The sequence below is a fragment of the Vibrio sp. KUL78 genome (assembly GCF_059725505.1).
Genome location: NZ_AP045837.1, coordinates 2878265 through 2935935, shown reverse-complemented (window position 1 = coordinate 2935935; position 57671 = coordinate 2878265). Strand labels below are relative to the sequence as shown.

At 45.2% G+C, this 57671-nt stretch carries 51 protein-coding genes, 2 tRNA genes and 5 pseudogenes (2 of these 58 running past the window's edge); 46 read left to right on the top strand and 12 right to left on the bottom strand.

The window, feature by feature from the left end; all coding sequences use genetic code 11:
* Positions 1-876, bottom strand: the 5' portion of a protein-coding gene (locus tag AC6I8Y_RS13695) for a ParB N-terminal domain-containing protein (RefSeq protein WP_498020357.1). The gene continues 363 nt to the left of window position 1, outside the view; only the first 876 of its 1239 coding nucleotides appear in the window; the start codon lies at positions 874-876; its stop codon lies beyond the left edge, outside the window.
* Between the two features lie 228 nt (positions 877-1104).
* On the opposite strand from AC6I8Y_RS13695, the gene AC6I8Y_RS13690 reads away from it, so the two are divergent.
* The gene (locus AC6I8Y_RS13690; protein ID WP_498021517.1) at positions 1105-2223 is read left to right on the top strand and encodes a hypothetical protein; all 1119 of its coding nucleotides are present in this window, start codon (positions 1105-1107) and stop codon (positions 2221-2223) included.
* 1 nt (position 2224) lies between these two features.
* Here AC6I8Y_RS13690 and AC6I8Y_RS13685 read toward each other — a convergent pair whose 3' ends face one another.
* Complete coding sequence (locus AC6I8Y_RS13685; protein ID WP_498020356.1) at positions 2225-2974, bottom strand: metallophosphoesterase; 750 nt, start codon at positions 2972-2974, stop codon at positions 2225-2227.
* 199 nt (positions 2975-3173) lie between these two features.
* On the opposite strand from AC6I8Y_RS13685, the gene AC6I8Y_RS13680 reads away from it, so the two are divergent.
* Together AC6I8Y_RS13680 and AC6I8Y_RS13675 are read left to right on the top strand one after the other, a co-directional pair.
* Positions 3174-3500, top strand: a complete 327-nt coding sequence (locus AC6I8Y_RS13680; protein WP_498020355.1) for an MbcA/ParS/Xre antitoxin family protein — start codon at positions 3174-3176, stop codon at positions 3498-3500.
* A 19-nt stretch (positions 3501-3519) separates the two neighbouring features.
* A complete protein-coding gene (locus AC6I8Y_RS13675; protein WP_498020354.1) occupies positions 3520-4023 on the top strand; it encodes a hypothetical protein in 504 nt (167 codons plus the stop codon).
* Here AC6I8Y_RS13675 and AC6I8Y_RS13670 read toward each other — a convergent pair.
* The gene (locus AC6I8Y_RS13670; RefSeq protein WP_498021516.1) at positions 4007-4126 is read right to left on the bottom strand and encodes a hypothetical protein; all 120 of its coding nucleotides are present in this window, start codon (positions 4124-4126) and stop codon (positions 4007-4009) included. The genes AC6I8Y_RS13675 and AC6I8Y_RS13670 overlap by 17 nt on opposite strands.
* 9 nt (positions 4127-4135) lie before the next feature.
* On the opposite strand from AC6I8Y_RS13670, the pseudogene AC6I8Y_RS13665 reads away from it, so the two are divergent.
* From AC6I8Y_RS13665 to AC6I8Y_RS13625, 9 genes and pseudogenes are all read left to right on the top strand, one after another.
* A pseudogene (locus tag AC6I8Y_RS13665) lies at positions 4136-4240 on the top strand (IS200/IS605 family transposase); the annotation flags it as partial.
* 109 nt (positions 4241-4349) lie between these two features.
* Positions 4350-5927: a type I restriction-modification system subunit M gene (locus AC6I8Y_RS13660; RefSeq protein WP_498020353.1), complete on the top strand. Its 1578-nt coding sequence runs from the start codon at positions 4350-4352 to the stop codon at positions 5925-5927.
* Positions 5911-7122 carry a restriction endonuclease subunit S domain-containing protein gene (locus tag AC6I8Y_RS13655; RefSeq protein ID WP_498020352.1) on the top strand — a complete coding sequence of 404 codons (1212 nt, stop codon included), beginning with the start codon at positions 5911-5913 and terminating at the stop codon, positions 7120-7122. Before AC6I8Y_RS13660 ends, AC6I8Y_RS13655 begins: the two co-directional genes overlap by 17 nt.
* Positions 7123-7127: 5 nt before the next feature.
* Complete coding sequence (locus AC6I8Y_RS13650) at positions 7128-10298, top strand: type I restriction endonuclease subunit R (RefSeq protein WP_498020351.1); 3171 nt, start codon at positions 7128-7130, stop codon at positions 10296-10298.
* 17 nt (positions 10299-10315) lie between these two features.
* Positions 10316-10966, top strand: a complete 651-nt coding sequence (locus AC6I8Y_RS13645; RefSeq protein WP_498020350.1) for a DUF262 domain-containing protein — start codon at positions 10316-10318, stop codon at positions 10964-10966.
* Positions 10935-11708 (top strand): hypothetical protein, encoded by a 774-nt coding sequence (locus tag AC6I8Y_RS13640; protein ID WP_498020349.1) that lies wholly within the window; start codon positions 10935-10937, stop codon positions 11706-11708. Before AC6I8Y_RS13645 ends, AC6I8Y_RS13640 begins: the two co-directional genes overlap by 32 nt.
* Before the next feature lie 13 nt (positions 11709-11721).
* Positions 11722-12822 carry a DUF3696 domain-containing protein gene (locus AC6I8Y_RS13635; RefSeq protein WP_498020348.1) on the top strand — a complete coding sequence of 367 codons (1101 nt, stop codon included), beginning with the start codon at positions 11722-11724 and terminating at the stop codon, positions 12820-12822.
* A 5-nt stretch (positions 12823-12827) separates the two neighbouring features.
* Entirely contained in the window at positions 12828-13781 is a 954-nt protein-coding gene (locus tag AC6I8Y_RS13630; protein WP_498020347.1) for a hypothetical protein, read from the top strand.
* A 192-nt stretch (positions 13782-13973) separates the two neighbouring features.
* Positions 13974-14270: pseudogene (locus AC6I8Y_RS13625) on the top strand (thymidylate synthase); the annotation flags it as partial.
* Positions 14271-14320: 50 nt separating this feature from the next.
* On the opposite strand, the gene AC6I8Y_RS13620 reads toward AC6I8Y_RS13625, so the two are convergent.
* Positions 14321-15061 carry an SDR family NAD(P)-dependent oxidoreductase gene (locus AC6I8Y_RS13620; RefSeq protein WP_498017709.1) on the bottom strand — a complete coding sequence of 247 codons (741 nt, stop codon included), beginning with the start codon at positions 15059-15061 and terminating at the stop codon, positions 14321-14323.
* 115 nt (positions 15062-15176) lie between these two features.
* On the bottom strand, positions 15177-15500 hold the full coding sequence (locus AC6I8Y_RS13615; RefSeq protein ID WP_128648280.1) for a YMGG-like glycine zipper-containing protein: 324 nt from the start codon (positions 15498-15500) through the stop codon (positions 15177-15179).
* Positions 15501-15739: 239 nt separating this feature from the next.
* Between AC6I8Y_RS13615 and AC6I8Y_RS13610 the strand changes: the two genes are divergently transcribed.
* Complete coding sequence (locus AC6I8Y_RS13610; RefSeq protein WP_498020346.1) at positions 15740-16330, top strand: Slp family lipoprotein; 591 nt, start codon at positions 15740-15742, stop codon at positions 16328-16330.
* Between the two features lie 49 nt (positions 16331-16379).
* On the opposite strand, the gene AC6I8Y_RS13605 is transcribed toward AC6I8Y_RS13610, so the two are convergent.
* Positions 16380-17525: a Na/Pi symporter gene (locus tag AC6I8Y_RS13605; protein WP_234496041.1), complete on the bottom strand. Its 1146-nt coding sequence runs from the start codon at positions 17523-17525 to the stop codon at positions 16380-16382.
* Between the two features lie 407 nt (positions 17526-17932).
* Here AC6I8Y_RS13605 and nhaR point away from each other — a divergent pair, with 407 nt between their 5' ends.
* Complete coding sequence (gene nhaR, locus AC6I8Y_RS13600; RefSeq protein WP_252012388.1) at positions 17933-18826, top strand: transcriptional activator NhaR; 894 nt, start codon at positions 17933-17935, stop codon at positions 18824-18826.
* Between the two features lie 163 nt (positions 18827-18989).
* The gene (locus tag AC6I8Y_RS13595; protein ID WP_042473561.1) at positions 18990-19289 is read left to right on the top strand and encodes an ArsR/SmtB family transcription factor; all 300 of its coding nucleotides are present in this window, start codon (positions 18990-18992) and stop codon (positions 19287-19289) included.
* 112 nt (positions 19290-19401) lie between these two features.
* Here AC6I8Y_RS13595 and rpsT read toward each other — a convergent pair whose 3' ends face one another.
* A complete protein-coding gene (gene rpsT / locus AC6I8Y_RS13590; RefSeq protein ID WP_042473565.1) occupies positions 19402-19662 on the bottom strand; it encodes a 30S ribosomal protein S20 in 261 nt (86 codons plus the stop codon).
* A gap of 259 nt (positions 19663-19921) precedes the next feature.
* Between rpsT and murJ the strand changes: the two genes are divergently transcribed.
* The 7 genes and pseudogenes from murJ (at position 19922) to AC6I8Y_RS13555 (ending at position 28896) form a co-directional block, all read left to right on the top strand.
* Positions 19922-21484 (top strand): murein biosynthesis integral membrane protein MurJ, encoded by a 1563-nt coding sequence (murJ, locus tag AC6I8Y_RS13585; RefSeq protein WP_498020345.1) that lies wholly within the window; start codon positions 19922-19924, stop codon positions 21482-21484.
* 69 nt (positions 21485-21553) lie between these two features.
* Positions 21554-22489: a bifunctional riboflavin kinase/FAD synthetase gene (ribF, locus tag AC6I8Y_RS13580; RefSeq protein WP_042473567.1), complete on the top strand. Its 936-nt coding sequence runs from the start codon at positions 21554-21556 to the stop codon at positions 22487-22489.
* 62 nt (positions 22490-22551) lie between these two features.
* Positions 22552-25380 (top strand): isoleucine--tRNA ligase, encoded by a 2829-nt coding sequence (gene ileS / locus AC6I8Y_RS13575; RefSeq protein WP_498017715.1) that lies wholly within the window; start codon positions 22552-22554, stop codon positions 25378-25380.
* 130 nt (positions 25381-25510) lie between these two features.
* Positions 25511-26014 (top strand): signal peptidase II, encoded by a 504-nt coding sequence (gene lspA, locus AC6I8Y_RS13570; protein ID WP_042473570.1) that lies wholly within the window; start codon positions 25511-25513, stop codon positions 26012-26014.
* Between the two features lie 130 nt (positions 26015-26144).
* Complete coding sequence (gene fkpB / locus AC6I8Y_RS13565; RefSeq protein ID WP_042473872.1) at positions 26145-26576, top strand: FKBP-type peptidyl-prolyl cis-trans isomerase; 432 nt, start codon at positions 26145-26147, stop codon at positions 26574-26576.
* A 40-nt stretch (positions 26577-26616) separates the two neighbouring features.
* Positions 26617-27573 carry a 4-hydroxy-3-methylbut-2-enyl diphosphate reductase gene (ispH, locus tag AC6I8Y_RS13560; RefSeq protein WP_081935933.1) on the top strand — a complete coding sequence of 319 codons (957 nt, stop codon included), beginning with the start codon at positions 26617-26619 and terminating at the stop codon, positions 27571-27573.
* 473 nt (positions 27574-28046) lie between these two features.
* Positions 28047-28896 (top strand): annotated as a pseudogene (locus AC6I8Y_RS13555) (magnesium transporter).
* 46 nt (positions 28897-28942) lie between these two features.
* Here the strand turns inward: AC6I8Y_RS13555 and dacB are convergent.
* A pseudogene (dacB, locus tag AC6I8Y_RS13550) lies at positions 28943-30383 on the bottom strand (serine-type D-Ala-D-Ala carboxypeptidase).
* Positions 30384-30804: 421 nt separating this feature from the next.
* Between dacB and greA the strand changes: the two are divergent.
* On the top strand, positions 30805-31278 hold the full coding sequence (greA, locus tag AC6I8Y_RS13545; RefSeq protein WP_252012377.1) for a transcription elongation factor GreA: 474 nt from the start codon (positions 30805-30807) through the stop codon (positions 31276-31278).
* Positions 31279-31460: 182 nt separating this feature from the next.
* Here the strand turns inward: greA and yhbY are convergent, their stop codons facing one another.
* On the bottom strand, positions 31461-31757 hold the full coding sequence (gene yhbY, locus AC6I8Y_RS13540; RefSeq protein WP_042473875.1) for a ribosome assembly RNA-binding protein YhbY: 297 nt from the start codon (positions 31755-31757) through the stop codon (positions 31461-31463).
* A gap of 112 nt (positions 31758-31869) precedes the next feature.
* On the opposite strand from yhbY, the gene rlmE reads away from it, so the two are divergent.
* The 17 genes and pseudogenes from rlmE to AC6I8Y_RS13455 all read left to right on the top strand — a co-directional run bounded on the left by rlmE (position 31870) and on the right by AC6I8Y_RS13455 (position 50006).
* Positions 31870-32499: a 23S rRNA (uridine(2552)-2'-O)-methyltransferase RlmE gene (gene rlmE, locus AC6I8Y_RS13535; protein ID WP_042496566.1), complete on the top strand. Its 630-nt coding sequence runs from the start codon at positions 31870-31872 to the stop codon at positions 32497-32499.
* 106 nt (positions 32500-32605) lie between these two features.
* Complete coding sequence (ftsH, locus tag AC6I8Y_RS13530) at positions 32606-34579, top strand: ATP-dependent zinc metalloprotease FtsH (protein ID WP_394150802.1); 1974 nt, start codon at positions 32606-32608, stop codon at positions 34577-34579.
* A gap of 55 nt (positions 34580-34634) precedes the next feature.
* Complete coding sequence (gene folP / locus AC6I8Y_RS13525) at positions 34635-35465, top strand: dihydropteroate synthase (RefSeq protein WP_498020344.1); 831 nt, start codon at positions 34635-34637, stop codon at positions 35463-35465.
* A 19-nt stretch (positions 35466-35484) separates the two neighbouring features.
* Positions 35485-36822, top strand: a complete 1338-nt coding sequence (glmM, locus tag AC6I8Y_RS13520) for a phosphoglucosamine mutase (protein WP_498020343.1) — start codon at positions 35485-35487, stop codon at positions 36820-36822.
* 279 nt (positions 36823-37101) lie between these two features.
* The gene (gene secG / locus AC6I8Y_RS13515) at positions 37102-37437 is read left to right on the top strand and encodes a preprotein translocase subunit SecG (protein WP_042473582.1); all 336 of its coding nucleotides are present in this window, start codon (positions 37102-37104) and stop codon (positions 37435-37437) included.
* Positions 37438-37471: 34 nt separating this feature from the next.
* Positions 37472-37555: transfer RNA gene (locus AC6I8Y_RS13510), tRNA-Leu, on the top strand.
* Positions 37556-37610: 55 nt separating this feature from the next.
* A tRNA-Met gene (locus AC6I8Y_RS13505) sits at positions 37611-37687 on the top strand.
* Positions 37688-37924: 237 nt separating this feature from the next.
* Positions 37925-38380 (top strand): ribosome maturation factor RimP, encoded by a 456-nt coding sequence (rimP, locus tag AC6I8Y_RS13500; RefSeq protein WP_042473583.1) that lies wholly within the window; start codon positions 37925-37927, stop codon positions 38378-38380.
* 33 nt (positions 38381-38413) lie between these two features.
* Positions 38414-39901, top strand: coding sequence for a transcription termination factor NusA (gene nusA, locus AC6I8Y_RS13495; RefSeq protein ID WP_234495243.1), 1488 nt, complete (start codon positions 38414-38416; stop codon positions 39899-39901).
* Between the two features lie 22 nt (positions 39902-39923).
* The gene (infB, locus tag AC6I8Y_RS13490; RefSeq protein WP_252012371.1) at positions 39924-42629 is read left to right on the top strand and encodes a translation initiation factor IF-2; all 2706 of its coding nucleotides are present in this window, start codon (positions 39924-39926) and stop codon (positions 42627-42629) included.
* Between the two features lie 108 nt (positions 42630-42737).
* Positions 42738-43155: pseudogene (rbfA, locus tag AC6I8Y_RS13485) on the top strand (30S ribosome-binding factor RbfA).
* Positions 43155-44108, top strand: coding sequence for a tRNA pseudouridine(55) synthase TruB (gene truB, locus AC6I8Y_RS13480; protein WP_498020342.1), 954 nt, complete (start codon positions 43155-43157; stop codon positions 44106-44108). Before rbfA ends, truB begins: the two are co-directional and overlap by 1 nt.
* A gap of 118 nt (positions 44109-44226) precedes the next feature.
* On the top strand, positions 44227-44496 hold the full coding sequence (gene rpsO, locus AC6I8Y_RS13475) for a 30S ribosomal protein S15 (RefSeq protein ID WP_005380094.1): 270 nt from the start codon (positions 44227-44229) through the stop codon (positions 44494-44496).
* A gap of 343 nt (positions 44497-44839) precedes the next feature.
* Complete coding sequence (gene pnp / locus AC6I8Y_RS13470; RefSeq protein WP_394150799.1) at positions 44840-46972, top strand: polyribonucleotide nucleotidyltransferase; 2133 nt, start codon at positions 44840-44842, stop codon at positions 46970-46972.
* Between the two features lie 174 nt (positions 46973-47146).
* Entirely contained in the window at positions 47147-48082 is a 936-nt protein-coding gene (gene nlpI, locus AC6I8Y_RS13465; RefSeq protein WP_128648289.1) for a lipoprotein NlpI, read from the top strand.
* Positions 48083-48200: 118 nt separating this feature from the next.
* The gene (locus AC6I8Y_RS13460; protein WP_394150798.1) at positions 48201-48617 is read left to right on the top strand and encodes a MarR family winged helix-turn-helix transcriptional regulator; all 417 of its coding nucleotides are present in this window, start codon (positions 48201-48203) and stop codon (positions 48615-48617) included.
* Between the two features lie 48 nt (positions 48618-48665).
* On the top strand, positions 48666-50006 hold the full coding sequence (locus AC6I8Y_RS13455; protein WP_498020341.1) for an MATE family efflux transporter: 1341 nt from the start codon (positions 48666-48668) through the stop codon (positions 50004-50006).
* Between the two features lie 59 nt (positions 50007-50065).
* Here AC6I8Y_RS13455 and AC6I8Y_RS13450 read toward each other — a convergent pair whose 3' ends face one another.
* From AC6I8Y_RS13450 to AC6I8Y_RS13440, 3 genes are all read right to left on the bottom strand, one after another.
* The gene (locus tag AC6I8Y_RS13450) at positions 50066-50944 is read right to left on the bottom strand and encodes a U32 family peptidase (protein WP_498020340.1); all 879 of its coding nucleotides are present in this window, start codon (positions 50942-50944) and stop codon (positions 50066-50068) included.
* A gap of 12 nt (positions 50945-50956) precedes the next feature.
* Positions 50957-51970, bottom strand: a complete 1014-nt coding sequence (gene ubiU, locus AC6I8Y_RS13445) for a ubiquinone anaerobic biosynthesis protein UbiU (RefSeq protein WP_252012356.1) — start codon at positions 51968-51970, stop codon at positions 50957-50959.
* 149 nt (positions 51971-52119) lie between these two features.
* Positions 52120-54159, bottom strand: a complete 2040-nt coding sequence (locus AC6I8Y_RS13440) for a sensor domain-containing protein (protein ID WP_498020339.1) — start codon at positions 54157-54159, stop codon at positions 52120-52122.
* Positions 54160-54338: 179 nt separating this feature from the next.
* On the opposite strand from AC6I8Y_RS13440, the gene ubiT reads away from it, so the two are divergent.
* From ubiT to AC6I8Y_RS13410, 6 genes are all read left to right on the top strand, one after another.
* On the top strand, positions 54339-54866 hold the full coding sequence (ubiT, locus tag AC6I8Y_RS13435; protein WP_498020338.1) for a ubiquinone anaerobic biosynthesis accessory factor UbiT: 528 nt from the start codon (positions 54339-54341) through the stop codon (positions 54864-54866).
* Positions 54850-55365, top strand: coding sequence for a GNAT family N-acetyltransferase (locus AC6I8Y_RS13430; RefSeq protein WP_446567811.1), 516 nt, complete (start codon positions 54850-54852; stop codon positions 55363-55365). The genes ubiT and AC6I8Y_RS13430 overlap by 17 nt, the downstream gene beginning before the upstream one ends.
* Positions 55366-55482: 117 nt before the next feature.
* Entirely contained in the window at positions 55483-55914 is a 432-nt protein-coding gene (locus AC6I8Y_RS13425) for a DNA polymerase III subunit psi (protein WP_394150794.1), read from the top strand.
* Positions 55901-56368 carry a ribosomal protein S18-alanine N-acetyltransferase gene (gene rimI, locus AC6I8Y_RS13420; protein WP_498020337.1) on the top strand — a complete coding sequence of 156 codons (468 nt, stop codon included), beginning with the start codon at positions 55901-55903 and terminating at the stop codon, positions 56366-56368. Before AC6I8Y_RS13425 ends, rimI begins: the two co-directional genes overlap by 14 nt.
* A 178-nt stretch (positions 56369-56546) precedes the next feature.
* Positions 56547-57338, top strand: a complete 792-nt coding sequence (locus tag AC6I8Y_RS13415) for a hypothetical protein (protein ID WP_498020336.1) — start codon at positions 56547-56549, stop codon at positions 57336-57338.
* 183 nt (positions 57339-57521) lie between these two features.
* A protein-coding gene (locus AC6I8Y_RS13410) for an SDR family NAD(P)-dependent oxidoreductase (protein ID WP_042473607.1) crosses the window boundary here: on the top strand, positions 57522-57671 show its start. 618 nt of this gene lie beyond the right edge of the window; the window shows 150 of its 768 coding nt (coding positions 1-150); the start codon lies at positions 57522-57524; its stop codon lies beyond the right edge, outside the window.

The following is a 57671-nucleotide window of genomic DNA, read 5'->3' as shown; positions in this document are numbered from 1 at the left end:
TTCAGGTGACAAAGGCAGTTCTGAGCCGGGTGGATTTTCTTTGAGTTGTCGTTTAATCAATGAATGTGCAAAAGCATAGATTGCTTCAGATACTTGGCTTTCAAGCTTGTGACGTTTCACAATTTTTGCAACGAAGTCGACCGATAAGGCAAGCTCCTCATTTTCTTCAACATAAGACAAAATTTCAGCTGGTTGAAACGAGGTTCCCTGAGTACCTCGAAATGCATAAGGATTTGGCGTTGTATCAAATGCTTTCGACAACATTGCTACACGAGAAAGTACAGAAGCACTCACTTTCACTCCTGCCATTTCTAGTACTTGAGATCTGGTTCGTGTGTTACCAACATCAATATGTGCAAAAGATAGGACATCGGTAACACCGTAGGTTACCGGAGCAATGAATCTAGAATTGGACTCTAATGCTGCTTGTAGTCGATGGTGCCCATTTAGTATTTCCCCGTCAGCAGAGATAATTATCGGCTCTCCAGTTAAGCACCATTGGCTCTTACTCATGGCTTCTGCATACTTTTTAACCTTTGCACGACTGAGTTTTCGGTTCTTATTATTTGAATTTATGGCGCCTCGCCTAGAAAATTCCAACATATCCCTTGCCAGTTGCGGCGTCACAAGAAGCACTGTGTGTTTCAAAGTGGTCGTTACTGTTTTTACACCTGAGTAATATTGAGCTTGAGACTTAAAAATATCCAAAACTTCATGTGGAGAACTGCTAGAAGCTGTTTCCATCAGTTTCTTAGAACTTGCGAGGTAGGTATTATTTTCTTGCTCTTCGTATCGCTTGACCAAGTGTTCAACAATTGAGCTTTCTAGTGCTTCATCTGCGATTTCATTTAGGTTCTGTGATTTTGTGTCTGTCATGACCCAGCTCTCTATAATCTTATCTGTGGCAATATAATGACTTGAATCTAAGTTCGTGCTTTGTAGCTGATAGTATTGATCCGACATCTATGTCGGATCAATAGGTGAATTTAAATTAGACTCCAGTTAATTGCTAAACGGATGAAAAAATTGACACTTTCTCATAGAAAAATTGATGGGTTTTTGGTCTCGTCAAGTTTAAGAACATACAAAACACTTATCACAACAATGCCTATGGTTGAGATAGCATCCTACTTCTCAACAGAAAATTGGTTGCCAGAGTTAAAGTGGGCGGCAGAAGCCGCTGTTAACTCGAAAAATGCTGATAGAGTGCAATCTATTCAAGAAGAGTTAGCAAGAGGAGTCCAAGAAGGCGTAGTCACAGCACCGTTAACGCTCACTTTTGCTGTTCTTGGTAAGCCTGACCTCAGCAATACATCCAATCAACTAGCTAGTTTAGTTTTTGAAAGTTCTAAAGCGTATATCGTGGGTAACGTTTTGGGCTTGGTTGCCGTGTGCAAGCTTCTTGGGTTAAAGACGTTTTTGTTCAGCTCAAGGTTGAGCGTTAAAGAAGCCAATAGGAAAAGTGAACTTCGACAGCGTTTAGCAATGGAGGACGTCGAGATTAGAGTTGTATTTGATGATGAGATAGGCTTAGCCAGCCCCGACATCATCGAGCTATTCAAAAAAAGCAGTACCTTTGATGCCACTTTGAGTCTTCCTCACCTGAGTGATGGGAAGCAGTTGTTGTTAGACCAACAGATTCCATTGAAACCCTATATCGATCAATTAATTGAAGATACTAATATTGAAAGTTTTGGAGGGGTCAGTTTTGATTCCAAACATGTAAAAGTATCAGGGCGCTTCATCACCACACAGTACATTTTATTTAAGCTTATAGTCGGTGCTGTAGCAGGTATAGGGACTCAAGAATACAGTAAAATGACCAAAGACGTTACGCTGGCTGATGGCTCCAAGATTTCGTCAACACTATCTGGTAGCTATTTAAGTAAAATATCGGCCTTTTTGAAGGCGTGGCTTGAACCGCTGAAAGTTCAGTTTGCCAACAATCGTTCGGGCTACCATTTATCGCCACAAGTGTGGCAAGCATTAGGTCTAACCATCCACCAACTGCTAAACGACGGAGCGTCTATCACTAAATTGAAGAGCGCAGGTAAAACCGTAGGTGAGCTTGATTATAGGAAGTCTGCTTCACACTGGGGGCGCTGCGATGTGATGGAACTAGATTCAAAAGGACGAACTTATAAAAATGCTAGCAGCTCAACACGTCAGTTCCGAAGCGGGCTTTCAACTTACTTTCTTCAACTTATTGACGAAGAATCATAGTTCATGAGAGATCTATAATCTTGTGCGAAGAGAAGTTGGTGACTTTCTCATAACCATGATAACCACGTTGATTTGAAACGAAATCTATCCCACCAATTTCAAATTGTTGACAGCTATGGTTATGACCAAAAATCCACGTTGAAATATTTAAGTGAAAGAGCTGAGAGCAATCTGATGCAAAAGCTGGGTTTAGTTCACTATGCTCAAATCGTTTTTGAATGGCTTTTGGTGTAGGGAGGTGGTGAGTTATGACAACATTATTCCGAGAGCGAGAAGACACAATCGCACTCTCAAGCCACTGAATTGACTGTTTATGTAGTGCCGCTGCCAATTCTGGCGTAAACACTTGTGCTCTATTGAAGTTAATCACTCGATAATCAGAAATAGCCTTTCTAGCATAGTAAAAAGCTAACTCTGGATTACCATATAGCTCGTAGTCAGTCCATAACGTGCACCCATGAAAAGCGATACCGTCAATTATCATTGAGTCATTGTCTAGGACATGAACATTCTCGTACTTCATCGAGTAATCTCTCAGCTTTTCGGGCAGTTCAACGACACTATCTCCAGAATAGAACTCGTGATTTCCAAGCACGTAAATAACATTTTGGGGAAAGCGGGAAGCCCAATCTATAGCCTTCTTACCATCACTATGAATGTCCCCAGCTAGAACAACAACATCAGCATCCGTTATCGGCACATCCATCGGGGCTATCTCAAGGTGAAGATCAGATAAGTATTGGAGCTTCATTGTTTGCAGCCTTTTTATAACTCATTTCCTAAAATTAGTATCTACACTATTGCAATGTCAAATGTGTTTTTTGTGGTAATATAATGATTTTAAAGGGTATTTTGACAAAATTCTGATGTAGGCATATGATCAAATAAAGAGTTCGCTTAGGGTTAATACGTTGTCAAATCTAGTCTCAGAAACATCCTTAAAAGGGTTAATGACTTCTCTAGAAATACTGAAAAGATGGGGTGCCAACGACTCTCAAGCAGTTTCAATCTTAAACATTTCAAGTGCTGAACTAGCTAAATTATCTTCATGTAAAGTTTTGTCAGAACAATTAGTTAGAATAAGCTATATCCTTAATATCCATGCAGCGCTTCGGACCTTGTTCAACAATCAAAGTAATGTGTGTGGATTTATGACTATGAAGAACCACAGCTCGTTTTTTGAAGGTAAAACTCCATTGGCATTCATTGCATCTGGGGAATTAGCTGCCCTAGAACAAGTGGCTGAGCATCTTACTGCCTTAAGCATTGGCAATTAGTTTAGTAGGATTAAACAGTATGAAAATGGTTTTAGAAATGCGCTACCGTAGAGAAGGTAAATTCTTCTACAGCAAAGAAGAGATTTGTGCCCTTTACCAATCAGACAATCTAGACAGTATCTTACTAAGAAGCCCTTACCTAACAAACATAGATAATGAATTGTTCATCTATGGTCATATCAAATCATCTATTGAATTCGAGCATTTGATACTGGCTTTAAGGGCCTCATACGATTGCTATATTTCGTTCGAAGATGCCCTATCTAGATGGGGTGTTATATCGCAGGTTCCAATGATGATGATCCTTGCAACAACTGGAGCCTCTGGCTGGTACTCTACTCCGTTTGGCAGATTTGAATTTGTGCATGTTGAACACTCCTCTCGACAAATTGAGGAACAGACCATTGATACTGGCCGCCCAATATCCATCGCTAAGAAAGAATGGGCATACAAAGACCTGAAAGAAGCAAAGCGTAATATACATTTGATTGATTATGTTGCGCTGTTTACTGATGATCGTTAGTCAAGATAAAGCTCTCTAAACTGATGAGTTCACCTCTAAAGTCTTTGTGGAAACTCTTAGTAAGGCTTAACGGTACTACTAACCTCACATTCGAGTCTGTCATTTCTAGGCCGTTGATACGGTAGGTGTAAACGAAGATATAATTCGGCGTTACGTTAGGCATCAAGACAACAAAGAACAAGAGTATGAAGCTCAGTTGGAGTTGAAAATGAACTGACAATGCCTACTTTGGCTCTCTTTGGTCTCTTCGTGCACTAACCACAGGTATTTGTTGACAAATATGTGGTATAACATGCTACATAAGTAAGTTAACAGATGCATACATAATGGCTAAGAAACCAGCAGCAAAAAAGAAAGAAAAATCATTCGAAGAAACACTCTGGGATGCGGCAAATAAGCTGCGTGGCAGTGTTGAATCGTCAGAATACAAACACATTGTATTGAGCCTGATTTTCCTCAAGTTCATCAGTGATACATTTGAAAAACAGCGACAAAAGCTAATTGATTCAGGGCTGGAAAAGCACGTTGATATGGTTCCAGCCTACACCAAAGACAATGTGTTTTATCTACCAGAAAACAGTCGTTGGAGCTTTGTTCAGCAAAACGCTAAACAAGAAGATATTGCTCTAAAGATCGATACTGCTTTAAGCACTATCGAGAAAACTAACAAAGCACTACAAGGTGCATTGCCTGATAACTATTTCTCTCGTCTTGGTTTGGATGTCAGCAAGCTATCTGCACTAATCGATGTGATTAACAACATCGACACCTTAGCGAATCCGCACGAAGATGTGGTGGGTCGTGTCTACGAGTATTTCTTGTCTAAATTTGCGATTGCAGAGGGTAAGGGTAAAGGCGAGTTCTATACACCAAAAAGCATCGTTAACCTAATCGCAGAACTTATTGAGCCATACAAAGGTAAAATCTATGACCCTTGTTGTGGTTCGGGCGGTATGTTTGTTCAGTCAATGAAGTTCATTGAGAACCATAAAGGCAACAAGAAAGACATTTCTGTATACGGTCAAGAGTATACAGGCGCAACCTACAAACTAGCGAAAATGAACCTCGCTATTCGTGGTATCTCTGCCAACCTTGGCGCAGCGGCAAAAGATACCTTTGCTAATGATCAGCACGAAACACTTAAAGCTGATTTTATTATGGCAAACCCACCATTTAACCAAAAAGATTGGCGAGCTTCCGATGAGCTGGTTGATGATCATCGCTGGGATGGCTACGAAACACCACCAAGCAGCAATGCTAACTATGGTTGGATTCTACATATGGTTTCCAAGCTGTCTGAAAACGGTGTGGCTGGATTTATTCTAGCTAACGGTGCGTTATCTGGTGATGGTACAGAAAAGGCTATTCGTCAGAAACTTGTCGAGAATGGCTTAGTTGAAGCGATCATCATTCTGCCGATGAAGATGTTCTATACCACCGATATCAGTGTGACACTTTGGGTTATTAATAAGAACAAGAAAGAGCGAACTGTTCCACACGAAGATCTGACTCGTCATTACCGTAACCGTGAAGACAAAGTTCTGTTTATGGATTTACGTAAACACGGTGAACCATTCGAGAAAAAATACGTTCAATTCTCTCCAGAGAAAATCTCTGAAATTGCTGAAACGCTTCACACTTGGCAAGAAGTACGTGCCGAGACGGAATACAAAGACATTGCTGAGTATTGTTACTCTGCGACTAAAGAAGAGATCGCAGCAAAAGACTACTCATTAGTGCCAAGTAAATACATCGAGTTTAAGAATCACGATGAAGATGTCGATTTTGACCAGAAAATGAGTCAAATGCGAGATGACTTTACAGTACTATTGAAGCAAGAAGAAAAGTCGAAATCGGAACTTTTATCTGTATTTGAAGAGTTGGGCTATGAGATCACACTATAAGCGTATTGGTGATCACGTCACCCAAATCAAACTAAAAAATACGGATGATTCTATCTCTTCGCTGAAAGGGATAAATATCAATAAATACTTTATGCCTTCGGTTGCGAACATCAATGGTACAGATCTCAGCAAGTACCGAGTTGTTAAGAAAAATCAATTTGCATTTAACCCAATGCACGTTGGTCGAGATGAAGTGTTACCCATTTCGATGCTTGAAGATGATGAACCAATCATTGTATCACCAGCATATGTAGTTTTTGAGGTAAAGGACGAAGAAGAGCTTTTACCTGCATATCTGATGATGTGGTGCAGACGTTCGGAGTTCGATCGAAACGCTTGGTTTATGACTGACAATAGTGTCCGTGGTGGTTTTAGTTGGGCTGATTTCTGCGATTTGGAACTACCAGTCCCATCTATCGAGAAGCAGCGTGAAATCGTGCGTGAATACAATGCGGTGAATGACCGTATTTCACTTAACGAGCAACTTACTCAAAAGCTAGAAGATACCGCTAAAGCTGTTTATAAAGAATGGTTTGTCGATTTTTCTATACCTGACGAATCAATCGTCTTAGCAGAAACAAGACGCCTAGACTTTCCCAAAACACCAGAAGGTTGGGAGGTCAAGCGTATTGATGAGTTGGCATCCAAAATAGGTAGCGGTTCAACACCAAGAGGTGGTAAAGGTGCATACAAATCCCAAGGTATTTCTCTAATTCGTAGTATGAATGTACACGATTATCAGTTTGTGTACGAAGATCTTGCATTCATTGATGATGTTCAAGCTAAAAAGCTGGCGAATGTAGAAATTGAACCTAGAGATGTACTTATCAATATTACGGGGGTTTCTGTTGCTCGCTGTTGCGTTGTGCCAAATTCGGTTTTACCCGCCAGAGTAAACCAACACGTGATGATAATTCGACCAAACCTAGAGATGTCCTATTACTTGCAGTGTGCCTTAGCTAGTTCGAGCTATAAGTCTAGATTGTTAGGAACCAGTGAAGGTGCTTCTACTCGACAAGCTCTAACAAAGGCAGATATTGAAGAGTTTTTGGTTTTAGTTCCATCTGAAGGTGTGCTTGCCAAGTTTGAGGGTATCGCTGAAGTAATCTTTTCAAAGATTGAAGCCCTAGCCCAAACTTCGCAAAAACTGAAAGAGCTAAGATCAATTATTTTAAGTAAATTAGCAACGAGTTGAACGCAATGAAATTCACAGAAGAAAGGCTAGAACAAGCCATCATTGAACTGCTAGGGAAAGAAGGCTATCCACATACTCGTGGTGAGGCGATTGAGCGAGCACCTGAAGATGTGCTGATTAAGTCCGATCTTCGTGAATTTCTAGCTAAACGTTATCAAGCGGAAGGTATTACAGCCTATGAGATAGAGCAAATTATCCATAAGCTTGAGTATCTTCCAGCTTCGGATCTCTACGATACTAACAAAGCCATAATGAAGTTTGTCTCTGATGGTTTTTTGCTAAAGCGTGAAGATGCAAGTCAGAAAGATTTATATATTCAGCTTATCGACTACGTTGGCCTAGAGAACAACCGCTATCGCATCGTTAACCAAATGGAGGTGCAAGGCTATGAGCTGCGTATCCCTGATGGGATTCTTTACATCAATGGCTTACCTCTTGTGGTGTTTGAATTTAAGAGTGCCATTCGTGAAGAAGCGACTATCTATGATGCGTATAAACAGCTAACCAATCGTTATGATCGAGATATCCCTGAGCTATTCAAATACAACGCTCTATGCGTGATCAGTGATGGTGTGAATAACAAAATGGGGTCGTACTTTGCCCCATACGAGTTCTTTTACTCTTGGCGTAAAATTACGGGTGAAGAGAAGCTAGACAAAGACGGTATTGATTCATTGTTTACGATGATCAGCGGCTTGTTTAACAAGAAACGCCTTACTGATGTGATACGTCACTTTATCTACTTACCTGACACCTCAAGTAAACAAGAAAAGATTGTTTGTCGTTATCCTCAGTATTACGCAGCAACAAAGCTTTTTGCCAATATCAAACAACATATGAAGTGCTTTGATGAGCACGGAAAGTTGGTGAGTGGTGACGGTAAAGGTGGTACGTATTTCGGTGCGACTGGTTGCGGTAAGAGCTACACAATGTTGTTCTTATCTCGTCTACTGATGAAAGATGTCGAGTTGGGCAGCCCAACTATTATTCTCATCACTGACCGTACCGATCTGGATGATCAGCTTTCAGGTCAATTCACTAACGCAAAAGGTTACGTGGGTGATCAAAACATCATTAGTGTAGAGAGTCGTGCTGAACTGCGTGAACACCTGAAAGGGCGTAAAAGCGGTGGTGTATTCCTGACTACCATCCATAAATTTACCGAAGATTTGGAGCTACTGACTGAGCGAACCAACGTCATTTGTATCTCGGATGAAGCGCATCGTAGCCAAACCAATTTAGAGCAGAAAATTACCGTTACTGAAGACGGCGTGAAAAAGACTTACGGCTTTGCTAAGTATCTTCACGACTCTTTACCAAACGCTACTTATGTCGGTTTTACTGGTACACCCATTGACGCAACGCTGGATGTATTTGGTGCAGTTGTCGATAGCTATACAATGACCGAATCAGTTTACGATGAAATTACTGTTCGTATTGTGTACGAAGGTCGAGCAGCAAAAGTGCTTCTTGATGGTCGTCAGCTTGATGAAGTCGAAAAATACTATAAAGCGTGTGAAGAAGCAGGGACAAACGAATATCAAATAGATAAAAGCAAAACGGCTATGGCGAGTATGTCTACCATACTGGGCGACCCAGATCGTATCAAAGCCATAGCAAAAGACTTTGTTGAGCATTATGAGAATCGTGTTGAAGAAGGCACGACTCAAAAAGGCAAAGCAATGTTCGTTTGTAGCAGTCGTGAAATCGCTTATCAGTTCTATAAAGAACTGCTTGAGCTTCGCCCTGAGTGGGATGAAGTAAAAGTCTGTGAAGACGGTGCAACTCTATCAGAAAGTGATAAGAAGAAAGTGAAGCCGATGGAACGAGTCAAGATGATTATGACTCGTAACAAAGACGATGATAAAGCTCTGTGGAACAAACTCGGTAATAAAGAGTACCGTAAAGAGCTGGATCGTCAGTTTAAAAATGGTAAATCGAACTTCAAAATCGCTATTGTTGTAGATATGTGGTTAACGGGCTTTGATGTGCCGTTCCTCGATACCATCTACATTGATAAGCCTTTGCAAAAGCATAATCTGATCCAAACCATTTCGAGAGTAAACCGTAAATTTGAAGGTAAAGAGAATGGTCTGGTAGTCGATTACATCGGCATAAAAAAACAGATGAACCTTGCTCTTTCCCAATATACAGCAGGGCAAGATCAGAACCTAGAAGACATTAAACAGTCGGTCATTATCGTTAAGGATCACCTGAGTTTGTTGGATGGATTATTCCATAAGTTCGACTCTAAGCCTTACTTCAATGGTACTCCACTTGAGCAGTTACATTGCTTAAATGCTTCGGCTGATTTTGCACTAAGAACCAAGAAGTTTGAAAAGACGTTTATGGATCTGACCAAACGCCTTAAATCAGCTTATGACATTTGTGTGGGTAGCAGTGAGCTGACCAAAGAGCATAAGGACAAGATTCACTATTATCTAGCGGTTCGAACCATCGTATTTAAGATCACTACGGGTGGTGCGCCAGATGTTGACCAAATGAACCGTAAGGTGCGTGATTTGGTCAAAGACGCACTAATAAGTGATGGTGTTGAAGAGATCTTTAAACTGGGTGAAAAAGACGGTGGCGAGATTGATATTTTTGATGATGATTATCTTGCTAAGTTGGAGATGGTGAAACAGCCAAACACCAAACTTCAACTGCTTCAGCAAATGCTTGCAAAAGCGATTGGCGAGTTTAAAAAAACCAATAAAGTGAAAGGTGTCGATTTCACTAAGAAAATGAATATGTTGGTTGAAAAGTACAATGAGCGTGATGAAAAGGATGTACTTCGCTCGGAAGTCATTAATGATTTTTCTGATGAAATTATCAACCTTTACAATGAACTACGTGCTGAGATGGCCTCGTTTGGTGAAATGGGGATAGATTTTGAAGAAAAAGCCTTTTACGACATTCTCATTTCACTGGCTCATAAGTATGACTTTACCTATCCCGAAGAGAAGCTGCTTAACCTATCTAAAGAGGTGAAGAAGGTCATCGATGATAAAGCCAAATACACCGATTGGAACAAGCGAGACGATATCAAAGCTGAATTGCACTTTGACCTGATTATTTTGCTCGATGAGTGGGGATACCCACCGATTGATCGTGATGAAGTTTATAAAGAGATTTTTGAGCAGGCTGAGAACTTTAAGAAGCACAATTCTGTTTAATGATTCGTGGGGGGAAGATGGAAAATAAAGAAAATAACGAACCTACTAACGAGGAAATTGAAGGTTTTGATACCTCTCGTTCAGAATCTTGGGGAGAGTATCCACTTGATACTGTCTTCGTTAGGAAAGAACCAAGGACAGTTGGGGATATTGTAAGCAGGATAGATAAGGGAAGATACAAGCTAGATCCTGAGTTCCAACGAGATTTCGTTTGGAGCTTAACTAAGCAATCTCGTTTGATTGAATCAAGTCTTATGCGTATTCCTCTGCCTGTTTTGTATGTAGCTGAAGATATTGATGGAAAAATCATAGTTGTTGATGGTTTACAAAGGCTGACTACATTTCAAAGGTACTTAAACAACAAGTTTGCATTGAAAGATGTAGGTAGTTCAGATCCTGAATCTTTGATAACTGGAAAGAAGTTTGATGAGCTACCTATTCACTTACAAGAGAGGATCGAAGATACACAGTTAACGCTTTATATTTTAGATCCGAAAGCACCAGAGCGGGCTAGACTTGATATTTTTGAAAGAGTGAATAGCGGTGAGCCGTTAACACGTCAACAGATGAGAAACTGCCTATATTCAGGGAAGTCAACTCTCTGGTTGAAGGATGCTTCTCAAATGGATTGCTTTTTTGAAGGCAACTGGTCGTTCTCTAAAAGTTAAATCAATGAGAGATCGAGAAGTAATCAACCGATTTTGTGCTTTCTACTTGCTTGGTTATGAATCATACAAAGGTGATATGGAGGAATACCTTGCTCAAGCGCTTGATAGAATGAACCATTCGGATGTTAATTTCCTCGAAGAAATGAAGGTTGCGTTCTCAAAAGCTATGGAGATAAGCTTCAAGTTGTTTGGTAGACACTCTTTTAGGAAATCTTTAGCTAAAGATAGCATTAATGAACCCCGTTCTGTATTAAATGTTTCGCTGTTTGATGCATTGGCTACTCAATTGGCTTTGAATTATGAAACTATCTTGGATATTGATGAATTAGTGATTAAAGAGCGCATTTGTAGCTTGTTAGAATATGGAAGGTTTAATTCTGCCATATCATATTCAACAAATAACACTATCGAGTCTAAGACTAGACATAGGTTGGCAAGTAAAGTTCTAAATGCAGAACCTCAACTTAAACTTGATGAAATTTTATACTCTGACTTAATTGAGCAGCATTTGGAGTTTCTTAATTTACCGATACCAAAAGACAAGGTAGATGAGATATCTAGTAGGCTGTATTTTAAAATAAATGAAATAAAGAAGTATACCGACTGGAAGTCAAAAGAAGATATTCAAAGTGATATTGAGTTCCACTTAATAGTAGACCTTGATATGTTTGGTTTGAGTGAGGTGCAATTGAAATTACTAACCTCAAAGCTAATCTCTCAGGCCAAAGTTTTAAATCTATAAGTTGGATAGTAATATGCTTAATAATATATATATTGAAAATTTCAAATGTTTCAAAAAGCAGAATATACCAATGGCCCCATTGACGCTGTTGACAGGTTTCAATGCAGCTGGCAAATCTAGTGCAATACAAACACTACTTCTAGGCTCACAGATACAAAATAGCTCTAGTCATGAGTATGCAGTATCTCTAAATGGCAATTTTGTAAAGTTGGGTTCGGTTGGTGATGTAAGGTGTAGTTTTAGCGAAGAGAAAGAGATTAGATTCATTTACTCTAGTGGTGATGACGAATTAGAGTTGCATTTAGATGCTAGTTCTAGAGATAGTAACTCACTCCCTTTTAAGTCAGATTGGCAAGGAAATAATAAGGGAGCTGTGTACAAAACACTCCACGACATAATATATATTGGGGCCACTCGTAATGGTACTCTGGACGTTTTCCCTGTCCCACAAGAGTCATTCCCCGTACATGCTGATGTCGGTGACTGTGGTCAGTATGCGCCTTGGTGGTTTGAAAAACATATCGATGATGAAGTAGATGAACTAAAACTAAATTGTTCCGAAAGTGCCACCTCTTTAAGAAGGCAATACAACGCTTGGGCTAGTGAGATTTTTCCCGGAGCAGAGGCCTCTGTTGAAATGATTGAACGTTTACCTCTGGTAAAACTCGAAATGAGAACTAGTAAACAACAACAGTTTAGACGCCTTGCAAATATAGGTTATGGTCTGACCTATGCATTTCCGATATTAGTTGCTGGATTACTGGCCCGAAAAGGCCAGATATTAGTTGTTGATAGCCCTGAAGCACATTTACACCCTTTAGGACAATCAAGAATAGGTTACTTTCTTGGTGTAATGTCTGCGGCTGGAGTTCAAGTTGTTTGTGAGACACATAGTGACCATGTATTAAATGGTGTTAGATTGGCAGTTGCAGATAAGAAACTCTCTAATTCTGACATTTCAATTCACTTCTTTCAGCCATCAATTGAAAGTGGCAACGTGTCTCCGCTAATAGTTTCTCCACAAATAGATAAAAGTGGGAATCTAGATGTTTGGCCAGATGGATTCTTTGACCAAACAGATAAAGATATCGCTAGGCTGAATGGTTGGGACTAATTTTTATGGAATGGATTCTTAATGATCTTTCGCTAGAAAGTAGATATACAAATACTGCGGACTTTCTAGATGATATAGAAAGTTTTTTAAAGTGTAGAAGCGAGAATGTTGGAATTAATAATAACTTCTATTGCCCAAGAGGAATTGGGAATGTCGAAGTTGTTGAGGGGAAAAAGTTTTCGCAAATAATAATGCAAGATGCACCAAGGAACCTGAGACAGCCGATTATGTCTTGGGTTAGCAAGAAGGGGCCTTTTTGGTGTGATAATAGAACCGTTAATGAAGATGATTACTTTGAACACTGTAGCATTGATGTTACAGATATGGGGTTAGGGGAATGTGCAAGAAAAGCAATTCTCGAACAAAGGGTTTCTTCATATAGTTTTTCAGGCCTTTTCGATAACACTCCATTGGTTGTCCAGCATGGTTTACCTGAGGAAGTTTTGGGGGTTTATAATGTCCCAAATTTCTGGACGCTTGCACAACTGGTTGAGTCTAGCCAGAGAGCTATTCCCAAGCCGACAAAGTGGGATGAGGCTATTGAACAGCTAAATGGCAAATATACAAACTTAATATTTTCACCTTGTTTGTTGGATCAAATCTCAACCTTACCTTTTAACATGACAGTCTTTGACAGGATGCAAGAATTGTGTCGAGTTTTAGAAGAGTATCTGACTAGCCGTGATGAAAGTGGCAACTTGACTGCCAAAAGTCATGAAATTGAAAGATTACATTTTCACGGAGACAAAGCTTGGTTTTCTGATGAGTCAGATGAAGATAAAAGAGCTTTTGAACAAAAACTCAAATTTACAGACAGTAGAGATGGTGTAAAGAAAACGTACACTTTTCATGGCAAAATCAAGACTCCTCAAGTACGTGTATATTTTGAATGGCCAATAAAGCCATCACAAAATGATATTCAAATCGTGTACTTTGGGCCTAAGATTACCAAAAAATAGCTATATGCCGACTTTGTAGAGTAGCTTTAATCTTACGCTAATCATTGGTGTCAGCAGCAAGTTGGTAGAAGGCAAAGACGCTACTTGGATTTGAATTTGAGTTGTGCGTGCTCTGTTTTGCACAATACATTTTGAAGCAGGGAAGGCCCAGTAAATCCTCGAATTGTGCGGGAATTTGGGGGTTTAAATGTGTTGGGCTTAAACTTTAATATGGTTCAGGTTTACGTGTTCTTGGCGATTATGGCACAAATCACAGGTAAGAAGCCTGGCCTGGCGTACCACAAAATTGTCAACGCGCATATTTATGAAGATCAGCTAGAGCTGATGCGAGATGTGCAGCTCAAACGTGAACCACTTGCTGCGCCAACATTCCGTATTAATCCTGATATTAAGTCTCTTGAAGATCTTGAAACGTGGGTGACATTGGATGATTTTGAGGTGATTGGCTATGAGAGCCATGAACCTATTCGTTACCCATTCTCTGTGTAACGCTGATTAGAAACGCCGAGCATCAAGCTCGGCGTTTTTCTTTCGGCTGGTTACCAGCTTATCGCCTCGCGCTCGGTGAAGAAACCAGCCGTTGGGCCATCCTCAGCCAATGTCGCTAGCCAAATTGCGGTATCAGCGCCTTCCCGCGGTGTTTTCAGTTTGACGTTCTCTCCGTACTCAGGGAGTTCTTCTAGATTCATACCTGAATCAACCCAGCCAGGGCAGTAAGAGTTCACTTTAATCCCAAAAGGCTCTAGCTCTTTCGCGAACAGAACTGTGTTGGCGTTGACACCAATCTTGGATGATTGATACGCAGCGCAGATGTCATCTCGCCAAGGGGAATGCATATCGGACAGCTGTGACAGTTGGGCTGCTTGACTGGAAACATTAACCACTCTAGCACTGCTCGATTTCTTGAGCAGCGGCGTTAGGGCGCGCGTCAGCAAGAAGGGACCAATCTGGTTGACTTCAATCACGCGTCGATAGGTGTCTTCATCGATCAAAGATGGATGCTTACCGAAATCGGTTAAGATAGAAGCGTTATTGACCAGCACGTCCAAGCGACCAAACTCCTCGTGAATTTTGTTGGCGATGGCTGGAAACATCGATGACATGGCGAGATCAATTTTAACGTGTGACGCCATATAGCCTTTATGACGGAAGTCATTGGCTAGCGAGCCGCAAGATTGAATATCGGCCATGATGACATGGAATCCTTGTTCCATCAGCATTTCCGATGTGGCTAAACCGATGCCTTGATATGCACCAGTAACGAGAGCAATTTTGTGCATGATTGACCTTTTTTGTGGCGTTCAATCACGACAGTTTATCGGCGGGGAACAGAGGATGGCAGTAACATAGGGGGATGTTACTTATAGGTTACTGCCAAAATGTGAAGGTAAAATGCTAGTCGTAGTAGTACTCTTCGGCGATCTCTTCTTCAACAATTTCTTCCTCGACGATTTCCTCTTCGACAACAACATCTGTTGCCACTTCACAGGCACCCTCGTCATACGCTCCGTCTATGGTACCAACAACCGCACCGGTACCGCCTCCGATAGCTGCGCCAGCCGCTGCACCACTGCCACCATCGACAATACCACCCACCACGGCACCAGTAATTGCGCCGTCTACCGCACCATCAATCGCACCTTCTGCGGTTTGATCGCAGTAATAGGCGAAACTAGGAGAGGCGATAAGTGAGGCTAGAAGTAGAATTTTTGTTTTCATGACAAGGTCCTAGATTGAGTAATAGCGTATTAGAGTAAACAAGGAAAGTGCACTGGGTAAGGTAGACAGCGTCAATCTTGGGTTAGATTCTCGTTGTCGTATTGTTGGGGTGTATTGGGCTTGATCAGAAGTGTTTGTGTATCAATATCTGGAAGCCTAAACTCAAGTCCAGGGTGTAACTTGCTAAGCGGTAACACCTTGACTCATAATGAAATGAGTAATGATTAGGAGAGCAAATAATGCGAGTGTACGTATGGATTTTAGTCGCCTTGCTGGTGGGGTGCAGCAGTGGACCAGATGAGATTAAAGTGGCGGATGAAAAGCTGCTTGTTAGCTACCAAGACGCTCGTAAAGACGCGACACCTTTCAAGGGGCAACCCGCTCGTTGGGGTGGTGTGGTGGCTAAGCTCACCAATCCTTCAGCGAATAGTAGTGAGCTGCAGATCAGCCATTTTGAGTTGGACTCTAAAGGAAGGCCAGATGAAACACGTCAGGGTAGCAGTCGCTTTGTGGTCAAAGTAGAACGCTTTTTGGACCCCAAAATCTTTATGCTAGGCAAACCGATGACGTTTGTTGGCACTATTGTGGGGCAAACTGAGATAAAAGTAGGTGAGCAGACCCTATCTGTCCCTGTGCTCAAAGCATCAAATTATTACCTTTGGACAGAAGATAAGCGCATCAAAACCTACTATGTCGGCGACCCGTTCTACAACTACTACTATGACAGATATTATTATTGGGATTACGTCGATGAAGCGGATCTCATCGAGCATTACGACGCCTATGATGCTTACGACGCGTATGATGCCTACGACTATGGCGATTTTTAGATAAAAAAAGACCCAGCTTCTTAGCTGGGTCTTTTTTTAAGTTTTAACCTTAGGCTGTTAGCGCGAGGATGGAACCAGGAATCACTACGAAGATAGAGACTAGGTAACCAGCAACCACCGCTTTGTTTTTGATGGCCATATCTGAGATATAGTCCGCGCCTTTCACTGGGAGCTCACGTAAGAACGGAATACCAAAAATGAACACCGTTGCCATGATATTGAACACCAAGTGCACTAGAGCAATCTGTAGCGCAAATACAGCGTATTCACCAGATACCGCCGTCGCAGCAAGTAGACCCGTGATACATGTACCGATGTTCGCACCTAGCGTGAATGGGTATACATCACGAACCTTTAGAGCACCTGTACCTACTAGCGGTACCATCAAGCTTGTTGTCGTTGATGAAGACTGAACCAGTACAGTAACGATTGAGCCAGATACGATACCGTGAATTGGACCACGACCAATTGCGTTCTTCAGAATCTCGCGAGCGCGGCCAACCATCAGGCTCTTCATCAGTTTGCCCATCACTGTGATAGCAACAAAGATAGTCGCGATACCCAGAACGATGAGTAGCACACCACCAGTGACGCTACCAAATGCACTTAGTGGCTCTTGGATTGCGCTCACTACCGGCTTAGTGATTGGCTTGATGAAGTTGAGACCGCCCATACTTACATCACCAGTTGCCATCATAGGTGATACAAGCCAACTAGAGATCTTATCTAGCACACCGAACATCATTTCCAACGGCAGGAAGATAGCTACAGCAAGCAGGTTGAAGAAGTCGTGAATCGTTGCACTTGCAAAAGCGCGTTTAAATTCTGTATTGCAACGAACGTGACCTAGGCTTACTAGGGTATTGGTTACGGTTGTACCAATGTTAGCACCCATGATCATTGGGATTGCTGTTGTGACAGGCAAGCCACCGGCTACCAGACCAACAATAATAGAAGTAACGGTACTAGAAGATTGGATAAGTGCCGTAGCAACCAAACCGATCATCAAACCTGCAACTGGGTGAGAAGCAAACTCGAACAGCACTTTTGCGTGCTCGCCAGTCGCCATTTTGAAGCCACTACCTACCATAGAAACAGCAAGTAGCAATAAGTAAAGCATGAATGCCAAGTTAGCCCAGCGCAGCCAACGCGTCGTAGTCGACATAGGAGTCGTCGCTGTAGTTGCTTGGTTCATCATAGTTTTCTCCGTTTGGCCTTGGTTAATCTATTTGCGGCCTGTTGTTGAATCTGACGCGATAGTAGAACTCGAATATTACAGAAATATGACGAAACTATTTCTATGTGAATTAAGTGCGATCTTAGGTTGGTTTTTAGTCTGTAAATTTGAATTTGCGACTTTAACTTGTTGATTTTTATGAGCTATATTCTATTTGAGAAAAAGAGATTAATCTGGCCTGATTAATGAATTAAATCGATTTATATTGTCTTGTTTGTCAGTTATATGACAGTGGCGTGTCTAATGTGACAGTTAGTGGTTCGTAAAAACAGTATTATTTACTTAATAATTTCGGTTTTAACGAATATTGTTGGATTGGGCAGATTTTGCTATAAATGTAGGTCACTCTTTTTAGGCGAAATAGCATGTCTCACCTTAACTATAATCATTTGTACTACTTCTGGATGGTGTGCAAACAAGGCTCAGTCACCAAAGCGGCAGACGCTCTGTTTTTAACCCCTCAAACGGTCACGGGGCAAATCAAAGCACTGGAAGAGCGCATGGATGGCAAGCTAACCAAGCGAAACGGCCGTAGTGTTGAACCTACAGAACTGGGTCAGCTGGTGTATAAGTATGCCGATCGTATGTTTGGCCTAAGTTATGAGATGCTCGACATCGTTAATTACAGTCAGCGCTCTAACTTGCTGTTTGATGTCGGCGTTGCTGACGCGTTATCAAAACGCTTGGTGAGTAAGATCTTGATGACGACGATACCAGAAGACAACAATATTCATCTACGCTGTTTTGAATCGACGCACGAGATGTTGTTAGAACAACTCGCTCAGCACAAGTTGGATATGATCCTGTCTGATTGCCCAGTTGATTCGAGTCAGAGTCCGGGGCTATTCAGCAAGAAGTTAGGGGAGAGTCGTATGAGCTTCTTCACTTCAGGACACATGGACAACGTTAGCTTTCCAGAAGTATTAGAGCAGACCCGCCTTCTTATCCCAGGTAGTCGTACCTCAATGGGACGAAAAGTGCTTCAATGGTTTGATCAGCAGGGGATTCAACCTAACATTCTAGGCGAGTTTGATGACGTCGCTCTGATGAAAGCCTTCTCTATGTATAAAGATGATGTGATTTTCCTAGCGCCGAGTATCTACATGTCGGAGATTAAAGATCAGCGACATTTGCAGCTGATCGGTGACATAGAAGATATCAAAGAAGAGTACTACGTCATTTTTGCGGAACGTATGATTCAACACCCTGCGGTGAAGAGTGTATGCGAAGCGGATTTTACTGACTTACTTGCGTTTTGAGTTTAGAGTCAGCTAACAAATTACTCTTTCCAATTACACTTAATTAAACAAAGCGTTACCATACACGTCCTAACCATGTAGAATGTGCTGGAAATTGCCAATGTTGCTCAAAAAGCAGCCAGTAGGTAGTAATCGGTGTCGCGAAAAGATTTAGAGGTAGACTATGAACTTGCAGGATATGGAGAAAAACTCAGCACAAGCGGTTGTACTCTTGAAAGCGATGGCTAATGAGAGGCGCCTGCAAATTCTGTGTATGCTACACAATACTGAGCTGTCTGTCGGTGAACTGTGTTCTCGCCTAGAGCTAAGTCAGTCTGCATTATCTCAACACTTAGCTTGGCTTCGCCGAGATGGTCTAGTGTCCACTCGAAAAGAAGCTCAAACGGTGTATTACACACTAAGCAGTGGTGAGGTACGTCAATTAATTGAAACACTACACGGTATGTATTGCAGTGATCACTAGTAGGTAGTGGAAGGCGCGAGCAACGAATGTTGCGAAAGAGCGTAGCGAAAGAAACGACAGATACAAAAAAACCGGCATTAGCCGGTTTTTTTAACACAATACAAAGTCTAAATTATAGAGCTTTGATTGCAGCAGAGAAGCGTGCCTTGTGACGAGCAGCTTTATTCTTATGAATAAGGCCTTTAGTCGCCATGCGGTCAAGGATTGGAGTAACTTCTGCAAATGCTGAAGTTGCTGCTTCTTTGTCGCCAGCTTCGATAGCTGCGATTGTTTTCTTCATGTAAGTGCGCATCATAGAACGACGGCTAGCGTTGTGCTGGCGACGTTTCTCAGCTTGGATAGCGCGCTTCTTAGCAGATTTACTGTTTGCCAAGGGTCTAACTCCCAAAAACTTAGTTCGGTGACAATTTAAGGGCGAGGAATATCCCTCATTTGCGCTCAATTGTCAAATGATTTGTGCAAAAACCCGACGATATAAAACAACTTTTGATATCTGTGGGCTATCGCGGTTAAGATGGCGGGGATTCTAACAGTATTTTTCGACCAATGCTAATACTAATCCTCTCTTCAATAACAAAGGCTATTGAAACCGATAAATAGCAAAGCATTGGCTAGGTAATTCAGAGGTTATCGTGAGTAAACGCCTTCTTAAGTCAGGCATGATAGTGAGTGCCATGACGCTGGTGTCTCGAGTATTGGGACTGGTTCGTGATGTGGTGGTGGCGAATCTAATGGGGGCAGGGGCGAGCGCTGATGTCTTCTTCTTTGCCAATAAAATCCCCAACTTTCTTAGACGCCTTTTTGCAGAAGGCGCATTCTCTCAGGCATTTGTGCCGGTACTTACTGAATATCATGCCTCGGGTGATAAAGACAAAACTCGAGAGTTAATCGCCAAGGCCTCAGGGACGCTTGGCGTCATTGTTACCATAGTTACCTTGCTGGGTATTCTTGGCTCGAGTGTCGTGACGGCACTGTTTGGCTTTGGTTGGTTTCTTGATTGGCTCAACGATGGACCCGCAGCACCCAAGTTTGAACTCGCCAGTTTGATGCTCAAGATCACTTTCCCTTATCTTTGGTTCATCACCTTTGTCGCCTTGTCTGGGGCGATTCTCAATACCTTAGGTAAGTTTGCGGTTTCCTCTTTTACCCCTGTTTTTCTTAACGTGATGATCATTGCCAGTGCGTGGTTCATTTCACCTAACCTTGCTCAACCAGAGATTGGTTTAGCGATAGGGGTATTCTTAGGCGGCTTTGTCCAATTTGCGTTTCAAATTCCCTTCCTTATAAAAGAGGGCGTACTCGTTAAACCTAAATGGGGTTGGCGCGATCCCGGTGTAACTAAGATCCGCACCTTGATGATCCCTGCACTGTTCGGTGTATCGGTTAGCCAAATTAACTTGCTATTCGATACCTTCATTGCCAGTTTTCTCGCGACTGGCTCGATCAGTTGGCTCTATTATTCCGATCGTCTTTTGGAGTTTCCGCTTGGTCTGTTTGGTATCGCCATTGCGACGGTGATTTTGCCTGCCCTGTCTCGTAAGCACGTGGATGCGCACAGCGAAGGCTTTGCCCATACCATGGATTGGGGGGTGCGCATGGTGATCCTACTTGGATTGCCTGCCATGTTGGGATTAATGGTGCTCGCCAAACCCATGCTGATGGTGCTATTCATGCGCGGTGAGTTTACGCCGCACGATGTTGAGCAAGCCTCTTTGTCTCTCTTAGCTTATGCATCCGGCTTGCTTAACTTTATGCTGATCAAGGTGCTAGCACCGGGCTATTACTCACGTCAAGACACAAAGACACCAGTGAAATATGGCATTATTGCTATGGCGTCCAACATGGTCTTCAATGCTATCTTTGCTTACTACTACGGGTATGTGGGTCTGGCGATGGCAACAGCGCTGTCTGCCTTTATTAATATGGCGCTGCTCTATCGTGGTCTTCACCGTCAAAATGTCTATCGTATTACCAAGAAAACCATTGGCTTTGTTGTTCGTCTAGCGATAGCGGTTGCAGCTATGGTGGCGGTATTGCTGTGGCAGCTACAGGACATGCAGCAATGGCTAAGCTGGGGCTTATCAGAGCGTATTTTGACCTTAACGGTTCTGATCGGTCTTGGTGGCGTCACTTACATAGTTGCACTGCTTATCTTAGGAATTCGTCCTAAAGACGTAAAAGCAGCGACAGATTAACAATGATTGGTTATAATCCGTCAGTTTCACACTCGTAACATTTACTCAAGCAGGTGGTTTAGTCGTTTCATGGAACTCATTCGAGGCATACATAACCTTAAAAATCAGCACCATGGCTGCGTTTTAACCATCGGCAATTTTGATGGTGTTCACCTCGGACATCAGCGCGTACTGAATCAAGTCAAGCAGAAAGCATCGCAACTGGGTTTGCCTGCGGTTGTCATGACATTCGAGCCTCAACCTATGGAGCTGTTTGCCAAAGACAAAGCGCCAGCGCGTTTGACACGGTTGCGTGATAAGTACGAACTGCTTGAGAAAATGGAACTGGACCGCCTATTGTGTGTGAACTTTAATCAGCGATTTGCCAGCTTAACGGCGGAGTCTTTTATTCGAGACTTGTTGGTGGGTAAATTGGGTGTTAAGTTCCTTGTCATCGGTGATGACTTCCGCTTTGGTAAAGGGCGTGAAGGCAATTTCGAGATGCTTCAAAAAGCGGGCGAAGAGTTCGGTTTTGAGGTTGTGAATACGGCAAGTTTTCGTGTTGAGGAGACTCGAGTCTCTTCAACGGCCATTCGTCAGGCTCTTGCCAATGACGAGCTCGATGCAAGCGCAGAAATGTTGGGGCGTCACTATACTTTGTCCGGGCGTGTTGCCCATGGTCAAAAGCTAGCGCGTGGCTTTGGGTTTCCAACCGCCAATATTTCACTTAAGCGTTATGTCGTTCCTGTCCGCGGCGTTTATGCGGTGCAGGTGTTTGGTGTTGATGATAAGCCGCTACCGGGCATTGCCAATGTAGGTAAAAAGCCAACGGTTGCGGGGACAACGCCAGATCTTGAAGTGCATATCTTTGATTACGAGGGCAACCTCTATGGTCAACAAATTGAAGTGGCACTGCTTCATAAAATCCGTGATGAGAAAAAATTTGAGTCATTGGAGCTGCTTAAGCAGCAAATAGAATTGGATGCTGATGTAGCAAGGGTGTGGCTACGTCAGTTTAAGGGTTAGCGGAAGATTCCACCGCTAACATAATGTCTAACTTTCGCCCAATACAACGGAATTAAGAATCGATGAGTGAGTATAAAGATACCCTGAACCTACCTGAAACAGGGTTTCCAATGCGCGGCAACCTGGCCAATCGTGAGCCAGAAATGCTTAAGCGTTGGTACAAAGAAGATCTTTACGGTGAGATCCGTAAAGCTAAGAAAGGCAAAAAATCCTTCGTGCTGCACGATGGCCCTCCATATGCGAATGGTGACATTCACATTGGTCACGCTCTAAACAAGATTCTTAAAGACATTATTATTAAATCCAAAACACTTTCAGGTTTTGACGCACCATATATTCCAGGTTGGGATTGCCACGGTCTGCCTATCGAACTAATGGTAGAGAAGAAAGTGGGTAAGCCGGGTCAAAAAGTGACTGCGGCTGAATTCCGTGAGAAATGTCGCCAATACGCGGCAGGCCAGGTTGAAGGTCAGAAAGAGAGCTTCAAGCGTCTAGGTATTCTTGGTGAGTGGGACAAGCCTTACCGCACTATGGACTTTGCCACTGAAGCAAACATCATTCGTGCTCTAGGTAAGATCGCTGATAACGGCCACCTACTAAAAGGCTTCAAGCCAGTTCACTGGTGTACAGACTGTGGTTCTGCACTTGCTGAAGCTGAAGTAGAGTACAAAGATAAAGTTTCTCCTTCTATCGACGTACGCTTTAAAGCGGCAGACGAAGCGGCGCTAGTGTCTAAGTTCGCACTAAGCGAAGGTCATGAAGGTCAGGGTGACATCTCAATTGTTATCTGGACGACCACACCATGGACGCTGCCAGCTAACCGTGCGGTTTGTCTACGTGACGATCTTGAGTACGTACTTATCCAAACTGAAGGCGACAACCCAGAGCGTATTATCGTGGCTTCAGAGCTTGCGAAAGACGTGATGGATCGTGCTGGTATCGAACACTTCCACAACCTTGGTTTTGCGAAAGGTGCGGATCTAGAGCTTTCTCAGTTCAACCACCCATTCTACGACTTCACTGTTCCGGCGATCCTAGGCGATCACGTAACGACTGAATCGGGTACCGGTGTGGTTCACACAGCACCAGGCCACGGCCAAGAAGACTTCGCAGTTGGTCAAAAGTACGATCTAGAAGTGGCAAACCCAGTAGGCTCAAACGGCGTTTACTTGCCTGATACTGAGCTATTTGCAGGTCAACACGTGTTTAAAGCGAACGATGCGGTTGTAGAAGTACTGAAAGAAAAAGGTGCGCTACTTCATCATCACGCTTACGAGCACAGCTACCCACACTGCTGGCGCCATAAAACGCCAATCATCTTCCGTGCAACACCTCAGTGGTTCGTATCTATGGACCAAGCGGGTCTACGTGCAAAAGCATTAGAGTCAATCAAGGGTGTTGAGTGGATGCCTGAGTGGGGTCAAAGCCGTATCGAAGGCATGATTGAAGGTCGCCCTGAGTGGTGTATCTCTCGTCAACGTACTTGGGGTGTGCCTATCGCTCTATTCGTTCACAAAGAGACCGCAGAACTTCATCCAAACTCGCTAGAGCTGATTGAAAAAGTCGCTCAGCTAGTGGAAGAGAAGGGCATCCAAGCTTGGTGGGACGTAGAGATTGCAGACCTACTTGGCGACGACGCTGACCAGTACGAGAAAGTTCTGGATACACTCGACGTTTGGTTCGATTCTGGTGTGACTCACTACTCTGTTGTAGATTCTCGTGAAGAATTTAACGGCAACAGTGCAGACCTATACCTAGAAGGTTCTGACCAACACCGTGGTTGGTTCCAGTCTTCGCTGATTTCATCTATCGCGATGAAAGACGAAGCGCCATACAAGCAAGTGCTAACGCACGGCTTCGTAGTGGATGGTCACGGCCGTAAGATGTCTAAGTCAATCGGTAACGTTGTTGCGCCAAAAGATGTGACTAACAAGCTAGGTGCGGACATCCTGCGTCTATGGGTAGCATCGACTGACTACACTGGCGAAGTTGCGGTTTCTGATGAAATCCTAAAACGCTCTGCAGATGCTTACCGTCGTATCCGTAACACGGCTCGTTTCTTCCTAGCAAACCTAAACGGTTTCAACCCAGAAACTGACCTAGTACCAGCAGAAGAAATGGTGGCACTGGATCGCTGGGCGGTAGGTCGCGCGCTAGCGGCTCAAGAAGAGATCGTAAAAGCATACGAAGAGTACAACACGCACGGCGTGACTCAGCGTCTAATGCAGTTCTGCTCTATCGAAATGGGCTCGTTCTACCTAGACGTTATTAAAGACCGTCAGTACACAGCGAAACTGGGCGGCCACGCACAGCGCAGCTGTCAGACAGCGCTTTACTACATCGTTGAAGCACTTGTTCGTTGGATGGCACCTATCATGTCGTTCACTGCTGATGAAATCTGGAACGAAATGCCAGGCAAGCGTGAGAAGTTTGTGTTCGCTGGCGAGTGGTTCGAAGGTCTGTTCGGTCTTGCTGAAGGCGAAGAACTGAACAACGAGTTCTGGGCTGAAATCCAAACGGTTCGTGATGCAGTAAACAAGCAGCTTGAAGCGGCGCGTAGCGAGAAAACCATCGGTGGTGCACTGCAGGCTGAAATCACACTGTTTGCTGATGATGCGCTAACGGCGAAGCTTAGCAAACTAGAAGACGAGCTACGTTTTGTATTGCTAACGTCTGCAGCAGCGGTTAAGCCAATGTCTGAGAAGACAGATGCAGCGAAAGCAACAGACCTAGAAGGTCTATTCGTTGAAGTAGCAGCTACTGAAAATGAGAAGTGTGACCGTTGTTGGCATCACACTCCTGACGTAGGTACTATCGCGGGTCACGAGAAGATTTGTGGTCGCTGCGTATCGAACGTAGACGGTGAAGGCGAAGTTCGTAAGTTCGCTTAATGGTAAGCTAACCGGAACTTTTGAAAGATTTAACAGCCCCAGTTTTTACTGGGGTTGTTTTTATCAGCTAACTGATTGAACATATAATTCATTGAGTGTTTGCTACCAAAGGTAGCGATAAAGGAAACAGATGAGCGAAACGGCAATCACATTTCGACAATCAGGTGTACGCTGGCTTTGGCTAGCGGTGGTGATTTTTATTGCTGATATCAGCATCAAGCTCGTAGTCATGGATAACATGGGTTACGGTTGGGCAAATCGAATTGAAATCTTGCCATTCTTCAATTTGCTCTACGTCCATAACTATGGTGCAGCATTTAGCTTTTTAAGCGACCAGGCAGGTTGGCAGCGCTGGCTGTTCACCGGCATCGCGTTTGTCGTCACCGGTATGCTGACCTATTGGATGAGCAAGCTTCCGGCAAAAGAGAAGTGGAACAACATTGCTTATGCGATGATCATCGGCGGCGCAGTAGGTAATGTCTTTGACCGCGTGGTTCATGGCTTTGTTGTCGACTACTTGGACTTTTACTGGGGTAACTATCATTGGCCTGCTTTCAACCTAGCAGACATGGCGATCTGTATCGGTGCGGCGATGATCATTATCGATAGCTTTCGCAATAAAGAGCAAAAGTAGCGCAGATAATGAATAACCTTAAGCGCTGTGCGTTGATATGCACGGCGCTTTTTTATATAACAAGCTAAATGATAAAGAGCTGCTGTGCGTATCAATCGACACAGACTCAATAACACAAGGAAGCCGTAACGTGAGCATCATTTCCCAAGATAGCGCTGTCACCCTCCATTTTACTATTAAGCTGAGCGATGGCTCTGTAGCCGACAGCACCCATAATATGGGTAAGCCAGCCAAATTTATTATTGGTGACGGTAGCTTAAGTGACAATTTTGAAAAATGCTTGGTGGGTTTGACGTCTGGTGACAACAAAGCCATTGAGTTAAAAGCAGTAGATGCGTTTGGAATGCCAAATCCAGATAATGTTCACCACATGGATCGCGCAAAGTTTGTAGGTGACTCTGAGGTTGAAGTCGGTACAATAATGGCCTTCTCAGGTCCTGATGGTATGGAGATCCCTGGTATCATTACGGATATTGCGGGCGATTCGGTAACGGTGGACTTTAATCACCCGTTAGCAGGCCAAGATGTCACCTTTGAAGTTGAAATTCTCGAAGTAGAATAAAACCACTCAGATAAATACGATAAGTAATAGCGGTTCCTCAATGAGTAATGAAATGAAAATTAAACTAGCTAACCCACGTGGCTTTTGTGCGGGTGTAGACCGAGCGATCAGCATTGTTGAGCGCGCGCTTGAGATGTATCAGCCGCCAATCTATGTCCGTCATGAAGTGGTACACAACCGCTTTGTGGTTGAAGGCCTTAAACAGCGTGGAGCGATCTTTGTTGAGGAACTGAGTGAAGTGCCTGATGACAACATTGTGATCTTTTCAGCTCACGGTGTGTCTCAAGCGGTTCGTAAAGAAGCAAAAGCGCGTGAACTGACGGTATTTGATGCGACTTGTCCGCTGGTAACTAAGGTCCATATGGAAGTGGCTCGTGCGAGTCGCCGTAATATGGAAGTAGTGCTTATTGGCCATGCAGGTCACCCAGAGGTGGAAGGGACTATGGGTCAGTACTCAAGTGAGACTGGCGGCATGTACCTTGTTGAGCGTCCAGAAGACGTACTAACGCTCGAGGTTAAAGACCCAAGTAACCTTCATTACGTGAGTCAAACCACACTGTCTGTGGATGAAACCGCGGATGTGATTGATAAGCTTCGCGAAGTGTTCCCTGAGATCCAAGGCCCTCGTAAAGACGACATCTGCTATGCAACGCAAAACCGCCAAGATGCAGTCCGTGAACTCGCTGGTGCCGTGGATGTTATGGTTGTCGTAGGTTCTACTAACTCTTCGAATTCGACGCGTCTGAAAGAGCTTGCAGAAAAACTGGGTACACCGGCATACCTCACAGACACGCCTGATCTGATTGAAGCAGAGTGGTTTGAAGGTAAAGGTCTGGTTGGCGTGACCGCGGGTGCGTCAGCGCCAGAAGAACTGGTTAATCAAATCATCGACAGAATCAAAGCCCTAGGTGCTGATGACGTGGAAGAAGTCTTAGGCCGAGAGGAGAACATGTTCTTTGAGGTGCCAAGAGAGCTTCAAGTGAAGGTTGTCGATTGATAGGGATATCAATGTCTATCGAAAACGCCGCGTTTCTCACGCGGCGTTTTTATTGCGTTTTTGTCGATTAAGAATAAAGAAAAACAACGAGTTCGTGCCTGTGCAATGACACTTATATGAACAAAAGTAAAAAAAGATTTCTATACCGAAATTGGACTTTACTCACAGTCGTATTTTGGTATCCTACGCCGCGCTACCAGTAGGGTAGTTTTTTCGGAGATAACTATGAACAATACCGACCATCCTCCTAGTATGAAAGGAGAAGAATAGCCTCACGTCGGTAATTGCGATCTTCGCTCCTACCGTTGAGGTAGGTGTATTTCCTTTCTGTAACACCCTGATATTTTTCTCCTTTCTTCTATTTAGTCACTCTATAAGTGTGCTTGTTGCATGGCAGTTGTGCTGTGTCTAACTGCGCCCATAGAGAGCTGACGTTTTGATGGTCGTTACCAACGCTAATCGGGAGATTCGCCATGACGGTAATGAGCAATACATATATTGAAAATGCAGCACCTCGCTTCTCGGAAGAGGAGATCAGTGCAGCAACAAAAGCATTCCTACAATACGACACAGATCAGCAACTGAACTTACTGACAGTGATGCCGATTGATGAAGCAGTAGGTGTGCTACAACACTGTGCCTTAGGGCAAGTGCAATTTCTAATTGAAGAACTTGATCTACAAGGTCACGACAAGCGAGCAAGACTGTTCGCTCACCATTTGGGGTTAATTCACTCCAGAAGCGGAAACCACAGGTGGCTATCTAACAACAGGTGTACTCGAGCACGTTAAACAACGTATTGGCTGGATCATTACGTTGGCTCTATTGGGTATAGTATCTGGGCTTATTATTGCTCAGTATGAAGATACGCTTAGCCAGCTTGTACTGCTTGCCGTCTATATGCCGGTGATCGCCGCCGCTGGTGGTAATACAGGTACTCAGGCTGCGACCTTGGTCATTCGCGCCTTAGCGACAGGCGAGCTACGCAAAAGGCAGTGGCTTGCCGTGTTGTGGAAAGAAAGCCGCGTGGCGGTCTGTCTTGCGGCAGCTGTTGCACTCGTGATGGTAGGGCGCATACTGGTCTTTGGCGATGCAAACTCAGCGGGCGGCTTTGATATTAACTTGATTGCGATGGCCATTGCCGTGGCACTGTTTATTCAGGTCACAGTGTCCACGACATTGGGTGGCGTGCTACCAATCATTGCACGTGTATTCAAACTGGACCCAGCAGTGCTTGTGAGCCCAGTGCTAGCCTCTATCGTTGATATCTCAGGTATGTGGATTTACTTCACTGTGGTCAATCACTTCTTAGGATTGTCTTAACCACTCAAGAACTCGGCTATCTAATCGCAGAGAACGCAAAGCGCAGCTATTGCTGCGCTTTGTTGTTTGAGCGTTCTAACGAGAAACTGTAATCGACGACTTGTCGATAATAGGCTTTCTCGAACTGGGTGAGCGGCGACTCTACAGGTTTGCTCGTCGTAGGCTTCTGAGGGTGATAGTCCGTCACAAATTGCACGAACAAGCTCTCACGCTCTCCTTTGCTACCCAGGCCAAATCCCATCATATTGTAAGTACCGAACAGTGAACCACTTTTGGCGACAATTGCGCCCTTTATAGGGGCTTTTCGCATGCTTGAGCGATACTTTAGCGTGCCGTTATTTCCTGAGACTGGCATCAATCGAGCGAGTTTTAATTGGCTGTCATTGTTATGGATGTAGCTAAGGACTTGCTGCATCTGATTGGCTGTCACACGGTTATTACGAGATAACCCTGAGCCATCTTCAAGCACGGCGAGTTCAAGATCGATGCCCGCTTTATCTTTCAAAATGGCTTTAATCGCTTCAGTACCGTTGTTAAAAGAGCCGGGCTCATTAAAGTAGGTCGCGCCTAGGGTTTTGGTGATGTTATCCGCATAGAGGTTGTTGGAATCTTTGAGCATGACAGCAAGCAGGTCATTCAGCGGACGAGAACGCTGGACGAACAGTGGCTTCTGGCTGGTTATGTTGGGCGTACCTACACTCACTTCACCTGAGAGCGTGACGCCAAGGCGTTGTAACTCAGATTTAATTACGTCGACTGTAAATTGCTCAGGAGAAGAGACAGCAAATTTAAGGGGGGATGGGGGACTGACGTTGCACCGCGCAGCCACTAATCGAGTACTGGTTATTTGGGCTGACTTCGAGCTCTAGGTCGCAATGACTTTGCTCTTGTTGTTGTTTGGATACGCTAAGCGCAGTAGTTGATGCACTGACAGGCTGGTGTGATGGGATATTAACCCGTGTGGAACCATTGCTATTGGTGTAGAGCGCGCCTTGGACACAATTACCGTCAAGGGTAATGGCCGACGCTGGAGCGCTGTAGCAAACCCCAAGAATATCCCAAGGCCACCCAACACCGCGCTGATAGCCTGCGAAAGCTCGGTCATCTAACCAAATATTATTAAAGCGTGAACCTACTTCTGATTTAGCCTCTTTGAGCATAGTCGTCAGTGATGCTCGACTAAAGGTAGGATCTCCTGAATACTTGATGATCAGGTCATTGCCTGACGTATAAAGCGTGGTTTCAAATCGAAAACTATCGGGTAGCGTCAGCTTTGCTGCCAAAGCTGTGACGACTTTGAGCGTACTCGCGGGTGGAAAGAATTGATCGGTATTTTCCGCGATAAGAGGCTGATCTGGGCTTGAGAGTGGCGCGATTAGCTGTGCATTTCGACTGCCGTATGGTAAGTGCTTGCTGGCATCGATGCCGGCGGCAAATATCGATGATGAAAAAAGCAGAAGACAGCTGAGTGAGAGTTTAGGTGTCATGGCGGTTCAAAGAAGAATGGGCTTAGTTTTAATGTAGGCTAGCAACCTATTAAGTCGAGATAAAGCGTTAAATTTTCGCAAAAAGTGGTATCGGATAGTCTTTGTACGGCTTCGATATAGTGAATCTACATCGCTCACATTTTCGTGCTAACCTAAATGCAGTTAGCCTTGCGAAATCAAAGCCAACTAGGCTATATTGTTGCGTTGCTCGAAGGGATCTATTCCGATCCTCTTAACTAAGAGCATTATAGCCAGTGCAAGTAGTCGGGTGTGCCCATTACCTTAATATCTGAATCTCAGTGATTTGTATCCACGGATTGATTACACTAGGCTTAATCCAGTTTATTTTTCAAATTGTACTCAGGCTTGCTTGAGTAGGGTTTTATTGTCCAAAGGATGCTTTGGAAAAGAGGTTGTTATAATGGAAAAGGTTCCAATGACTGTACGTGGCGAACAGCAGCTACGTGAAGAGCTAGATCGTCTACTTAAACTTCGTCCACAGATTTCTGAAGCAATTGCAGAAGCGCGTGAACTTGGCGACCTAAAAGAGAACGCAGAATATCACGCGGCTCGTGAAGAGCAGGGCATCTGTGAAGCGCAAATTCGTGATATTGAATACAAGCTGTCTGTAGCGCAAGTTATCGATGTGACTAAGCTAGACAACACGGGCAAGATCATCTTTGGCTCTACTGTGACTCTAATTGATATCGATACGGATGCTGAGCAGACTTACCAAATCGTGGGTGATGACGAAGCAGATATTAAAGCTGGTCGTATCTCAGTAAGCTCACCGATCGCGCGTGGCCTTATCGGTAAAATGGAAGGTGACGAAGTGACAATCGTGACTCCTGGCGGTCAAAAAGACTTCGAAATTGACAAGGTTGCTTACGTGTAAGCTGCGTTGTTGACTGAAAGGTCGAAAGAAAGTCGCCAAATTGGCGGCTTTTTTTGTGCCTGCATGATGGTGGCATCGAACTCGTTTGACAGATACCCCTTGTCGGAAAAATGAAAAGGCCGCAGATGCGACCTTTTCCACTTTGAAACAAATTGTTTCTATAAAATCAACTGTTCAACAAATTACTTGCGTGGCAGTTCGATTTTCTTTTGCTCTGACTGACGGTAAAGAACAAGAGTCTTACCGATAACCTGAACTTTTTCCGCTTTCGTTTCGCGCACAATTGCGTCGATAATCAGCAGTTTAGTTTCACGGTCTTCTGACGCCACTTTCACTTTAATCAGTTCGTGGTGGTCAAGAGCGATTTCGATTTCCGCTAGAACAGCCTCTGTTAGTCCATTTGCGCCCATAAGCACAACGGGTTTCAGTGCGTGTGCTAGGCCTTTTAGGTGCTGTTTTTGTTTGGTGCTTAGGTTCATAACGCGGCCAAATTTATTTACTATTAGGGTTGAAAAGTCGTATTTTAACGCCATCTAATGACGAAGACTATACTTTATTCTAAGGGCTTGCCCTTATCGAGTTGGAAATTGAATGAGTAAGCAAAAACATTCGGCCAGTTCTGGTCGTTGGCTAAAAGAGCATTTTGATGATAAATATGCCAACGAGGCCAGACGAAAAGGCTATCGTTCACGTGCTATCTTTAAGATTGAAGAGATTCAAAATAAAGATAAGCTACTGAAACCTGGGATGACTGTGGTTGACCTTGGTGCTGCTCCTGGTGGGTGGTCTCAATACGCAGCTAAAGTCGTTGGCGACGAAGGACAGGTGATTGCCTGTGACTTGTTGCCAATGGATCCTATCTCTGGTGTGAGCTTCCTTCAGGGCGATTTTCGTGAAGAAGCGGTGCTCGATGCACTATTAGAAAGAATCCAACCGGATATGGTCGACGTAGTAATGTCTGATATGGCTCCGAACATGGCAGGAAACTTATCTGTCGATCAGCCTAGAGCAATGTATCTTGTTGAACTAGCATTAGATATGTGTCATCAAACTTTAGCACCTGGCGGCAGTTTCGTCGTGAAAGTGTTCCAAGGCGAAGGGTTTGATGAATACGTAAAACAGGTACGTGAAGCCTTCAAAGTTGTGAAGATTCGCAAGCCTGACTCATCTAGAGCTCGCTCTCGTGAGGTGTTTATTGTGGCTAATGGTTTCAAAGGCTGAACATTAGTTTACAAAGACAAAATTAACAATGTAGCTACAGCCTAAAAACTGTAGTACCCTACCTTTAATTACAATTAGTTATCGAGAGGCTGACACCTTGAGTGACATGGCAAAGAATTTAATTTTGTGGTTAGTCATCGCCGTTGTGTTGATGTCGGTATTCCAAAGCTTTGGGCCGGGAGAAAGTAACGGTCGAGCGGTAGATTACACCACGTTCGTACAGGAAGTTGGCAATGGCCAGATTCAAGAAGCTCAATTCAAAGACAGCGAGATAACCTTTACTCGTCGTGGCGGTGGCAGTCGTTTTGTGACTTACATGCCAGTTTATGATCAAAAACTTCTTGATGACCTAATTAATCAAAACGTGAAAGTTTCGGGTACGCCACCGGAAGAGCAGAGCCTGCTTGGCACTATCTTCATCTCGTGGTTCCCTATGATTCTTCTTATCGGTGTCTGGATTTTCTTCATGCGCCAGATGCAAGGCGGCGGCGGTAAAGGCGCTATGTCGTTCGGTAAGAGTAAAGCTCGCATGATGAGCGAAGAACAGATTAAAACCACGTTCGCTGACGTTGCAGGTTGTGACGAAGCAAAAGAGGACGTTAAAGAGCTCGTAGACTACCTACGTGATCCAAGCCGCTTCCAGAAGCTGGGCGGTAAGATCCCAACGGGTGTTCTAATGGTTGGTCCTCCAGGTACTGGTAAAACGCTTCTTGCTAAAGCAATTGCCGGCGAAGCGAAGGTACCGTTTTTTACGATTTCTGGTTCTGACTTCGTAGAAATGTTCGTGGGTGTTGGTGCATCTCGTGTGCGTGACATGTTCGAACAAGCGAAGAAAGCAGCACCTTGTATCATCTTCATCGATGAAATCGATGCGGTAGGTCGTCAGCGTGGCGCTGGTGTTGGTGGTGGTCACGATGAGCGTGAGCAAACCCTTAACCAAATGCTTGTAGAGATGGATGGTTTCGAAGGTAACGAAGGTATCATCGTTATTGCAGCAACTAACCGTCCTGACGTACTTGACCCAGCACTACTTCGCCCTGGTCGTTTTGACCGTCAAGTTGTGGTTGGTCTACCTGATGTACGTGGTCGTGAACAGATCTTGAAAGTACACATGCGCAAAGTACCTCTAGCGTCAGACGTTGAGCCATCTTTGATCGCACGTGGTACGCCAGGCTTCTCTGGTGCAGACCTTGCTAACCTAGTAAACGAAGCTGCTCTGTTTGCAGCGCGTGGTAACAAACGCAACGTGTCTATGGTTGAGTTCGAACTAGCGAAAGACAAGATCATGATGGGTGCAGAGCGCCGCTCTATGGTGCTTTCTGAAGAAACCAAAGAGTCAACGGCATACCACGAAGCGGGTCACGCCATCGTTGGTCGCTTGGTTCCTGAGCACGATCCTGTGTACAAGGTATCTATCATTCCACGTGGTCGTGCACTGGGTGTGACTATGTACCTACCAGAGCAAGACCGTGTGAGCATGTCTCGTCAGCACCTTGAGTCGATGATCTCAAGCTTGTACGGCGGTCGTCTGGCCGAAGAACTTATCTACGGTAAAGACAAAGTATCAACAGGCGCATCAAACGATATCGAACGTGCGACAGATATCGCTCGTAAGATGGTGACACAGTGGGGCTTCTCGGAAAAACTGGGTCCTCTACTGTACGCGGAAGATGAAGGTGAAGTGTTCCTAGGTCGTAGCGTAACCCAAACGAAACACGTATCGGGTGAAACGGCGAAACTGATTGACGAAGAAGTTCGTCTCTTGATTGACCGAAACTACGATCGTGCTAAGCAGATACTCGAAGACAACATGGATATCATGCACGCCATGAAAGATGCGCTTGTAAAATACGAGACCATCGATGCAGGTCAGATTGATGACCTGATGGAGCGCAAATCGGATATTCGTGAGCCAGCAGGCTGGGCTGACCAAGCTGCAGCGCAGCAAGAAAAGGCAGAGGCTAAGCCTGAGCCTAAAGCTGAAGAGCCTAAAGCAGAAGAGCCAGCTGCGCCAGCCGCTGACTCAGAAACAAAGGCAGAAAACGTGTCTTCTGAGCCAACTAAGAAAGACTCAGAGTAACCACTTGTGATTAAGCCCCGAGCCTAGCTCGGGGCTTTTGTCGTTTAAAGCAGTTATGATTTTACAAGCAAACAACAAAACACTCTCTCTCGATACGCCCCAAGTCATGGGCATCGTCAATGTCACGCCAGACTCATTCTCCGATGGTGGGAAATTCAATTCGGTTGATGCCGCGCTTGAACAAGTTGACGCTATGGTTGCGTCTGGGGTTACCATTGTCGATGTAGGTGGCGAGTCAACGCGACCTGGAGCGCCAGATGTTGAACTACAAGAAGAGCTAAAGCGTGTTATCCTGGTCATTAAAGCCATCCGTGAACGGCATGACGTGTGGATTTCTGTCGATACGAGTAAGGCAGAAGTGATGCGTCAAGCGGTAGAGGCGGGGGCGGATATCATTAATGATGTCCGTGCACTTCAAGAACCGGGTGCTTTAGAAGTGGCGGCTAAGGCAGGAGTGCCGATTTGTCTGATGCACATGCAAGGCCAGCCGCGCACTATGCAAATGAATCCGACCTATGAGGATCTTTTGAAAGACGTGGCGGAATTCTTACAAGAACGTATCTCTGCGTGCGAAGCTGCCGGCATTTCTCGTGATAAACTCATCCTAGATCCAGGGTTTGGATTTGGCAAAACACTCGAACATAATTATCATCTGCTAGCGCATCTAGATAAATTCCATCAATTTGAATTGCCTATTCTTGCTGGTATGTCGCGTAAATCAATGATTTTCAAATTGTTAGATAAAGCCCCCGCGGATTGTTTAGCGGGAAGCCTTGCCTGTGCGACGCTCGCTGCCGCGAAAGGGGCACAGATTATCCGCGTTCATGATGCGGTGGAAACCGTTGAGGCGATGAAAATCGTTCAGATGATGCAATCAAATTTATAAAAACGAATAAGGAAATAGAATGTCACAACGACGTTATTTTGGTACCGACGGTGTTCGTGGAAAAGTGGGTCAATACCCAATTACACCTGACTTTGTACTTAAACTAGGCTGGGCTGCAGGTCGTGTTCTTGCAAAGCAAGGCACAAAAAAAGTGATCATCGGTAAAGACACGCGTATCTCTGGCTATATGTTGGAATCGGCTCTAGAGGCGGGTCTTTCTGCTGCGGGTCTAAAAGCCATCTTTACTGGTCCATTGCCAACACCTGCTGTGGCTTATCTAACCCAGACCTTCCGCGCGGAAGCTGGCATCGTTATTTCAGCTTCGCATAACCCATATTATGACAACGGCATTAAGTTCTTCTCTTCTGAGGGGACAAAGCTTCCTGACTCAATTGAGCTAGCGATTGAAGAAGAGCTGGATAAAGAAATTGAGTGTGTTGAGTCGTCAGAGCTTGGTAAAGCAAGTCGTTTGACCGATGCTGCGGGTCGTTATATCGAGTTTTGTAAGAGCACCTTCCCACATGATTTAAGCCTAGCTGGTCTAAAAATCGTTATCGATTGTGCTCACGGTGCCACTTATAAGATTGCACCTTCAGTATTTAAAGAGCTTGGCGCTGAGCTAATTTCTATTGGTGTTGACCCAGATGGTACCAACATTAACGCTGAAGTGGGTGCCACGGACGTACGAGCTCTACAAGCAAAAGTGGTTGAAGAAAAAGCCGACCTTGGCCTTGCTTTTGATGGTGATGGCGACCGCATCATCATGGTCGATCACCTAGGTAACAAAGTGGATGGCGACCAAATTGCCTACATTATCGCCCGTGACGCACTACGTCGTGGCGAGCTAAAAGGTGGTGTTGTCGGTACTCTAATGACCAACCTAGGTATGGAAAATGGTCTTAAGCAGCTTGGAATCCCATTCGTTCGCGCAGCCGTTGGTGACCGCTATGTCATGGAACAATTGCTTGAGCGTGACTGGCGCATCGGTGCAGAAAACTCAGGTCACGTTATCCTGCTTGATAAAGTCACGACGGGTGATGCTATCGTGGCTGCGCTGCAAGTGCTTGCTTCTGTGATTGGTGCGAAGATGTCGCTCAATGAGCTCGCAAGTGGCATGACGCTCTACCCACAAGTGCTGATTAACGTGCGTTTCAGTGGCGATGCAAACCCGTTAGAAGCAGAAGCTGTAAAACAGGCGGTAGCGAAAGCGGAAGCGGATCTTGGTGATAAAGGTCGTATACTACTTCGTAAATCGGGCACAGAGCCACTGCTGCGTGTTATGGTTGAAGGCGAGGATGACGCGCTAGTGAATCAGTCAGCACAGTACATTGCTGATATCGTAAAAGAAAACTGCTAAATAGAGACTATTTAGCATGAGCAAGAACCAAATTAGTTCTTTTGGTTCTTGCTTATTTTTTATATGATTACTCGCTTATTCTTATCGGTAATTGTTCTTTTGCCCTTTTTTTGAGCGTTCGGTTGCTCGGCGAAAGATTTTTGTCATTTTTCTCTTGTCAGTCAGTGCGGCATTCGCTAGTATTGCCACCGCCTTCGCTTAGGAGGTCATAGCCAGGTTTTCAGTGCGTACAGCAAGGAAAGCGGCGCTGGCTCAACAATTAGGAACATAGGTGGACACATGATTCAAGTTCTACTTGTGATTTACCTGTTGGCTGCGCTTGGTGTTATTGGCCTAGTGTTGATTCAACAAGGTAAAGGCGCAGATATGGGAGCCTCATTCGGTGCTGGCGCTTCAAACACAGTGTTTGGTGCTAGTGGCTCAGGAAATTTCCTAACCCGAATGACTGCAATTTTTGCAATCGTATTTTTTGTTATCAGCTTAGTACTTGGCAACATGTACACTCACAAAGGTGAGTCTCAATGGGTCGACCCTACTCAAGGTCAAGTGATTGAGCAAGCAGCTGATGCAGCGAGTGATGTTCCAGCTGAAAACAGCGACGAGATCCCTCAATAAGTTGATTGATTCTAACGAATCGAAAAGCTTAGATGCCGAGATGGTGAAATTGGTAGACACGCTAGCATGAGGTGCTAGTGCCTTTGGTGTGAGGGTTCGAGTCCCTCTCTCGGCACCATTATTTATAAACTTGTAATACAGGTTGTTGAGCGTATAATGCTCAGCACGTCGGACGCGGGGTGGAGCAGCTTGGTAGCTCGTCGGGCTCATAACCCGAAGGTCGTCGGTTCAAATCCGGCCCCCGCAACCAATACTTTCTAAGTGTTGATGGATTGCAAGTTTAGCAGTGTGAAAAAAATCACTGCACATCGAGGAAACACCAACTATCTTTTTAGGGTGTTATTTTTTCTCGATGATCAGGGTCCAGCAACAAAAAACCCCGACTATCGGGGTTTTTTGTTATTTGCGCTTTTTAAAAGGCTGCAAATACAAGTGCTTGGAATTTAAATTGGGCTATATGCCCTTTTTTTGTTTCTGGAGTGGTTAAATGACTGGTTTAGAAAGACAACTTACAGAATTGCTCGAAGCGCCTGTTGAGGCAATCGGCTACGAGCTTGTTGGTTTAGAGTTCATCCGTGCAGGTGAGCATTCTACCCTTCGAATCTATATCGACCATGAAGATGGTATTACTGTTGATGCTTGCGCAGAAGTAAGTCATCAAGTAAGTGCAGTAATGGATGTCGAAGACCCAATTACGGTGGCTTATAACCTAGAGGTGTCTTCACCAGGCCTAGAAAGACCACTTTTCAAAGCAGCACATTACCAACAATTTATTGGTCACGAGGTCAGCATCGTTCTAAAAATGGCTGTCGGAAACCGTCGTAAATGGAAAGGTGTTATCCAATCTATTGAAGGCGAGACAGTGACCATCCTTGCTGATGGTAACGAAGAAGAAATGGCGCTAAGCAACATTTCAAAAGCTAACCTTATCCCTAAATTTTAGGTCCCTAATAATAAAAGCTTAGAGGCTAGATAAATGAGTAAAGAAATTTTAGCGGTAGTAGAAGCAGTTTCTAACGAGAAAGCTGTTCCTCGTGAGCGTATCTTTGAAGCGCTAGAGATTGCACTGGCGACCTCTACAAAGAAAAAACACGAAATGGAAATTGAAGTTCGTGTTGCTATTGACCGCAAAACTGGCGAATTTGAAACTTTCCGTCGCTGGATGGCAGTAGAAGAAGTTGAATTCCCAACGAAAGAAATTTCTATCGAAGCTGCGCAGTATGACGATGAATCTGTTGAACTAGGCGACTTCGTAGAAGAAGAAATCGAGTCAGTAACGTTTGACCGCATCACGACGCAAACAGCGAAGCAAGTTATCGTACAGAAAGTACGTGAAGCTGAGCGCGCGCAAATCGTTGAGCAGTTTATCGACAACGAAGGCGATCTAGTGACAGGTGTGGTTAAGAAAGTTAACCGTGACACTATCATTCTAGACCTTGGTAACAACGCAGAAGCCGTGATCCTACGCGATGACCAGCTTCCACGTGAAAACTTCCGTCCAGGTGACCGCGTACGTGGTCTTCTATACAAAGTGGCTCCTGAAGCTCGCGGTTTCCAGTTATTCATTACTCGTTCTAAGCCAGAAATGCTTGCTGAGCTGTTCCGTGTGGAAGTACCAGAGATTGCTGAAGAGCTGATCGAGCTGAAAGGTGCGGCGCGCGATCCAGGTTCTCGTGCGAAGATCGCTGTGAAAACAAACGACAAGCGTATCGACCCTGTGGGTGCGTGTGTTGGTATGCGTGGTGCACGTGTACAAGCGGTTTCTGGTGAGCTTGGCGGTGAGCGTATCGATATCGTTCTTTGGGACGATAACCCAGCTCAGTTTGTTATCAACGCAATGGCGCCAGCAGACGTTGCTTCTATCATCGTTGATGAAGATGCGCACGCAATGGACATCGCAGTTGAAGCAGATAACCTAGCGCAAGCTATCGGTCGTAGCGGTCAAAACGTACGTCTAGCATCTCAACTTACAGGTTGGGAACTGAACGTAATGACAGTTGCAGACCTTCAGAAGAAACACCAAGAAGAAGCATCAGCTTCTATCGAAAACTTTATGAAGCACCTAGACATCGAGCAAGATTTCGCGGAAATGCTTGTTGAGGAAGGCTTCTCAACTCTAGAAGAAGTGGCATACGTGCCAGTTAACGAGCTTCTAGAAATCGACGGCTTAAACGAAGAGCTTGTAGAAGAGCTTCGTAGCCGTGCAAAAGATGCCCTAACGACACTAGCTCTTGCTCAGGAAGAGTCATTCGAAGGTGTTGAGCCAGCTGAAGACCTACTAGGACTAGAAGGTCTAGAGCGTGAAATGGCATTTAAACTGGCTGCAAAAGGTGTAGCTACTCTTGAAGACCTTGCAGATCAAGGTGTCGATGAGCTAGAGGGCATTGAAGGGCTAACAGAAGAGCGCGCAGGTGAGCTAATCATGGCTGCACGTAACATCTGTTGGTTCGGCGACGAAGAATAATAATCAGCAAGGAGGTAGTTGCATGACAAAACTTACGGTTAAAGCACTTAGCGAAGAGATTGGTACGCCAGTTGAACGCCTAATTGAACAACTTGCTGATGCTGGTCTGAAGAAATCAGAAAGCGATCAGGTGAACGATGAAGAGAAGCAAACGCTTCTCACTCACCTTAAGAAAGAACATGGTGATACATCTGGTGAGTCAGAGCCTACTCGTCTTACGCTGCAGCGTAAAACTCGTAGCACTCTGTCTGTTTCTGCCGGTGGCGGTAAGAGCAAAGATGTACAAGTAGAAGTGCGCAAGAAGCGCACTTATGTCAAGCGCAGTGCGATCGACGAGCAAGCAAAACGTGAAGCTGAGGAAGCAGCAAATCGTGAGGCGGAAGAGCGTGCCCAACGTGAAGCCGAAGAGCTAGCCAAACGTGAAGCTGCAGAGAAAGCACAGCGTGAAGCAGAAGAGAAAGCTCAGCGCGAAGCCGAAGAAAAACGTCTAGCAGAGGAAAAAGCTAAACGTGAGGCTGAGCAACCTGAAGCAGATTCTGCTAAGCGCGAAGAAGCGGAAAAGGCTAAGAAAGAAATGAACGCAAAGAATGCTGAAGCGAAGAAAGAAGCTGACGAACTGAAACGTCGTCAAGAAGAAGAGGCGCAACGTAAGGCGGAAGCTGAAGCGGCTCGTCTAGCTGAAGAAGCTCGCAAACTAGCGGAAGAGAATGCCGCTCGCTGGTCTGAAGAAGAGAAAAAATCTAAAGACAACGAAAAAGCAGATTACCACACGACAACTTCTACGTACGCTCGTGAAGCAGAAGATGCTCAAGACCGTAAAGAAGAGAAAGCCCCTCGTCGTCGTAAGAAGAAAGCTAGCCCGCAAGAAGACAACCGCGGCGGTCGTGGCGGTCGTAACCAGCGTGGTAAGAAAGGTAAACTGGCTAAGCCTACGTCTATGCAGCACGGCTTCGATAAGACAGCTCAGGTTGCTAAGCAAGACGTTGTAATCGGCGAAACCGTTGTTGTTTCTGAGCTAGCAAGCAAGATGTCTGTTAAAGCAACAGAAGTTATCAAGGTGATGATGAAGATGGGCGCAATGGCGACTATCAACCAAGTTATCGACCAAGAAACTGCACAGCTTGTTGCTGAAGAAATGGGCCACAAAGTGGTTCTACGTAAAGAGAACGAACTGGAAGAAGCAGTACTGTCTGACCGTGATGAAACATCAGAAGCAGTTTCTCGTGCTCCTGTTGTAACTATCATGGGTCACGTTGACCACGGTAAGACATCGACACTTGACTACATCCGTCGTACTCACGTTGCATCAGGCGAAGCGGGTGGTATTACTCAGCACATCGGTGCATACCACGTAGAAACTGACAACGGTATGATCACTTTCCTTGATACTCCTGGACACGCGGCGTTTACCGCAATGCGTGCTCGTGGTGCTCAAGCGACAGATATCGTTGTTCTAGTAGTAGCTGCAGACGATGGTGTAATGCCACAAACAATCGAAGCGATCCAGCACGCGAAAGCGGCGGGCGTTCCTCTGATTGTTGCAGTGAACAAGATCGATAAAGAAGACGCGAACCCAGACAACGTTAAGAACGAACTGGCGCAATACGACGTTATCCCTGAAGAGTGGGGCGGTGAGAACATGTTCGTTCACATCTCTGCGAAACAAGGTACTAACATCGATGGTCTTCTAGAAGCTATCCTACTTCAATCAGAAGTACTTGAGCTAACAGCGGTTGCTGACGGCATGGCATCTGGTGTGGTTGTAGAATCATTCCTAGATAAAGGCCGTGGTCCAGTTGCTACTGTATTGGTTCAATCTGGTACGCTACGTAAAGGCGACATCGTACTTTGTGGTCAAGAATACGGCCGTGTACGTGCGATGCGTGACGAACTAGGTAAAGAAGTGACTGAAGCTGGTCCATCTATCCCAGTTGAGATCTTAGGTCTATCTGGTGTTCCATCATCAGGTGACGAAGCAACAGTTGTTCGTGATGAGCGTAAAGCTCGTGAAGTAGCAAACTACCGTCAAGGTAAATTCCGTGACGTGAAACTTGCGCGTCAGCAAAAAGCGAAACTAGAAAACATGTTCTCGAACATGACTGCTGGTGACGTTGCTGAGCTTAACGTAGTACTGAAAGCGGACGTACAGGGTTCTGTAGAAGCAATCTCTGATTCTCTACTGAAACTGTCTACTGACGAAGTTAAAGTGAACATTGTTGGTTCTGGTGTTGGTGGTATTACTGAAACTGATGCAGTACTAGCAGCAGCTTCTAACGCTATCATCCTAGGCTTCAACGTACGTGCTGATGCTTCTGCTCGCCGTACTGTAGATACTGAAAACCTAGACCTACGCTACTACTCAATCATCTACCAGTTGATTGACGAAGTGAAACAAGCAATGGGCGGTATGCTTGCTCCTGAATTCAAGCAAGAAATCATCGGCCTTGCAGAAGTACGTGATGTATTTAAGTCTCCAAAACTTGGCGCAATCGCGGGTTGTATGGTGACAGAAGGTACTATCAAGCGTAACAACCCTATCCGCGTACTGCGTGATAACGTTGTAATCTACGAAGGTGAGCTAGAATCTCTACGCCGCTTCAAAGATGACGTTCAAGAAGTTAAGAACGGTTACGAGTGTGGTATCGGCGTTAAGAACTACAACGATGTTCGCGTTGGCGACCAAATCGAAGTATTCGAAATCGTTGAAATCAAACGTACTCTAGACTAATTGACAAAATCGCTACTCAGTTTTTAACTTGAGTATTGATGGTTGTTGAATACGCCATGGGGGGCTGGTTATTACCATCCCCCCATTCTTTCTATAGGAAGTAAAGAAATGTCAAAAGAATTTAGCCGCACACAACGTGTTGCGCAGCAACTACAAAAAAGAGCTTGCTCTTATCCTTCAACGCGAAGTTCGTGACTCTCGCCTAGGTATGGTGACGATTTCAGACGTAGAAGTCTCTCGTGACCTAGCTTACGCAAAAGTATTCGTGACTTTCCTATGTGTGGGTGAGCAAACCCCTGAATCAAGCATTGCAGCACTTCGTGAGCACGAAGTTCATATTCGTATGATGCTAGGTAAACGCATTCGCTTACGTCTAACGCCAGAAGTACGTTTCCACTACGACAACACGCTTGTCGAGGGTATGCGTATGTCTAACCTAGTGAGCGAAGTGGTCAGCGAAGATAAGCGTAAGCAAAACGAAGCTGGTCGTAGCGAAGAAAACGGCGCTGAGGGAGAAGAGCAGTAATGGCTAGACGTCGCAAGGGACGTCCAGTCAACGGCGTTATCCTTCTAGATAAACCTACCGGTATTTCATCGAATGATGCTCTGCAAAAAGTAAAGCGTATCTACTTTGCTGAAAAAGCAGGGCACACAGGTGCTCTTGACCCACTAGCAACTGGCATGCTGCCAATTTGCTTGGGCGAAGCCACCAAGTTTTCGCAATTCCTATTGGATTCAGACAAGCGCTACCGCGTGATCGCTAAACTTGGCGAGCGCACCAATACCTCTGACTCTGATGGCGAAGTGGTTGAAACTCGCAATATCAACGTAACTCCAGAGCTTCTTGATGAATGCATCGATAAGTTCCGTGGTGAGTCTGATCAAGTGCCGTCAATGTTCTCAGCACTGAAATATCAAGGTAAGCCACTTTATGAGTACGCTCGTCAAGGTATCGAAGTGCCGCGTGAGGCGCGCAAGATCACTGTGTATGAAATCGTCCTACATCGCTTTGAAGGTGATGAAGTGGAGATGGAAGTACACTGCTCGAAGGGCACGTACATTCGTACTATCGTCGATGATTTGGGCGAAATGTTGGGCTGTGGCGCGCACGTGACTATGCTGCGTCGTACGGCGGTTGCTAAGTACCCTTATGAGAACATGGTGACCCTAGAGCAGCTTAACGAGTTATTCGAGCAGGCAAAGCGTGAAGAGCGTCAGCCGCGCGAGTTGCTTGACCCACTGCTAATGCCAATGGACAGCGCAGTACAAGATCTTCAAGAAGTGAACGTATCACCTGAGCTTGGTGACTTGCTTCAGCATGGTCAGCCAGTGCAGGTTTCAGGCTTACCAGTCGATGCGCCAGTACGCATGACCATGGGTGAAGAGCGTTTATTCATCGGCGTTGGCGCGATGAATGACGATGCGAAGCTTGCACCTAAGCGACTCGTTGTTTTCCGTGAGGAAGAAAGTGCTCAATAGAGCGACGAATACTCCTTGCTCTAGCTAGAATTATTCCCTATAATTCGCGCTTCGCGTAGCGGCTGAATCAGAGATTGGCTGCTACAAATTTTAAACTTACTCTTATTAGGAGAGAATTATGTCTCTGAATGCAGAAACTAAAGCAGCAATCGTTGCAGAATACGCACAAGGCGAAGGCGACACTGGTTCACCAGAAGTTCAAGTAGCTCTACTTACAGCTTCTATCAACCACCTACAAGGTCACTTCAAAGCACACAAAGGCGATCACCACAGCCGTCGTGGTCTTCTACGTATGGTTTCTCGTCGTCGTAAGCTTCTAGATTACCTAAAAGGTAAAAACCTAGCTCGCTACCAAGACCTAATCAAACGTCTAGGCCTACGTCGCTAATCAGCGTCTGCATAGAAAGTTTGTTAAAAGGGGCTATATGCCCCTTTTTTGTTAGCTAAATTCTTTAGTTAATGGCAAAACTTCCACTAAGTAGTTTATACTACGTCCCGTCTAAACAGAGTTGTCTAAAGCATATCCGTTTAGTCACAATCTGCTCAGTACATTACAGTCCATTTTGTCGACCGCAGGGTCGCGACTATTCCAAGCACATTTGCTCGCTTTTAGCGGCACAGAACTAGCTGCTTAGAGCAAAGAGCTAAGTTTGTTTGAACTAGTCGCGATTTGTAATGCATTGAGCGCACAATCAAATGATCTGGACTCGCTCCAGAAAAAAGGAAATACAATGTTCGAAAAACCAGTTGTTAAGTCGTTCCAATACGGCAACCACACTGTGACGCTAGAAACAGGCGTTATCGCACGTCAAGCTACTGCAGCTGTAATGGTAACAATGGACGATACGTCAGTATTCGTTTCTGTTGTTGGTAAAAAAGAAGCTGTTGAAGGTCAAGACTTCTTCCCACTAACAGTAAACTACCAAGAGCGTACTTACGCGGCAGGTAAAATCCCAGGTGGTTTCTTCAAGCGTGAAGGTCGTCCTTCTGAAGGCGAAACACTGACTGCACGTCTAATCGACCGTCCAATTCGTCCACTATTCCCAGACGCATTCAAAAACGAAGTTCAGGTTATCGCGACAGTAATGTCTGTAAACCCGAACGTTCAACCAGACATGGTAACAATGATCGGTACTTCAGCCGCTCTTGCTATCTCTGGTATTCCGTTCAACGGTCCTATCGGTGCAGCACGTGTTGGTCACATTGATGGTCAACTAGTACTAAACCCAAGCAACACTGAGCTAGAAAACTCTAAACTAGACCTAGTTGTTGCGGGTACTGAAGGCGCTGTTCTTATGGTTGAGTCTGAAGCAGACAACCTAACAGAAGAAGAGATGCTATCAGCAGTGGTTTACGGCCACGACCAACAGCAAGTTGTTATCAAAGCAATCAACGAGTTTGCAGCAGAAGTTGCTACTCCTGCTTGGGATTGGGTTGCTCCAGAAGAGAACACGGCTCTCAACGAGCGTATCGCAGAGCTAGCGGAAGCTAAGCTAGTTGAAGCGTACCAAATCACTGAAAAGATGGCTCGTTACGACCGCATTCACGCGATTGCAGCAGAAGTGAACGATGTTCTTCTTGCTGAAGATCCAGAAGCGAACACGAAAGAAATTCACACTATCTTCCACGATCTAGAGAAGACAGTTGTACGTCGCAGCATTATCGCGGGTAACCCACGTATCGATGGCCGTGAAAAAGACATGGTTCGTGCACTAGACGTGCGCACTGGTGTTCTTCCACGTACTCACGGTTCTTCACTGTTCACTCGTGGTGAAACTCAGGCAATCGTAACTGCGACTCTTGGTACGCAGCGTGATGCTCAAATCATCGATGAGCTAACTGGTGAGCGTAAAGATCACTTCCTACTACACTACAACTTCCCTCCATACTGTGTTGGCGAAACGGGGTTTGTAGGTTCTCCTAAGCGTCGTGAAATCGGTCACGGTAAACTGGCTAAGCGCGGTATCGCAGCAGTAATGCCTTCTGTTGAAGAATTCCCATACACAGTTCGTGTTGTATCGGAAATCACTGAATCTAACGGTTCATCTTCAATGGCTTCTGTATGTGGTACGTCTCTGGCACTTATGGATGCAGGTGTTCCAATCAAGTCTTCTGTTGCGGGTATCGCAATGGGTCTTGTTAAAGAAGGCGACGACTTCGTTGTTCTTTCTGACATCCTTGGTGACGAAGACCACCTAGGTGACATGGACTTTAAAGTAGCGGGTACTAACACTGGTATCACTGCACTTCAAATGGACATCAAGATCGAAGGTATCACTAAAGAGATCATGCAAATTGCTCTTAACCAAGCGCAAGGTGCACGTAAGCACATCCTTTCTGTAATGGATGAAGCTATCTCTGGTGCTCGTGAAGAGATCTCTGAGTTCGCTCCACGTATCCACACAATGAAGATCAGCGCAGACAAGATCAAAGACGTTATCGGTAAAGGTGGCGCGGTTATCCGTCAGCTAACTGAAGAAACTGGTACGACTATCGAGATCGAAGACGACGGTACTATCAAGATCGCGGCGACTGACGGTGACCAAGCGAAAGATGCGATCGCTCGTATCGAAGCTATCACAGCAGAAGTTGAAGTGGGTAAGATCTACACGGGTAAAGTTGCTCGTCTAGCTGACTTCGGTGCATTCGTAACGGTTCTTCCAGGTAAAGATGGTCTAGTACACATCTCTCAAATCGCTCAAGAGCGTGTTGAGAAAGTGACTGACTACCTGAAAGAAGGCCAAGAAGTTCAAGTTAAAGTACTTGAAATCGACCGCCAAGGCCGTGTACGTCTAAGCATGAAAGAAGCGGTAGAACAGCCAGCGGAAGCTGCGAATGAAAAAGCGGCACCTGACGCAGAATAATTCGCATTTCTAGACCATTGCGTCTAAAAGCATGCTATAAAGAGGGGGCAATCGCCCCCTTTTTTAGTGCGCGAAGGATATTACCTGCTATACCATTAAAGCAGCACGGCAAAAAAATTAAATAAAAGCCGTCAGTTACGCTTAGCGATAGCAGGCATTAAGGAGAAGAATATAGTGAAGTGGTTTCGAATCTTAGGATTGAGTTTAGTGGCCGTCGTGACGGGTTGTGCATCCAACTCATCAACGCAAGATCAGCAGTGGTTAAACCCACCAATGGCAGTGCCTTTGCAAGCCAATGTTCAATATGAAGTACAGGTTGCAAGACTGACTCAGCTACTTCAACGCAGCGATCTTGATAATGACGTGCGTGCTAAAATGCACTTTGAGCGTGGTTCTTATTTCAATAGTCTAGGTATGCGTGATTTGGCGCAGCTTGATTTTAACCAATCGCTTCAGCTTAATCCTGCTCAGCCAGTGGTGTTCAACCAAGTTGGCCAATACTTCACGCAGATTGGTGATTTTGATTCAGCCTATGAAGCATTTGATTCAAGTTTAGAGCTGGATCCTGCCAACTCTTACGCGCTTCGCAACCGCTCGATCGCACTTTACTATGGGGACCGTATCCCTCTCGCTATCGAAGGCATGACGCGTTATTACCAAGAAGAGCCATCAGACCCATACCGCGCGTTATGGCTTTACATCATCTCTCGTGAAGCGAGTCCATCAGAAGCTGCGATTAACCTCAATAAGCAATATCTATCTCGCAATAAAGATTGGGGCTGGATCTTGGTCGCGCTGATGTTAGATCAAGTATCAGAAGAGCAGGCCTTCCAAGCGATTCTGGCAAGCAGCCGAGACAACAATGTATTGGCAGAGCGTTTGACAGAAGTGTACTTCTACCTTGCGAAGCGTCATCAGATCGACGGTGATTTCCCAACAGCCGTATCGTTATATAAGTTGGCAATCGCCCAAAACGTCTATGATTTTGCAGAGCATAAGTACGCATTCCTAGAGCTGACAAAAATCTTTGAAATCGTTAGAGCTCAACAAGCAGAAGAAGCGAAGAAACAGCAAGAAGAGCAAGCGAACGCAGAGCCTAGCGACGCCTAATTCTCTGAGACACGTCGAATTCGAAAACACCAGCCATTGGCTGGTGTTTTTTTATGCGTTGAAGTTTATTTCTAATCGCCCTAAAATAGTTAGCCATGCTAATTAATAAGTAATGTGAATGTCTATAGAAGTCAATTTAGAGAAAATGGAGCGACTGACTGCTAAGGTCTGGCGCAGTTACTGTAAGGAAGATCCACTCTCGCATCTTAGTTTTAATGAGTATGACTATTTGAAGACGGTACAGGGTTCGTTAGAACCAATACGCCTTACCGACCTCGCCAAGGAGTTAGAGGTGTCTAAACCTTCAGCAACCAACATGGTTAAGCGGTTGGAAAAGAAAGGGTTGGTGGAGCGTCTACCATGCCCAGATGATGCTCGCGCGAAAAGGGTGATACTTACTGAGAAGGCTCGCATTCCTTTGGCATCAGAAACGGAGATTTACGGCGCCGTTGCTGAAAAACTAAAAGTAAACCTCTCACAGAGTGAGTTTGCATCGCTCAACCAGCTACTGACAAAGGCTCTGAGGCCAGAATAGGGTTCTGGATGAGCCATCTGATAACAATAAAATCGTAGTAAAGTCGTTATGAAACAAAAATCAATCTATCAACAGTTTTGGCGCTATGCGATCCCAACCATTGCCGCCATGCTCGTCAACGGCTTGTATCAAGTCGTGGATGGGATATTCATTGGCCAGTATATGGGCGGAGAAGGTCTCGCGGGTATCAATGTCGCTTGGCCTGTTATCAGTGTCATCCTTGGACTTGGGATGATGGTCGGTGTGGGTACGGGCGCTTTGGCTTCCATCAAGCAGGGTGAGAACGACCTTGCGGGTGCTAAACAGGCATTGGCAACCGGTATGATGGCCTTGCTCGCGCTAAGCCCTATTGTCGCGATTGCTTTGTGGCAATTTGCGGATGATATGATATTGCTTCAGGGCGCGCAGGGGCGCATGTATGAACTGGCGATGCAGTATCTCGATATACTGATTGTCGGTGGCGTGTTTGCGCTCGGCTCCATTGCTGTCCCGTTTCTGCTGCGTAATGACGATAGCCCTAATATGGCGACTTTGCTCATGGTGCTGGGTGCGGTGATTAACATCGCCCTAGACTATTGGTTTATTGCTTTATTGGGGTGGGAGCTTACAGGGGCTGCACTGGCAACGGCCATCGCCCAAGCTGTCGTCACTGTGCTAGGTATTGGTTACTTCTTTACCTCGAGAGCCAAAATGCGCTTAACACCGAAGGACTTTAAGTTTCAGTACCATTTGCTGCCTAAGATCTTTTCTATCGGCTTGGCGAGCTTCTTTATGTACGCTTATGGCTCATTTATGGTGGCGATCCACAATGCACTCTTTGCAGAGTATGGTTCGGTTACCTTAGTCGGGGCTTATGCGATACTTGGTTATATCGTCGCATTCTACTATTTGATTGCCGAAGGCATTGCCAACGCCATGCAACCGCTGCTGAGCTACAACTACGGTGCGCGCCGTGAAGATAATATGCGTAAGCTGTTTAATGTCGCCATGCTAAGTTCAGTTGTCGGTGGGGCTGCATTTATCGGATTGTTAAATCTGTTCCCATATCAGGCGGTATCGGTATTTAACTCATCAGAACCGCAGCTTATTGAACATACCGTGACGGGGATAAGGTTACATCTTTTCTCGATGTTCTTAGATGGATTTCTAGTCGTTGCCGCCGCTTACTATCAAGCGATAAGCTACAGCAGAAAGGCGCTATTTGTTACCTTAGGGAACATGCTGATTCAATTGCCATTTCTTTATGTGATGCCAAAACTCTGGGGAGTCACTGGCGTTTGGATTGCTTACCCGTTGTCAAACGTCGCGCTGAGCCTGGTGGTTGGCGTGATTATCTGGCGTGATATACGTAAGCTGCAAACCAATGGTTATACCGCAGCGACGGCTTAATCTAATGAAACTAAAGGGCCTCGCGAATAGCGAGGCCCTTTGTATTGGATTTGCTTTGACTAGATCTGTTTAATATCGAGACCAGCAATCTGATGCCAGTAACCGTTGCACTGACGGTCGAGTGAGGCGACTGGGTTACTGCCGTCTTCATTGGCTCTGAAGCGGTCAACCTCAGCAAAGGTATCCAGTCCAAGTGGGCTCAGACGTACAACATCGACCAAGCCTTCCATCGACTTAAGATCGTTGATTAGGTTGTACTGATAACCAGATTGCGTTTGGATACCGTTGAGGTTGAACACCGACTGGCCCTCTTGGCTCTCTACTTGGAGGCCTGTCGGGTATTTAATACAGCAGGTTTCGCAGTCATCTTTCGCACGGTTTTCCGCACGTGCAGTGAAGCAGCGCGCAGAATACGCGAGCGGTAAATAACCGTGGCTAAATACTTCCACCTCGAACTGACCACGAATGCCCAAGTCTTCTGCTTGGTTCATGGCGTTTTCTAGCCATTCGCGTGACAGTTCCACTGGCATACACCAACGAATCATGCCTTGCTTAGCAAACAACTGTAGCGTGCGAGCGTTGTAGGTGTTCACCGCTGGCCCGACGACAAATGGTACCTTACTTTCACTGGCAAGTTGGATAGCGGATACGTCATTGGCTTCAATCGCAAAGTCACCGTTATCGATGTACTTCTTCATGATATTCACTTCACTCGGCGCTTCGAGTAGTGCCATAGTGGATAGCACCACTTGCTTACCAGATGCGCTGAGCTCTTTAGCAATATCAAACCAATGAGTAGGTTTCATTTCACGGCGCTTAGAACACACGCTCTCGCCTAGATAGATAATATCGGCAGAGCTTGATTTTGCTTGTTCGTAGAAGCTCTCTACATCTTGCTTTGGCCAAAAGTACAACAGTGGCCCTAATGCATACTTCATGTATTTTGCTCCTTATTGCCACTTACGGTGGTAAGCACCGAGTGTCGTTTGTGTGCCTTCAGAAACGTTGGCTAGAGCACTATCCCAGCTTGGTTTTACTTGGTATTGCTCTGGGTTGCGTTGGTACATATCAATGGCTTCTCGCCAGGTGCGAGTCACCTGCTCGACGTAGGCAGGACTGCGTTGGCGACCTTCAATTTTTACTGATGCGACATTCGCAGCAAACAGCTCAGGCAACATAGATAGGGTATTTAGGCTAGTTGGCTCCTCAAGGGCGTGGTAGCGCTTGCGTTCACCGTCAACTTCCGCTTCAAAACGCCCCTTACAAAGCGTAGGGTAGCCAGCGTTTTCACCTTGTGCATAGCGGTCGATTAGAATGTCATTTAGACGTGACTCTAACCCGCTTTCTGTCTCTTGCCAGCGCACATATTTCGCCGGAGAACAAGCGCCCACCGTGTTCGGAGATTCGCCTGTCAAATAAGAGGAAAGATAGCAACGTCCTTCAGACATGATGCACAGGCTGCCGAACGCAAACACTTCAAGTTCAACATCTGACGTCATGTTTCGAGATAGCTGTTTGACCTGATGAATCGACAGCACGCGAGGTAGAACCACGCGCTTCACATTGAAGTTCTTGTGGTAGAAATCGATGGCCGCTACGTTGGTCGCAGAGGCTTGTACTGAGAGATGCAATTCAAGATCTGGGTACTTGTTTGCAGCATAATCCAGTACGGCGATATCGGCCACAATCAATGCATCGACACCAAGGTCTGCCGCCTGATCAACGGCATTCGTCCAGCGCTCAAAGCCATTTGGGTGAGCAAAGGTATTTAGGGCGATATGCAGCTTTTTATTGTGGTCATGAACATACTGCGCGGCACGTTCAAGCTTTTTACCCGTGAAGTTCAACCCCGCAAAATGGCGGGCATTGGTATCGTCTTTAAAGCCGATATAAACGGCATCGGCACCGCAATCAATTGCAGTCTTTAGCGCAGGTAAGTTGCCTGCTGGGCATAAGAGTTCCATATGCTCATTACCATAAATCTGTCAGTAGAGCGCATTTTATGAAGATTTGATAAAGGTCAATTTGATATAAGGCAGGTTTCACTTAATAAGCAACGAATTAACACCAAAGAGGTAAGCTAATTTGGGGGATAAACGCTCAGTCTCTTTGGCTAGTTTCTGTGTCGGCGGTTTTGAGCAAATAGCGCTTCGACTTCATGCTTTGGTTGTGGGCGATGGAAGTGGAAACCCTGAATCGAATTGCAATTTAAGTTGGACAATAGTGTCGCTTGATGGCGTGTCTCGACCCCTTCGGCAACAACAGACAGATTCAGTGATTTACCCAGGTTGATGATGTTCTCGATCACCGTGAGCTGTTTTGGCAGCGTATCGATATCCATGATAAACGCTCGGTCTATCTTAAGTTCATCGATAGGGAAGTGCGCAAGGTAAGAGAGCGAAGAGTACCCAGTACCAAAGTCATCAATAGAGAGAGCAAAGCCAAGTTTCTTGATTGAGTTGAGCATCTGTAAGGTGTGCTCACTGTTACTCATTACCGCACTTTCGGTCAGCTCAAAGGTGATACAGCTTGGATCGAGTCCGGTGCTGCGAAGTAAGCGCTCCATGTAGTCAATAAGCTTAGGGTTACCAAATTGCTCAGGCGATAGGTTGATCGCGACGCGGCCTGGCAAGATGCCTTGAAGTTTCCAGCGTTTCACAGTGGTGAAGACATCACGCATAACCACTCGGCCTAAACTCTCGATCAGGCCCGCTTGCTCGGCGACAGGGATGAAAGACGCTGGGCTAATGTAACCTTCGACAGGGTGCTTCCAACGCACCAACGCTTCAGCACCATTAATGCTGAAGTCACGCGCGTTCACCTTAGGCTGATACCATACCTCAAGACCATTTTGTTGCAGTGCTTTTTGTAGCTCGATCTCAAGCCACAAGCGCATACGTGCTTCTTTGTTCATTTGGTCGTTGAACTTCACCAAACGGTTACGACCGCGAGCCTTTGCTTCGTACATTGCGGTATCGGCGTTTTGCAGCAGGATGCGAGCATCATTGCCATCGTTTGGTGATTGGACGCTACCAATCGAGCAAGCGAGTCTTTTGCTGAAATGGTGTAGGTCGAAGGGTTGGTTAATTAGGCTAATGATTTTCTCTGCTAGCTCATCAGCGGCAATGTTGCTATCAGGCTCTGGCAGAATGATGCCAAACTCATCGCCACCAAGGTGAGCGAGAACCGCATGCTGAGGCAAGTAGCGTTTGAGGCGTGCTGAGACCTCTTGAATCACTCGGTCGCCGATATGGTGACCCAATGAGTCATTAATATTCTTAAAATTGTCGATATCAAGGTAAAGCATCACAAACGGGGTGCTTTCCTCAATAAAATGCTCCAAACATCGTGTAAACCCGAGGCGGTTATACAGCTTGGTGAGCGCGTCGATGTTCGCGTCTTCATGACTGTTTTTTGCAACAGGACTCGGTTTTTCATCAAGGTCTTGGACTAATATTAGGTGCGCATTGGCACCAAATAGATTGGCACTATCGACATGCAATGAGAGTCTGCGTTGAATGCCGCAATAGTCACTGGTTGAGAAGGTAAGCGGTGTCTTAGCGTCGACCTGACTCAGGTCAAGTTGTACTCGTTGATTGTCGTTTTCGTTGCGCAGGAGTCGTGATAGTGACTCTCCGAGTAAGTCGCTTTGACTTGAGTAGCCAAATAGGCGCGCTGAAGCCGGGTTTGCCGACAAAATGCAGCCATCTTCAACCAGTAGCAAACCGTCGGGAATTAACTCAGCAAGCTTTAAAAACTTGCTTTCAGATTCCTCTAGGGAGCGAGTGATGATCTGCTTTTCTGACGTATCGATGGCATGGAAGACGATGTATTCGATAACGCCATTGAGTTCAATAGGAGAGACGCTGAAGTGAAGACTAGATTCGATATCTGATTCATCGAGTGTGACTTCGGCTTCGATGGATTCACCAAGAAAGGCACGCTCATAGTATGGTTTGAGGTGATTGTAGAAACGGGCGCCTAAAACCTCGTGGTCATTCATACCAACCAGGTCACTGTGGGTAAGTCCCGCGACATCGCAATAGCGATCATTGACCATCCAGTAACGGTGCTCGTCATCCAAAATAGCAAAAAAGAAAGGGCTATTGGATGTTAACTTAGCAAAGTATTCCTTTAACAATTTGGATGACATCAATGTACTACCAGTTTTCTGAAGCGCTTATATATCAGTAACCCACACACTATAACTGTGATTTATCCGTTAGAAAAGGGTTAAGACAAAAGCAAAAAATATTTGACGCACAACAGGATTTTTTTTGTACGAATACCGTATTATGTCGTTTCTTAAGTACAAACTAACGGAAAAACCGCGTGTTAGACAAGATTCGAAGTCAACTAGTTAAAAACGCAGCACAAATTTTGCGATCTCCAGTCCATTTTCTGCCAACCAAAATTCAGAATAAAGCGCTGCTTGAAGGGCTAAAAACCGTTTTTAAAGAAGCACTTGAGGACGGTGACTTCGAGTTTTTAGAACAGAAGTGGTTGAAAGTTCATATTCGTGATCTAAACCTCAGTTGGTATATTTCCTACAACGATGAGACGCTCGTCGTTTCCGAGTCTGTTGAGCAAGAAGACGTCAGTTTTAGCGGTAATCTGAATGACTTAGTCCTAATAGCGGGGCGTAAGGAAGACCCAGATACGCTGTTTTTCCAACGCCGTCTAAGCATTGAGGGTGATACCGAACTAGGCTTAGAAGTAAAGAACTTAATGGATAGTGTTGATCTTGACGCGCTACCAAAACCAATGTTGTCAGCATTGATGCATCTTGCAGAGTTCGTTCATAAAGGATTGCAGCCAACTCAAGGCGCAAGTGAGGTACCTAATGCTTATTCGAACTGAAGCACCCGCTGACATTCTTGCCATCGACCGCCTACTTAAGTCAGTGTTTGACACAGAGGCGGAAGCTAACTTGGTGATGGCACTTCGCGAGAACAGCCGCTTAACGCTGTCGCTCGTGGCATGCAGTGACGAAGGGGAAGTGATTGGCCACGTGCTGTTCTCACCCGTAACGCTCAATGGCGAAGACTATGCGTGGCAGGGTTTAGCTCCACTTGCAGTGGCTCAATCGCACCAAGGTCAAGGTATTGCAAAGGCTTTGGTAAAAGAAGCGTTCGAGACCCTACCAGACTTTGGCTATCCAGCGTGTGTGGTGCTTGGCGATCCGAATTACTATTCAAAGTTTGGCTTTAGCTCCGCAAGCGAAGAGGGATTGAGCTGTCAATGGGAAGTACCTGAAGGTGCATTCCAAGTAAAATCATTGACGGCAGACTCGATTCAGACTCTTCTTTCCGGTAAATCGGGCGTGATTGAGTACAGCCCAGAGTTTCTAGAGCTTTAATTCATTTTTCACACGAGTAAGATCCTACTTACTCGTGTGTTGGTGATCCAATTCGCCTCTGTTACACTTCGCCCAACATACTCGGATTTTGGTCGAACCTGATAAGCAGGCAGTCCTATGCATAACAGCACCACGCTACAGCTGATGGGTATTCAAACTTGGGAGTTAGCTCACCCAGAGAGAATGCCAAACAGTGCTCAAGCCACATTTTCACTCGCTCCATCTTGCCAACTGCTGTTTGTGTCAGCCGTGAAGCCGGAGGGAGAGCTCGTCTCATTTTTTGAAAAAATCTTAAAGGCGATGAAGTTAGAGCTTGATAGTGTCTTGCACATCACGCCAGAACAGCTTGGTCAACTTGACGCGCAATCTGTCCCGACTTGGATGTGGTTCGCAGGCGATGAGCATGCTGCTGACCGTTTTGAGCACTGGTTGCAACTGCGCGACATACCATCAAAACCTAAGTTTCTTCAATCGTCTTATTTGGCAGAGATCGAAGGTGATGACAGTCAAAAACGACAGCTTTGGAATCAAATTCGTGCCTACAACTGATATCACCTTTACTGAGATACAAACATCCCATCTCGACGCTATTGTAAATATTGAGAGTCAAGCGCATAGCCACCCTTGGAAAACCTCCATGCTCCATGACCTAAACGGTCGAGGCGCACACAATATGGTTATGCTGGTGGATGAACAGCCAGTTGGCTATTTCTATGCTCAGAATATTGTTGGTGAAGTGTCGCTGTTAAACATTGCTGTGTCACCACTTCATCAAGGCAAAGGTTATGGTCGTCAATTGGTCCAGCACTTTTTAGCCTACTGTGAGACTTCCCAAGCGGAGAGTGCATGGCTAGAGGTGAGGGAGAGTAATGTGCCCGCTGTGTCGCTCTATTTGGCGGAGGGCTTCAATGAGGTCGACCGACGCCGTGATTACTACCCAACCGAAGATGGTCGTGAAGACGCGGTCATCATGTGCTATCACTTTCTGTTTTCTGCAATGTGACAGAGGTTTGTCGTACGCGCCTCAACTTTAAATTTCCGCTCTATCGTGCCTAAAACTTAGTTAGAACGCAGACTAAACCGTCAGATTTATAGATAGGTTACATTACCCAGAGTTACTTCGAATAACTCGCCAGTGCTTCATACTGCCCGCAATTATTGATAATCATGGGATTAAAAACATGAAGCACATTCCAACTCTGTCTGCAGCGTTCCTAGCTGCACTGACAGTCAATGCTCAGGCATCGGAAGAGCAAACCAATGACCCTGCTGACGTGACTCGTCCTCAAACCTACCTAAAAGTTGATTCTGGCGCGAAAGGCAAAGACGGCCTAACTCGCCTGCAATTGAACATGGCTGGCTCTTACAATGAAGACATTGGCTACCTAGGTCAGTTTGAGACCGACTTCCAAACCAACCTTGACGGACAAGAAGGTAAGTCGAAAGACTTTGGCCTGTCTCGTATTCGCGCACGTTACTTCCAAGTGCATGCGACGGGCTCGGAGGTGCTTCCTGAAATTGGTTTCTCGCTTGATTACATTAGCTATGGTTCAAACTGGGTAGCCAAGCAAAGTGGCGTAGAGCAAACCGCAGCGGTAGGTGCCGTTGCCAAAGTGATTACTCCGTTTGAAAACTGGGTTTCTTACCCGAACATCGCCGTGATGCGTAACGAGTACGACAACGGTCGTTCTGAAAACGGCTGGCAGGCAAACTGGTTCAACTCATTCTATCTGTCTGAGCAAGGTCACTATGTCACCGTGAACCCACAGTACGCAAACTACAACAACGCGTTTGGTAAAAACGAGCAGTCACTTGAACTCAACTTCGAAGGTGGTGTGCCACTGACTTCCGATGGCAGCGTTTGGGGTAACGTCACATACTCAGAACACTTCTTCAAAGCAGGTACAGAGTCACGCATGAAGCACCTAGATGGCAATCGTGAAGTGCGTATTGGTGCCACTTGGTTCTTCTAACCAATTAGCGTAAACAGTTCCTCTCAACTCTAAGGCAAGGATGCCTTAGTCTCTACTTTATTCCTACTTTTTAGTTCCCTTGTTACTGGATCGTTTCCAGTTACTAACTCCATCCCAATTCGCAGAGTCGTTACACTGAATCACAGTGAAATTCTAACCGAGTTAAATCCATGAGGACGCATAATGTCTATGCCATTTCAGCTTACCGATAAAGTCGTTGTTTTGATCGGTGGAACATCAGGTATCGGAGAGGCGATTGCTAAACGTTTAATCAATGCAGGCGCAAAACTGGTGATCGCCGGTGTCAATGCGAACGAGCCTGCGCTGCAGACG

Excerpts from the sequence above, each read along its gene's own strand:
- AC6I8Y_RS13690 (WP_498021517.1), top strand. The coding sequence starts at position 1,105 with ATGCCTATGGTTGAGATAGCATCCTACTTCTCAACAGAAAATTGGTTG.
- AC6I8Y_RS13685 (WP_498020356.1), bottom strand. The coding sequence starts at position 2,974 with ATGAAGCTCCAATACTTATCTGATCTTCACCTTGAGATAGCCCCGATG.
- AC6I8Y_RS13680 (WP_498020355.1), top strand. The coding sequence starts at position 3,174 with ATGACTTCTCTAGAAATACTGAAAAGATGGGGTGCCAACGACTCTCAA.
- AC6I8Y_RS13675 (WP_498020354.1), top strand. The coding sequence starts at position 3,520 with ATGAAAATGGTTTTAGAAATGCGCTACCGTAGAGAAGGTAAATTCTTC.
- AC6I8Y_RS13670 (WP_498021516.1), bottom strand. The coding sequence starts at position 4,126 with ATGACAGACTCGAATGTGAGGTTAGTAGTACCGTTAAGCCTTACTAAG.
- AC6I8Y_RS13660 (WP_498020353.1), top strand. The coding sequence starts at position 4,350 with ATGGCTAAGAAACCAGCAGCAAAAAAGAAAGAAAAATCATTCGAAGAA.
- AC6I8Y_RS13655 (WP_498020352.1), top strand. The coding sequence starts at position 5,911 with ATGAGATCACACTATAAGCGTATTGGTGATCACGTCACCCAAATCAAA.
- AC6I8Y_RS13650 (WP_498020351.1), top strand. The coding sequence starts at position 7,128 with ATGAAATTCACAGAAGAAAGGCTAGAACAAGCCATCATTGAACTGCTA.
- AC6I8Y_RS13645 (WP_498020350.1), top strand. The coding sequence starts at position 10,316 with ATGGAAAATAAAGAAAATAACGAACCTACTAACGAGGAAATTGAAGGT.
- AC6I8Y_RS13635 (WP_498020348.1), top strand. The coding sequence starts at position 11,722 with ATGCTTAATAATATATATATTGAAAATTTCAAATGTTTCAAAAAGCAG.
- AC6I8Y_RS13630 (WP_498020347.1), top strand. The coding sequence starts at position 12,828 with ATGGAATGGATTCTTAATGATCTTTCGCTAGAAAGTAGATATACAAAT.
- AC6I8Y_RS13620 (WP_498017709.1), bottom strand. The coding sequence starts at position 15,061 with ATGCACAAAATTGCTCTCGTTACTGGTGCATATCAAGGCATCGGTTTA.
- AC6I8Y_RS13615 (WP_128648280.1), bottom strand. The coding sequence starts at position 15,500 with ATGAAAACAAAAATTCTACTTCTAGCCTCACTTATCGCCTCTCCTAGT.
- AC6I8Y_RS13610 (WP_498020346.1), top strand. The coding sequence starts at position 15,740 with ATGCGAGTGTACGTATGGATTTTAGTCGCCTTGCTGGTGGGGTGCAGC.
- AC6I8Y_RS13605 (WP_234496041.1), bottom strand. The coding sequence starts at position 17,525 with ATGAACCAAGCAACTACAGCGACGACTCCTATGTCGACTACGACGCGT.
- nhaR (WP_252012388.1), top strand. The coding sequence starts at position 17,933 with ATGTCTCACCTTAACTATAATCATTTGTACTACTTCTGGATGGTGTGC.
- AC6I8Y_RS13595 (WP_042473561.1), top strand. The coding sequence starts at position 18,990 with ATGAACTTGCAGGATATGGAGAAAAACTCAGCACAAGCGGTTGTACTC.
- ribF (WP_042473567.1), top strand. The coding sequence starts at position 21,554 with ATGGAACTCATTCGAGGCATACATAACCTTAAAAATCAGCACCATGGC.
- ileS (WP_498017715.1), top strand. The coding sequence starts at position 22,552 with ATGAGTGAGTATAAAGATACCCTGAACCTACCTGAAACAGGGTTTCCA.
- lspA (WP_042473570.1), top strand. The coding sequence starts at position 25,511 with ATGAGCGAAACGGCAATCACATTTCGACAATCAGGTGTACGCTGGCTT.
- ispH (WP_081935933.1), top strand. The coding sequence starts at position 26,617 with ATGAGTAATGAAATGAAAATTAAACTAGCTAACCCACGTGGCTTTTGT.
- greA (WP_252012377.1), top strand. The coding sequence starts at position 30,805 with ATGGAAAAGGTTCCAATGACTGTACGTGGCGAACAGCAGCTACGTGAA.
- yhbY (WP_042473875.1), bottom strand. The coding sequence starts at position 31,757 with ATGAACCTAAGCACCAAACAAAAACAGCACCTAAAAGGCCTAGCACAC.
- rlmE (WP_042496566.1), top strand. The coding sequence starts at position 31,870 with ATGAGTAAGCAAAAACATTCGGCCAGTTCTGGTCGTTGGCTAAAAGAG.
- ftsH (WP_394150802.1), top strand. The coding sequence starts at position 32,606 with ATGGCAAAGAATTTAATTTTGTGGTTAGTCATCGCCGTTGTGTTGATG.
- folP (WP_498020344.1), top strand. The coding sequence starts at position 34,635 with ATGATTTTACAAGCAAACAACAAAACACTCTCTCTCGATACGCCCCAA.
- glmM (WP_498020343.1), top strand. The coding sequence starts at position 35,485 with ATGTCACAACGACGTTATTTTGGTACCGACGGTGTTCGTGGAAAAGTG.
- secG (WP_042473582.1), top strand. The coding sequence starts at position 37,102 with ATGATTCAAGTTCTACTTGTGATTTACCTGTTGGCTGCGCTTGGTGTT.
- rimP (WP_042473583.1), top strand. The coding sequence starts at position 37,925 with ATGACTGGTTTAGAAAGACAACTTACAGAATTGCTCGAAGCGCCTGTT.
- nusA (WP_234495243.1), top strand. The coding sequence starts at position 38,414 with ATGAGTAAAGAAATTTTAGCGGTAGTAGAAGCAGTTTCTAACGAGAAA.
- infB (WP_252012371.1), top strand. The coding sequence starts at position 39,924 with ATGACAAAACTTACGGTTAAAGCACTTAGCGAAGAGATTGGTACGCCA.
- truB (WP_498020342.1), top strand. The coding sequence starts at position 43,155 with ATGGCTAGACGTCGCAAGGGACGTCCAGTCAACGGCGTTATCCTTCTA.
- rpsO (WP_005380094.1), top strand. The coding sequence starts at position 44,227 with ATGTCTCTGAATGCAGAAACTAAAGCAGCAATCGTTGCAGAATACGCA.
- pnp (WP_394150799.1), top strand. The coding sequence starts at position 44,840 with ATGTTCGAAAAACCAGTTGTTAAGTCGTTCCAATACGGCAACCACACT.
- AC6I8Y_RS13460 (WP_394150798.1), top strand. The coding sequence starts at position 48,201 with ATGTCTATAGAAGTCAATTTAGAGAAAATGGAGCGACTGACTGCTAAG.
- AC6I8Y_RS13455 (WP_498020341.1), top strand. The coding sequence starts at position 48,666 with ATGAAACAAAAATCAATCTATCAACAGTTTTGGCGCTATGCGATCCCA.
- AC6I8Y_RS13450 (WP_498020340.1), bottom strand. The coding sequence starts at position 50,944 with ATGAAGTATGCATTAGGGCCACTGTTGTACTTTTGGCCAAAGCAAGAT.
- ubiU (WP_252012356.1), bottom strand. The coding sequence starts at position 51,970 with ATGGAACTCTTATGCCCAGCAGGCAACTTACCTGCGCTAAAGACTGCA.
- AC6I8Y_RS13440 (WP_498020339.1), bottom strand. The coding sequence starts at position 54,159 with ATGTCATCCAAATTGTTAAAGGAATACTTTGCTAAGTTAACATCCAAT.
- AC6I8Y_RS13430 (WP_446567811.1), top strand. The coding sequence starts at position 54,850 with ATGCTTATTCGAACTGAAGCACCCGCTGACATTCTTGCCATCGACCGC.
- AC6I8Y_RS13425 (WP_394150794.1), top strand. The coding sequence starts at position 55,483 with ATGCATAACAGCACCACGCTACAGCTGATGGGTATTCAAACTTGGGAG.
- AC6I8Y_RS13415 (WP_498020336.1), top strand. The coding sequence starts at position 56,547 with ATGAAGCACATTCCAACTCTGTCTGCAGCGTTCCTAGCTGCACTGACA.